The organism is Microbacterium sp. HSID17254 (genome assembly GCF_003989315.1).
Lineage (GTDB): Bacteria > Actinomycetota > Actinomycetes > Actinomycetales > Microbacteriaceae > Microbacterium.
The window spans coordinates 1-55,111 of sequence record NZ_RBLT01000008.1 but is presented as its reverse complement, the minus strand read 5'-3'; the positions used below and the strand labels follow the sequence as shown (position 1 = coordinate 55,111).

Sequence of the window (55,111 nt, the reverse complement as noted above, 5' to 3'; positions counted from 1 at the left end):
CTCGGCACGCGGCGTTGGATCCGCAGAGCGGCGCGACGTCCGGCGGCACCGCTCCGGTTACCGCGCGTGCACAGCTCGTCGGCTCGATGAACGAGGGCGTCAACGGCCTGCTCGCCGGCGTGGACCTGCAGGACGTCGTCCCCGAGAGCGTCGTCAAGATCCCGGCCGGCCGGCTGATCGGCTCGCAGCTCATCTCCGGGTTGCTGTGGCTGGTCTTCTTCGGCGTGATCTTCGCGATCGCGATCGGGAGCACCCTCATCGGCATCCTCGTCGACGGCGATCCCGACGGCGGGGTGGTGCTGCTGGGCATCGGGCTCGGCATGGGCGTCCCCATGGTCATCGCCGTGGTCGGTATCACGTGGGCGCAGATCTCCAAGTCGCTGCGCTACTCCATCGCGCCCACCCCCGACGGCGTGCGCATCACCTACGGCCTGCTCACCACGGTCACCGAGACCCTTCCGCCGGGCCGCATCTTCGCGGTCGAGGTGTCGCAGTCCCTGCTGTGGCGGCCGTTCGGCTGGTGGACCATCAAGATCAACCGCATGAGCGGCAAGAGCGCCGCGCAGCAGTCGTCGAGCAGCGGTCAGCAGTTCAACGTCGTGCTCCCGGTCGGCAAGCGCGCGGACGTGGAGCGCGTGTTGTCGCTCGTGCTGCCCGATGTGCCGGCCGAGAGCATCCCCGCGCTCTGGGACCAGGGTGTCGTCGGTCCGACCGACGCCGACCCCTATCGGACGATGCCGCGCCGGGCCTGGTGGCGGCGACCGTTCTCGTGGAAGCGTCACGGATACACGGTGACCTCGGACGGCCTGCTCCTGCGCCGCGGAATCGTGTGGCGCAAGCTCGCGGTCTTCCCGCTCGCGCGTCTCCAGGGCGTGTCGCTGAGCCAGGGGCCCATCGACCGGGCCCAGGGGGTCTCCGGCGCGCAGGTGCACACCGTGCCCGGGCCGATCACCGGCCTCCTCTCCGGGCTCGAGCGCGCGGACGCCCTCGCACTGCTCAACGAGGTCAGCATCGCCGCAGCCGAGGCGGCGTCCCGAGACCACACGCACCGCTGGAGCGAGCACGCCGCGGGAGATCCGGTGGCGCCGCCCGCTCCGCCGGTGTTCGGTGGTCCTGCGACGCCGGCGTCTCCCGCGTTCGGAGGGGCGGCATCCGCTCCGCCTGCTCCCCCCGCTCCGGGGTCGGCGCCCCCGCCGGTCCCGCCCGCCCGGCCCCCCCCCGTGCCGCCGCCGCCCGCCCCCCCGCCCCCGCCGCCCCCGGTCCCGCCGCCGCCTGCTCCGCCGGTCACGGCGCCTCCGGTCGCTCCGCCGCCCGCTCCGCCGGTCGCGCCGCCACCGCCGCAGACGGCTGCCCCCTCGGCCTCTCCGTCGCCGACCGGCCCGACCCCGCCACCCACCCCGCCGGCGCGACCGGACACGTCGCGCGAGGAGTGAGCGTGGTGCGCGACGGGCGCCTGGGCGTCGGCATCGTCGGGGCCGGGCGCGTCGGTCCGGTGATCGGCGCGGCACTGGCCGGAGCTGGGCACGCGATCGTCGGGATCACGAGCGGATCGGACGACGAGCGCGCATCCGCGGTGCTCCCGGGCGTCCCGGTGCTGGACACGCAGGAGGTCGTGCGGCGCGCCGAACTGGTGATCCTCGCGGTTCCCTCCGCCGAGCTTCCGTCCCTCGTCTCGGGCATCGCGGAGGTCGGCGGGTGGCAGATCGGCCAGCTCGTCCTGCACACCGATCCGGCGCAGGGCATCGAGGTCCTGCGCCCGGCGGCGGAGCGCGGTGCCATCCCGTTGGCGGTGCATCCGGCGATCACGTTCACCGGGACCTCGATCGACCTCCGGCAGTTGCAGGCGGGCTTCGCGGCGGTCACCGCTCCCGCCGCCGTGCTCCCGATCGCTCAGGCGCTCGCCGTGGAGATGGGGTGCGAACCGGTGGTCATCGCGGAAGCCGACCGTGCCGCCTACGCCGACGCGATCGCCACGGCCACGGAGTTCTCCCGCTCGATCATCGGACAGTCGACCTCGCGGCTCCGTGACATCGGGGTCGAGAACCCGGGTGGCTTCCTGTCGGCTCTGGTGCAGTCGACGGTCGAGCGGGCGCTGCGCGACGCCTCGGATCCGCCCCCGCTGGTCTGATCGCCTTCCCGGCGCGTCGTCTCGGGCTCAGCGTCCGCCGGAGAAGCCGCCTCCGCCTCCGCCCCCGGAGAACCCGCCGCCGAACGAGCCGCCGGTAGCGGACGAGGTGCCGGTGGACGGGGCCGAGTAGGTCGCGGCCGCCGTGGAGGAGCTCATGAACGCCACGAGCGACGTGCGGAGAGCGAAGGACGTGGGGTCGCCGATCCAGGTCGGGCCGTGCGCCTCCCGGCTGTAGGCACTCTCCAGCACCCGGCCCCACTCGTCCTCCATGCCGAACAGCATCGCGTAGGGGAGGAGGCGCTCGTAGACATGGATGACGTCCGCCCCCTCCTCGGTGCGCCGTTCCGCGCCGGTGTAGGACTGCAGCATCCGCAACCGATCCTCCTCCGCGACCCGGATGAACTCGCGCACCCCCTGCAGATGCTCGTACGCCTGCGCACCTTCCGGCGTCAGCACCGTGTGCCGCGAGAAGGTGAAGAAACTCGAGGCCGCGACGAGCAGCGTCCCGACGGAGATGGCGAGAAGCGCGGGGCCGGCGGACAGGCGTCCGGATGCCACGGCCACGATGGCGACGACGAGACCGGCCACGGCGACGGCGATGGCCACGGACTGCAGGATGACGGCAGCGCGGCTGCGCGCCGTGGTGGTCAGACCGCGGCGGGAGGCCTCCTCCTGGCCCTTCGCCGTCAGCGCGGTCATCCGCGTCGCGAAGGCCTCGCTCTCGGTCGGCAGGTCCACGACGCCGTCCGCATCCGCGTGGAGGAAGAGCGCGTCGAGCGCAGCCTGATCGAGGGGGCTCGGCGCCCTGCCGTGGGGCTGTCGTCGCAGCCGGGGCGCTTCGGCTGATGCGCCTTCCTCGATGCGCAGGGCGCCGCGGACGGCGAGGTGCACGATCTCGGCGGGCACCACATTCTCGGCACCAGGGAGGAGCGCGGCCGCGAGGAGGGGAGGCTGGTCGTCGGGGACCTCGTACTGCGCCACGATGATCCCGCTGGCGCGGCGCCGACGTCGTCCCGAGCCCACCGTGGCCGCCCACCCGGCCGCGGACAGGCCGACGGCGCCGACCGCGGCGAGCACGGGCCCGAGGTCGGCGACGGGATCGGGCTGGCGGGCGGCCGGCTGGGTCACGGTCCCCGGTGCGAAGCCGACGGCCACCGTCACCCCGTCCCCGGCGGGAAGCGACCGGGCCTCGACACGGAACGTCGCGCCCTCCCCGCCCGCGATCGGCCCCGCGAGCTCGCAGGGAGCCGTGGATCCGGCAGGGCCGATGTAGCATCTCGTCGCGCCGGTGAGATGGGTGGCCAGGGCCGCGTCGAAGCGGATGTCAGCCCGGAACGCCTCGATCGGCTGCGTGCTGTCGAGGGGGAGGAGATCCCAGTAGAACTCGTCCGCGGTGCGGGAACCCGACGCGTCCGGAGCGCTGCCGACGATGATGTCGCGCATCTCGTACTCGATGACGTAGGTGGTCAGGCCGTGGACGAAGTCGTCGTCACCGGTGAGGATGAAGAGCGTCCCGTCGTCCTCGTCGGTCTCGTACGGGACGGCGGCTCCGTCCTCGTCGGTGACCGCGAGCACCCGGGTGTCGAGCGCGGCGTCCTTGTACGTCGTCGCCAGCCCCCGCACGATGCCGCGGTTCTGGTCGGCGTCGGGGAATCGCGCGACGACGGTCTCCGTCACCTGCATGCGCGCCCGCCCGTCCTCGTCGAGCCCGACGTCGTACACCGCGTCCCAGGAGGCGTAGGAGAAGTCGTCCACGTCGGCGGCGGAGACGACGGTGGTCGCGGTCGCCGGGGCCGCCGCGATGGCGATCTCCGGCGCGAGGACGGGGACGGTGGCGAGAGCGACGACGGCGCTCGCGCGGAGGATCCGAGTGGGGGCCATGCCTCGAGGCTACCCAGCACGCCGCGCGGCGAGGACCCCCCGCGCCATCTCGGTAAACTGGGGAGGACTTCCAAGGAGCCCCGCACATGACTGACGCGCCCGCCGCGCCCGAAACGGCCTCGGCCGCCCCTTCCGCCGAAGAGGACATCCACGAGCAGAAGGCCGTCCGCCTCGCCAAGCGCGAGCGTCTGATCGAGAAGCGCACGGACGCCGGCGGCGGTGCGTTCCCGGTCGCCGTGCCCGTGACGCACAGCATTCCCGCGCTGCGCGCGGAGTACGGAGACCTCGAGCCCGGCGCCGAGACCGGCGTCGTCGTCGGTGTCGCCGGCCGCGTGGTGTTCAGCCGCAACACCGGCAAGCTCTGCTTCGCGACGCTCCAGGCCGGCGACGGCTCCCGGATCCAGGCGATGGTCTCCCTCGCCAACGTCGGCGAGGAGTCGCTCGCGGACTGGAAGGAGTACGTCGACCTCGGCGACCATGTCTTCGTGCACGGTGAGGTCATCTCCAGCCGTCGAGGCGAGCTGTCGATCATGGCGGACGACTGGGCCATCGCGTCGAAGGCGATCCTCCCGCTGCCCAACGCCTACGCCGAGCTGAGCGAAGAAGGACGCGTCCGCAGTCGCTACCTCGACCTCATCGTCCGGGAGCAGGCGCGGACGACCGTGCGTGCGCGTGCGGCGGTGAACGCGAGCCTGCGGGCGACGTTCGCCTCCCACGGCTACCTCGAGGTGGAGACGCCCATGCTGCAGGTGCAGCACGGCGGCGCGTCCGCTCGCCCGTTCGTCACCCACTCCAATGCGTTCGACACGGAGCTCTACCTCCGCATCGCCCCGGAGCTGTACCTCAAGCGCGCGGTCGTCGGCGGCATCGAGCGGGTCTTCGAGATCAACCGGAACTTCCGCAACGAGGGCGCCGACTCCACGCACAGCCCGGAGTTCGCGATGCTCGAGGCCTACCAGGCCTACGGCGACTACAACCAGATGGCGGCACTGACGCAGGAACTCGTGCAGCAGGCGGCGATCGCGGTGGCCGGGTCGACCACGGTGACGTGGGCGGACGGCACCGAATACGACCTGGGTGGCGAGTGGGACCGCATCTCGATGTACGAGTCGCTGTCGGCCGCGTCCGGGCGGACCGTCACGCCGACGGACGCCGTCGCGGACCTGATCGCCTTCGCCGAGGCGAACGGCGTCGACGTGCCGCCTCAGGCCACGCACGGCAAGCTCGTCGAGGAGCTCTGGGAGCACTTCGTGAAGGGCGACCTCGTCCGGCCGACGTTCGTCATGGACTTCCCCGTCGACACCTCCCCGCTCGTGCGGGAGCACCGCTCCGTCGAGGGCGTCGTGGAGAAGTGGGACCTCTACATCCGTGGATTCGAGCTGGCGACCGGGTACTCCGAGCTCGTGGACCCGGTCATCCAGCGTGAGCGGTTCGAGGAGCAGGCGAAGCTCGCCGCCCGCGGCGACGTCGAGGCCATGCCGATCGACCAGGAGTTCCTCCGGGCTCTGGAGCACGGCATGCCGCCGTCCGGAGGGATGGGCATGGGCATCGACCGTCTCCTGATGGCGATCACCGGCCTGGGGATCCGCGAGACCATCCTCTTCCCGCTCGTCAAGTAGCAGCGGGGCGCTCATTCTCCTCGCCGCCCACGGAAGGCCCACTCCGGCAGGACCGCACCGCCGATCATGGCGTCGAGCAGTAGCGCGAGACTGTACGTCGGGTCGATCTCCCGCGCCATCTCGAGGTAGCGGCCCGCGTGCGTGGCGCGTCCGAGCGCCCAGGACAACCAGGCCGCGACGGTGAGCGGGCCGGGGCGTGCCTCCCGCGGGGCTCGTGCCGTGGCCTCGCGTACGGCACGAAGCGCGGTGCGGAGTCGCTCGCCGTCCGGCGCCGTGCCGCGGCCGAGGAACACACGCCCGATGTCGTCGGGCACGGGTGCCCCGGCGGCGGTGAAGGCGAGCTGCGCCTCCATGGTGCGGATGCCCTGACGGTGATCGGTCGCCCACTGCGCGATCGCCGTGTCGCGGACCGGTGGTCGCCCCAGGCACCACACGAGCGCGGCGGCGGTGAGGGGCGGGAGCGGATCCGAGGCCTCGAGAACCGATTCGAGGAACGCGGGGATGTCGTCGAGCAGAGCGGCGGCGGCGATCACCTGCGGCTCGCCGGCGCGCGTCGTGCGCTCCGGACCGAGCGCACGGTCGAGGCCGTGCAGGATGCGGGCGACCTGGCGGGCCTCCGCCGCAGGGGCGGATGGCAACGCCGCTCCGGAGAACTGGTCTCCCGAGACATCGCCGAGCGCGGCGGCCCCGGGCGGCGGAACGATGTCGGTCAGCGGATGCAGCACCGGATCGGTGTCCTCGTACCGGCTCCAGCCCTCCGGCGTCACGCACAGGGCCTCGACCACTCGGAGCCCCGCGCCCTCGGCGCAACCCAGAAGCGTGTCGACCGCCACCGCGTGCGGAAGCACGAGGCCGTCCGGCGTCTGCTCCGCCGGGGTGTCGGTGTAGACGACGACGGCCAGGGCGTCGGTCCCCGGCACCCGGACGACCAGGTCGACCGCCGCCGTGGCGTAGTGGAGGACGGGGATGACGTGATCGGGGAGGTCGAGGCGCATCGCCCCGTCGCTGCGGGAGCCCCGGAACGGGAGGAGGACGATGCTCTCGCGTGGCGTGAAGCCGGCGAGGGCGGGCACGATGGCCAGGAACTGGGCGGAGTCGGAGGCGCGGAGCACGGTTGTCATGAGGAGAGGGTGACGTTTCTGCGCACGTGACGGGGCACCGGAGGGGCGCTGTGGATGAGAATCCTGGGAAGCGCCACCTGTGCACGAGTAGTCGCTCGCGTACGATGGACGCATGGACAACTTCTGGCTCGCCGCGGCATGGTCGCTCCTGCCGACGGTCGGCGTCAGCATCGTCTTCTTCGTCGTGCTTCGCGGCATCCTCCGGTTCGATCGCACGGAGCGCAAGGTGCACGCGCAGATCGAGGCCGAGGAACGCGCCGCGCGTGGGCTGCCGCCGCGCCCCTGAGTCCGACCCATCCGCTACTGTGAAGCGAGCGCGCCCGGTCCGGCGCGCCCCGGGGTGATCATCCTCGGTGTGGGTGAGGGGGCGAGATGACCGCGGAGTCCTGGGGATGGTGGGTCGCCGCCTTCGTCCTGGTGCTCGACATCATCATCCGCGTCACCGCGATCATCGTCATCCCGCGCAACCGCCGTCCCACCGCGGCGATGGCCTGGCTCCTCGCCGTGTTCTTCATCCCGGTGGTCGGCGTCTTCCTGTTCCTGCTGATCGGGAACCCCCGCCTGCCGCGCGCACGGCGCCGCAAGCAGGAGCAGATCAACCAGTACATCGCGGAGACCAGCGAGCACCTCCACTTCGGGACGCTCCGGCCGAACGCCCCCGCCTGGTTCGGGCCGATCGTGCAGATGAACCAGCGTCTCGGTGCCCTGCCGCTCTCCGGCGACAACGGCGCCCACCTCATCTCCGACTACCAGGAGTCGCTCGACGAGATGGCGGAGGCCATCCGCACGGCGCAGGAGTACGTGCACGTCGAGTTCTACATCCTGCAGTCCGACGACTCGACGGACAACTTCTTCCGCGCCCTCGAAGAGGTGGCTGCGCGGGGTGTGGCCGTGCGCGTGCTCCTCGACCACTGGGCGAACCGGGGCAAGCCGCGCTACCGCCAGACCATCGCCCGCCTGAACGACATGGGTGCGGAGTGGCACCTGATGCTTCCCGTGCAGCCGCTCAAGGGCAAGATGCAGCGCCCGGATCTACGCAATCACCGCAAGCTCCTCGTCGTGGACGGCAACATCGCCTTCCTGGGGTCGCAGAACATCACGGACTCCACCTACAACCTGCCGAAGAACATCCGGCGGGGCCTGCACTGGGTCGACCTGATGGTCCGCCTGGACGGGCCGGTGGTGCTGAGCGTCAACGCGATCTTCCTCAGCGACTGGTACAGCGAGACGGACGTCGTGCTCGAGGAGATCGACATCTCCCACGCCAACATCGGCTCCGGCGACCTGGACTGCCAGGTGGTGCCGTCCGGCCCGGGCTTCGAGGTGGAGAACAACCTGCGGCTCTTCCTCGCCCTCCTGTACGCGGCGAAGAAGCAGATCATGATCGTCAGTCCGTACTTCGTCCCGGACGAGGCCCTGCTGCTCGCGGTCACCGCGGCCGTCGATCGCGGTGTCGAGGTGCAGCTCTTCGTCTCGGAAGAGGGCGACCAGGCGATGGTCTACCACGCCCAGCGCAGCTACTACGAGGCGCTGCTCCGGGCGGGGGTGCGGATCTGGATGTATCGGAAGCCCTACATCCTCCACACCAAGAGCCTCACGATCGACGACGAGGTGGCCGTCATCGGCTCCAGCAACATGGACATGCGCTCGTTCGGCCTGAATCTCGAGGTGTCGATGCTCGTACGCGGCGAGGAGTTCGTCGCCGAGATGCGCGAGGTCGAGGACAAGTACCGGTCGCTGAGCCGGGAGCTGACGCTCGAGGAGTGGCTGCAGCAGCCGCTGCGTTCCACCGTGCTCGACAACCTCGCGCGGCTCACGTCCGCGCTGCAGTGATCGCTCGATCCGTCAACCCCGGTTTCGGGGAGCGGAACCCGCCGCTACCCTGAGGGCATGACTCCCCGCAGGCTCGTGCTCGCCGTGTCCTCCGCGCTCGCCGCGGCCCTCGTCCTCGCCGGCTGCACGGTCGGTCCCGGCGGAGCCGCACCGCGTTCGACGTCCGACCCCTCCAGCGGCCCGGGAAGTGCCGGGAGCGCGGACGACCAGGACGACATGGACGGAGCGCTCCTCGACGAGGGGCGGATGTTCGCTGTCGTCAGCTGGGGGTCGTCGACCTGCCTCCCCCAGGTGGACGAGGTGTCCGCCGAGGGGCAGCGGGTCTCCGTGACGCTCGTCGAGCCGGAAGGCGACGGCGCCACGGAGCAGGCCTGCACGGCGGACCTCGCGCCCCGGGCCAGCCTCGGAGCGCTGCCGGACGGCGTCGACCCGACCAAGGACGTGACGCTGGTGGTGACGTACGGCGACCTGATCGACGAGATCGACGTCGACGGCGACCCCGCCGCCACGGCCACTCCCGGTTCGTCGACCGAGTACCAGCCGTCCGCGGCCTGGTTCGACGACGGCGGTCTGGTGCTGCTGACCTGGGGCTCCTCCAGCTGTGCTCCGGTCGTCGACTCCGTCGAAGCGGACGGCTCGACGGGAACCGTGACCTTCGTCACGGACGAGGATCAGGTGTGCACCATGGACATGGCGCCGCGGGCCACGGTGGTCGAGTTCGCCGAGGACGAGGTCGACGACGACGCCCCGTTTAAGCTGACGCTCGTCGGCGGCGGTCTCGACGGCACGGTCGAGGTCCGCTGAGTCGGACGCCCTCGTCAGAGGATGTGCACCGGGTGACCGGTGGGCAGCGCGAGCAGAAGCGCGCCGGGGTCGGCTCGACACGTGAGGTGCACGGCCTCGCCGAACTCGTCGCCGTCGAGCTCGACGGGTGTGGGGGCGGAGGCGGCGGCCTCGGCGCGGGCACCGCGGAAGTAGTGCACCGAGGCATCCGTGCCGCGGCGCTCGAGCACGAACCGACCGGCACGTGAGCGGCGCAGCACGGAGTTGTCCCACCAGATCTTGCGCCAGACCCCGAGCCAGCCGAGCACGCCGGTCGGCTGGATGACCGCCACGTCGAGGGTCGCATCGGTGATGGAGGCGTCCGGGATGAGGGAGATGCCGGCCGGAAGCGTGCCGCAGTTCGCGAACAGGATGCTGTGCACCTTGGTGGAATGCAGGCGCCCCGTGCCGATCTGGTACACCGCCCGGAAGGGCTTGGCGCGGGGGAGGGATCGGGCGGCGCCGTCGACGTAGGCGATCCAGCCGACGGACTTCTTCAGGTCGGCACGGGTGTTCGCGATCATGTCGGCGTCGAGGCCGATGCCGGCGAGCACGACGAAGGCGTGCTCCTCCTCGGAGCCGTCCTCCCTGGTCATCCGCGCCCAGCCGATGTCGATCGGATGACGGAAGTCGCCGAGGGCGGCGCGGATCATCTCCGCCGGGTCGGCCAGCGGCAGCCCGAGATTCCGGGCGAGGAGGTTCCCGGTGCCGCTCGGCAGGATGGCGAGGGGGACCCCCGTGCCGGCGATGGCCTCCGCGACGGCGCGCACCGTCCCGTCTCCGCCGGCCACGAGCACCACATCCACGCCGCGCGCCAGTGCCTCGGCCGTCGCCCCCTGGCCCGCATCCTCCACGGTCGTCGGATAGAAGGCGGGGTGATCCCATCCCGCCTCTCGGGACAGATCGCGGACCTGCGCGCGCAGGCGCTTCCCATCGACCTTCACGGGGTTGTACACGAGCGCCGCCTGCTTCAGAACGCGGGGACTCGTGGTCATGGCGCTACTCTAGACCGGCATCCGCCGAGGGGCGGGACGCCGGTGGAGGGAAAACCAGGACGCCCGGTCCCGCGCCGCGCACCTCGTAGACTTGCGGAATGATCGACCTCGCACTCCTCCGCGAAAATCCGGAGATCGTCCGCCGTTCGCAGGCTGCCCGTGGCAACGACCAGAGCACCGTCGACGTCGCACTCGAGGCCGACCGATCGCGCCGCGCGGCACTGGCCGCGTTCGAGGAGCTCCGCGCGGAGCAGAACGCCTTCGGCAAGCAGGTCGCGAAGGCGCCCAAGGAGGAGAAGGCCGCCCTGGTCGCGCAGGCGAAGGACCTCGCCGACCGGGTCAAGCAGGCCCAGCACGCGGCCAACGAGGCCGCCGACGCCGCGGCTGCAGCCCTCGCCCGGATCGAGAACGTCGTCATCGACGGTGTTCCCGCCGGCGGTGAGGAGGACTTCGTCGAGCTGCGGCGCGTCGGGGAGGTGCCGGCGTTCGACTTCGAGCCGCGGGATCACCTCGAGCTCGGGGAGATGCTCGGCGCGATCGACATGGAGCGCGGTGCCAAGGTCTCCGGCGCGCGGTTCTACTTCCTCCGCGGAATCGGCGCCCGCCTCGAGATCGCACTCATGAACCTCGCCCTCGACAAGGCGCTGCAGAACGGCTTCGTCCCGCTGATCACGCCCACGCTCGTGCGTCCGGAGATCATGCAGGGCACCGGCTTCCTCGGCGAGCACGCCGATGAGGTCTACCACCTCGACAAGGACGACGACCTCTACCTCGTCGGCACCAGCGAGGTCGCGCTCGCCGGGTACCACAAGGACGAGATCGTCGACCTCGCGCGCGGGGCCCTCCGGTACGCCGGATGGTCGACCTGCTACCGTCGGGAGGCCGGCTCGCACGGCAAGGACACCCGCGGAATCATCCGCGTGCACCAGTTCAACAAGCTGGAGATGTTCGTCTACACGACCGCCGAGGACGCCGAGGCGGAGCACCTGCGGCTCGTCGCGCTGCAGGAGGAGATGCTGACCTCGCTCGGCCTCGCCTACCGGGTGATCGACGTCGCCGCAGGAGACCTCGGGTCGAGCGCGGCGCGGAAGTACGACATCGAGGCCTGGGTGCCCACTCAGGGCGCCTTCCGCGAGCTGACCTCCACGTCGAACTGCACGACCTTCCAGGCGCGGCGTCTCGACGTCCGGTACCGCCCGGCCGCGGAGGACGGCGGGACGGCGCCGAAGACCCAGCACGTCGCGACGCTCAACGGCACGCTCGCGACCACGCGCTGGATCGTCGCTCTGCTCGAGACGCACCAGCAGGCGGACGGCTCGGTGCGGGTCCCCGAGGTCCTGCGCCCCTACCTCGGCGGACTCGAGGTGATCCGCCCGCTCGCCGACGAGCAGGCCGCCCGATGACAGCGCCCTGGCTGGTCGGCCTCGACGTTGACGGGACCATCCTCCTGCAGGACGAGACGATGAGCCCCGGCGTGCCCGAGGCCGTCGCCCGGGTGCGGGACGCGGGTCATGTGGTGACCATCGCGACGGGACGAAGCTGGATGGCGACCCGCCGCTACGTGGAGGAGCTCGGGCTGACCGCGGACTACGTGGTGTGCTCCAACGGTGCGGTGACCATGCGCCGTGACGGCGACGAGTGGGAGCGCTGGCACGTCGAGACCTTCGACCCGACGCCGGTGCTCGCCCTGCTCCAGGAGCGCCTTCCGGACGCGCGCTACATGGTCGAGCTCGGGTCGGGGCAGCGGCTGTTCACCGAGCAGCTCGACGACTGGACGCTCGACGGCGGCCGCCAGGTCGACTTCGAGGAGCTCGGGGCCCTCCCCGTCTCCCGCATCGTCGTCGTCTCGCCCGGACACGATGAGGACGACTTCCACCGACTCGTCGCCGACGCCGGACTCAACGAGGTCTCGTATGCGATCGGCTGGACGGCGTGGCTGGACATCGCCCCCCAGGGCGTCGACAAGGGGACGGCGCTGGAGCGCGTGCGCGACGAGCTCGGCCTCGACGCGGCCCGGGTCCTCGTCGCCGGGGACGGACGCAACGACATCGGCATGTTCGGCTGGGCGCGCACCGGCGGCGGCCGCGCCGTGGCCATGGGACAGGCGCCCGCCGAGGTGAAGGACGCCGCGGGTGAGGTGACCGCCGACGTCGAGCAGGGAGGGCTTGCGGCGGCGCTGAACACGCTTCCAGCACCCGCCCAGGTCGACGCAGGAGAATAGAACTCGGCTAGACTCGCGCCTGGTCGGCAGATGTTTCTGTCGGGAGGGTTGTCCGAGCGGCCGATGGAGCTGGTCTTGAAAACCAGTGGGCAGAGATGTCTCGTGGGTTCGAATCCCACACCCTCCGCTTCCTGAGCGCGGTACCCCCGCCGTCGCTGAATTCGAAAGGGCCCGAGTGAGCGAGAACACCCGCCGCCGCCGCACCGTCGCGCGACATGGTCAGCTGCGCTCGCCCGGCGCCGCCAGTCAGCTGCTCAAGCTCCTCGCGATCAGCATGGCGGTGGTGCTCGTCAGCGGCATCGGGGTCGCGGCCTACATCTGGTTCGACTTCTCGAGCACGGTCTCGGCGAACGCCGTCGACCTCGACGGCCAGGAAGACCTCCCGCCGGACATCAGCGCGTACAAGGGCGGGTTCAACCTCGTCCTCACCGGCGTCGACACGTGCGAGGACGACTACAAGCAGTACTTCGGCGACCGGTGCACGGGCGGCGACGCCGAGGGCACCCTCAACGACGTGAACCTGCTCGTGCACGTCTCGGAGGAGCCGCGGCGGATCACGGTCGTCAGCTTCCCGCGCGACCTGATGATCCCGATCCCGTCCTGTGAGGACGAGGACGGCAACGCCACCGCCGCGATGAGCAAGCAGCCCCTGAACGTCGCGTACACCGACGGCGGGCTGAACTGCGTCGTCCGCACGATCTCCACCCTCACGGACCAGGAGGTGCAGTTCGCCGCCTCCGTGACGTTCGGCGGCGTCATCGAGATCACCAACGCGATCGGCGGCGTCGACGTCTGCCTCGCCAACCCGATCCGCGACCGCTACACCGGTCTCGACATGGCCGCCGGCACCCACACCGTCCAGGGCCTCGAAGCCCTGCAGTTCCTCCGCACCCGGCACGGTGTCGGCGACGGCAGCGACCTCGGCCGCATCGGCAACCAGCAGCAGTACATGTCCAGCCTCGCGCGCAAGCTCATCAGCGGTGAGGTGCTGGGCAACGTGCCGGTCATGCTGAAGCTCGCCAACACCGGCATCCAGAACCTGGAGACGAGCACGTCGCTCGCCGATCCCATGATGATCGTGCAGATCGCGCTCGCCGTGAAGTCGGTGCCGTTCGAGGACATCGTGTTCGTGCAGTACCCGACGCTGACCGACTGGAACGACCCGAACAAGGTCGTGCCGAACGAGGAGGCCGCCGTCGCGCTCTGGGACGCGATCGAGGCCAACGCCCAGCTACAGATCACCCACGAGAACACCAGCAACGACGGCGTCGTCGTGCAGGACCCGACGACTCCGACCGAGCCGACCGAGCCCGTCGAACCGACGCAGGAGGCGACGCCGACCCCGACGACCGCTCCGGACGTCGTGGCGCTGCCGGATTCGATCAAGGGCAACTCCGCCGCCCAGCAGACCTGCTCGAACGGCAACGTGCGCTGATCGCCCCTCAGGCGCCCCGCGGGCGGTAGACCGTCGGCGGGTGCGTCGTCGCCACGAGAGCGCGGAGCTCCGAGAGCGCGGCCGGCGCCGCTCCCCGGGCCCGCGCCTGGACGAGGACGTTGCCGAGAGCGGTCGCCTCGACAGGACCGGCGAGGACGGGAAGCCCGGTGCGGTCCGCGGTCGCCTGACACAGCAGCCGGTTGAGAGACCCGCCGCCGACGAGGTGGACGACGTCGAGGGGCTGGCCGGAGAGCCGCGCCGCCGTCCCGACGGCGTCGGCGAACGCGGCCGCGATGCTCTCCACGACGAGCCGGACGAAGGCCGGGCGCGAGGCGGGGGCGGCGACGCCGCTCGCGCGCAGGAGATCGGCGATACGCGCCGGCATGTCGCCGGGGGCCGAGAGCGCGGGGTCGTTCGCATCGAACACCGCCGACGGAGGCTCCGCGGCGGCGGCCTCGGCGAGCAGTCCCGACAGATCGATGGACGCTCCGTCTTCGGCCTCCCAGGCCCGCACGGTCTCGCTGAGGAGCCACAGTCCGGTCACGTTGTGGAGGACGCGGAAGCGGTCGTCCACGCCGCGTTCGTTGGTGAAGTTGGCGTCCCGCGCCGCCGCCGTGAGGATCGGCTCGACCCGCTCGACCCCGACCAGTCCCCAGGTGCCGCAGGAGATGTACGCGGCACGGGGTGACGTCATCGGGACGGCGACCACCGCCGAGGCGGTGTCGTGCGAGCCCACGGCGATCACCGGCAGATCCGCGCCGATGCGCTCCGCGACCCCGGGGCGCAGCCGACCGATGACCGTGCCGGGATCGACGAGGTCCGGCAGGAGGGAGGCGTCGATGCCGAGGCGGGTCGCGAGCGCCCGGTCCCAGGTGCCGGCACTCACATCCAGCAGCCCCGTGGTCGAGGCGTTGGTCCGTTCGGCGACGCGGGCGCCGGTGAGGAGGAAGGCGAGGAGGTCCGGGATGAGGAGCGCGGTATCGGCGTCGTGCCGGAGCTCGTCCGCCCGGAGCTGGTAGAGCGTGTTGAACGGGAGGAACTGCAGGCCGTTGCGTGCGTGGAGGTCGTCGAACGGGACGAGGGAGTGCACCTCGTCCACCCCGCGGGCGGTGCGGTCGTCGCGGTAGTGGAACGGCTCCGCGAGCAGCTCGCCGGCGCGGAGGAGGCCGTAGTCGACCGCCCACGAGTCGATCCCGATCGACTCGATGCCCGGTTCCCGGCGGACCGCTTCGGCCAGGCCGTCGAGGACATGGGCGACGAGCGCGTCGAAGTCCCAGTGCAGACCGTCGCCGCGGGCGACCGGGCCGTTCGGGAAGCGGGAGACCGGCTCGAGCTCCAGGACGCCCGGCCCCACGCGGCCGATCATCACGCGGCCGCTCGTGGCGCCGAGATCCACCGCCGCGACCGCACGGACGTGCCGTGCGGTTGCGGGCGAGCGGTCGTCGGTCATCGCAGGAACGCCGCGGCGACGCCGGAATCGACGGGGATGTGCAGCCCGGTGGTCCGACTCAGCTCCGGTCCGGTCAGCACGAAGACGGCATCCGCGACGTTCTCCGGCACGACCTCGCGCTTGAGGATGGTGCGGTTGGCGTAGAACTGGCCGAGGTCCTCTTCCTTGACGCCGTACGTGGCCGCCCGGTTCGCTCCCCACCCGGAGGCGAAGATGCCGGAACCGCGGACCACACCGTCGGGGTTGATGCCGTTGACCCGGATGCCGTGCTCGCCGAGTTCCACCGCGAGCAGTCGCACCTGGTGCGCCTGGTCGGCCTTCGTCGCCGAGTAGGCGATGTTGTTCGGACCCGCGAAGACGGAGTTCTTGGAGGAGATGTAGATGATGTCGCCGCCGAGCCCCTGATCGATGAGCACCCGGGCCGCCGCCTTCGAGACGAGGAACGAGCCCTTCGCCATCACATCGTGCTGGAGATCCCAGTCCTTCTCGGTCGTCTCCAGCAGCGGCTTCGACAGCGAGAGACCCGCGTTGTTCACGACGAGGTCGAGGCCGCCGAACGCGAGCACCGCCTCGTCGATCGCCGCCTGCACCGCGTCGGCGTCGGCGACATCGGCGGCCACCCCGATGGCGACGTCCTCGTTCCCGAGCTCGGCGGCCGCGGCTCTGGCCTTGCCGAGGTCGAGGTCGGCGACGACGACGCAGGCGCCCTCCGCGGCGAGGCGGGTCGCGATGGCCTTGCCGATCCCGCTCGCGGCACCGGTGACGAGGGCGATGCGGCCCTGGTGGGACTTCGGCTTCGGCATCCGCTGCAGCTTCGCCTCCTCCAGCGCCCAATACTCGATGCGGAACTTCTCCGCGTCGGAGATGGGGGCGTAGGTCGACAGGGCCTCGGCACCGCGCATGACGTTGATCGCGTTGACGTAGAACTCGCCGGCGACCCGTGCGGTCTGCTTGTTCGCCCCGTACGAGAACATCCCGACGCCGGGCACGAGGACGATGAGCGGATCCGCGCCTCGGATCGCGGGGGATTCGGCGGTCGCGTGGGCGTCGTAATAGGCCTGGTAGTCGGCGCGGTAGGCGGCGTGGAGCTCCCGCAGGCGTTCCGTCTGCTCCTCCAGGGTCGCGGTGGCGGGCAGGTCGAGGAGGAGCGGCTTGACCTTGGTGCGCAGGAAGTGGTCGGGGCAGCTCGTGCCGAGGGCGGCGAGGGCCGGAGCCTTCTCGGACGCCAGGAAGTCGAGGACCACGTCGCTGTCGGTGAAGTGGCCGACCATCGGCTTGTCCGTCGACGCGAGACCGCGGGTGGTGCCGGCGAGGGCGGCCGCCCGTGCGCGGCGCTCCGGCTCCGGCAGGGCCTCGAAGCCCGATCGCGTGCCGCCGAACGGCGCGGGGGAGCCGTGCTCCGCGATGTAGGCGGCGGCGGTGTCGATCATCCACAGGGAGTTCGCCTCCGCCTCCTCCGAGGTGTCTCCCCACGCGGTGATGCCGTGGCCGCCGAGGATCGTGCCGATGGCCTGCGGGTTCTCCGCCTTGATCTGCGCGATGTCGAGTCCGAGCTGGAAGCCGGGGCGGCGCCACGGTACCCAGACGACCCGATCGCCGAAGATCGTCGTCGTGAGTGCCTCGCCGTCGGCCGCGGTGGCGATCGCGATTCCCGAGTCGGGGTGGAGATGATCCACGTGCGGGGCGTCGACCAGGCCGTGCATCGCGGTGTCGATCGAGGGGGCGGCGCCGCCCTTGCCGTGCAGGCAGTAGTCGAACGCCGCGACCATCTCATCCTCCCGCTCGACCCCGGGATAGACATCGACGAGCGCGCGCACGCGGTCGAGGCGGAGGACCGCGAGACCGGCCTCGGTCAGGGTGCCGAGGTCACCACCGGAGCCCTTCACCCAGAGGAGTTCGACCGGCTGCCCCGTCACCGGGTCGATCTCGGTGCCCTTGGCGGAGGTGTTGCCGCCCGCGTAGTTCGTGTTCTTCGGGTCGGCGCCCAGGCGGTTGCTCCGCGCGATCAGGTCGGCGGCGGTGGGGTTGGTCATGTGAGTCCTCGGTTCGTGAGTGAAGATGCCGGTCGACGCCGGAGAGTCAGGGGAGCTGCAGGATCCGAGTCGCGAACCGATCGATCGTCGCGGCGAAGGCGGATTCCTCGGGGCGGTTGAGGTGCCCGTGGGTGGTGCCCGGCTCGACGACGACGTCGACCTCCACGCCGGCGGTGGCGAGGGAGCCGGCGAACGCCTCGCCGGACATACGGAGTTCGTCGGTCTCGTCGTTGACCATGATGGTGGGCGGGAAAGAGGCGAGCGCCGTCGGCTCTGCGGTGCCGGGGACGGCATAGACGTCCGCCGTGTCGGGGTCGCTCCCGAGATAGTTCTCGTACATGCCCCGCACGAAGTCCGGGGTGAACACGTCAGCGGAGGGATCTCCGTCGAGCAGGGCACGCAGCTCCGGGTCGGGAGCGGCCTGCACCGCCTGCAGGGTCGGGTAGGCGAGGACCGCGAGTGCGGGCACCACGCCGCCCTCGTGCGCGAGGCGGAGCGCCGCGCCGGTGGCGAGGTTGCCGCCTGCGCTGGCTCCGCCGATCGCCCAACCTCGCGAAGCGACGTCCGACGTGGCGGCCCAGCGGAACGCGGAGACCATCTCGTCGTGCGGGACGGGGTAGTGCACACCCCCGCGCTTCTCCGCGCCGAGGCGTGCGCTCCACTCGGCTGTCATCGGGGCGAGGGCGTAGTCCACGCTCACCACGGCGATCCCGTGGTCGACGAACGCCCGCGCGACGGCGTCGGCCTCCGCCATGTCGATGTCGCCGCCGGCGAATCCGCCGCCGTGAGCCCACACCAGGCCGTGGCCGCTCGGCGACTTCGGGGAGTAGACGCGCACACGCAGCGGCCCGTGCGGCCCGTCCAAGACGTGATCGTGGATGTCGCGCGCGCTCATACGCTCAGGCTCCCCAGCCCGCCTGCACGCCGCCCACGCGCTCCTCCGCGATCCGCTGCCCGTACCCGGAGGCCGCGTACGCCGCCATCGGGTCGGCGGGCAGCCCGCGCTCCTCTCGCCACGCGGCCAGGGCCGGGCGGACGTCGGTGGAGAAGGCGTCCATGAAGACGGCGTTCGCGGTGAGCACGTCGCCGCTGCGCTGGGCAGTCGTCAGCGCATCCCGGTCGACGAGCAGCGCCCGCGCGGTCATCTCCTGCACGTTCAGGACGGAGCGGATCTGTCCGGGGATCTTGTCCTCGATGTTGTGGCACTGGTCCAGCATGAAGGCCACGTCGGGGTTGTTCAGCCCGCCGCCCCGGATCACCTCGAACAGGATCCGGAACAGCTGGAACGGGTCGGCGGCACCCACGATGAGGTCGTCGTCCGCATAGAAGCGGGAGTTGAAGTCGAACGAGCCGAGCTTGCCGAGGCGCAGCAGCTGCATCACGATGAACTCGATGTTGGTGCCCGGCGCGTGGTGACCGGTGTCGAGGCAGACCATCGCCTTGTCGCCGAGGGCGGTCACCTGCACGTAGGACGTCCCCCAGTCCGGGACGTCGGTGTGGTAGAACGCCGGCTCGAAGAACTTGTACTCGAGCACGAGGCGCTGGTGGTCGCCGAGGCGCGCGTAGATCTGCTGCAACGAGTCGTGCAGGCGGTCCTGGCGTCCGCGCAGGTCGGCCTGACCGGGGTAGTTCGACCCCTCCGCCAGCCAGATCTTCAGGTCGCGGCTGCCGGTGGCGTCCATGACGTCGATGCAGGCCAGGTGGTGGTCGATGGCCTTGCGGCGCACGGCCGCATCCTCGTGGGTGAGGGCGCCGAACTTGTAGTCGTCGTCCTGGAAGGTGTTGGAGTTCACGGTGCCGAGGGCGACGCCGTGGTCCTCGGCGTGACGGCGCAGGTCGTCGAAGGAGTCGACCAGATCCCACGGGATGTGCAGCGCCACGGTGGGGGCGAGCCCGGTGTGGGCGTGGACCTGCGCGGCGTCGGCGATCTTCTCGTACGGGTCGCGGGGCGTGCCGGGAGTGCTGAACACCTTGAACCGGGTCCCGGAGTTGCCGAACGCCCAGCTGGGCAGCTCGATGCTCTGCTTCTCGAGCGCGGCGAGGATGTCGGGGGTGAGGATGCTCACGATGCACGGCCTTCGTTGTCGGTGGCGGGTGTGACGCTCTCGCCGGCGGCGGCGAGCTGGTCTTCGAGGTGGAACACCTCGGTGAGAGGGGTGGCGGCCTGATCGGGACGGCCGTCGAGGTCGAGGAAGAAGGGGGCCATCTCGGCCTCCCAGCGTGCGGCGACGGGGGAGGCGGCGAGGTACGCCTGCGCGGCCGCATCGTCATCGGTCTCGTAGTAGCCGAAGAGCACCCCACCGCTTCCGAGGAAGAGGCTGTAGTCGCGCCGTCCGGCGGCCGCGATCTCGCGGAGCATCTCCGGGCGCACCGGCGTGTGACGGGCGAGGTACTCGGGCAGCAGCTCGGGCTTCACCTGGAGCTGGAAGGCGACGCGGGTCATGCGATTCCTCTCGGGGGTCCGGCCGGCGCCCGCGGGGAACGCCGGCCGGAGGCGACTCAGAAGTCGAAGTCGCCGATGTTGTCGGCGTCGAACACGAACGGGTCGCCCAGCAGGACGATGCCGTCGGCGCCGACGGTGTACTCGCCGAGGTCGCCGGCCTCGAAGGTGTCGCCCTCTTCGCCGGTGATGTCGCCGGCGATCAGGGCCTGGGCGGCGTAAGCGGCCAGGTAGCCGAGGTCGGCCGGGTTCCACAGCGCGAAGGCGGTGACGGTGCCGTCCTCCACGTACTCGCGCATCTGGTTGGGCGTGCCGAGTCCGGTCAGCGCGACCTGGCCCTTGAAGTCGGACGTCGACACGTAGCGCGCCGCGGCGGCGATGCCGACCGTGGTGGGCGAGACGATGCCCTTGAGGTCCGGGTGGGTCTGCAGCAGCGCGGCCGTCTTGTCGAACGACGTCTGGTCGTCGTCGTCGCCGTAGACCGTCTCGACGATCGTGATGTCGGGGTACTCGCTGGCGACGTACTCCTCCATCAGCTCGATCCAGGCGTTCTGGTTCGTGGCGTTGGCCGACGCGGAGAGGATGGCGATCTCCCCGGCGCCGCCGATCTGCTCGGCGATGAGGTCGATCTGCACCTTCGCGATGCCCTCGGAGTCGGCCTGGTTGATGAACAGGTCGCGGCAGTCCGTGTTGGTGTCGGAGTCGAAGGTGACGACCTTGACCCCGGCATCCCTGGCCTCGTTCAACGCGTCGCAGATGGCTTGCGGGTCGTTGGCCGAGACGACGAGGGCGCCGACACCCTGCTGCGTGGCCGTGTTGATGTAGCTGACCTGGGCGTCGGGCGTGGCCTCGGCAGGCCCGACCTCGGAGAACGTGCCGCCGAACTCCTCGACGGCCTTCTTGCCGCCCTCGCTGGACGTGTCGAAGTACGGGTTGCCGAGGTTCTTGGGCAGGAAGGTGATCGAGGCGTTCGCCCCGTCGCCGCCGCCGTCTCCGCCGCCGTCGGTGGAGCCGGCGCAGCCGGTCAGTGCGACCGCCGCCGCCACCGCGAGGGCGGCGAAGGCGGTGACACGCTTGCGTGCAAACGTCATTGTTCGTTCCTTTCGTCGGGAGATGCCGCGGATGCGGCGTCCATCGGTGCCTTCGTCGCTGTGGCGGCACCGGCGGGGGGTCTGCCCGGTCGGCGGCGTGCCTTCTGCAGCCAGGCCAGGAAGCTTGCGGCCACCACCGAGATCACGAGAAGCGTGCCGGTGATGATGTTGATGACGTCGGAGGTGACGTTCACCAGGCGGAGCGCACTCGCGAGCGCGCCGATGAGGAAGGCGGCGGCGATGACGCCGTAGATCTTGCCGCGACCGCCGAACACCGACACCCCGCCGAGCACGACGGCCGCGATGACCTGGAGCTCGAGGCCGGTGGCGTTGTCGCCGCGGGCGCTGCCGTAGCGGAGCGTGTAGAAGATGCCGGCGAACGCGGCGACCGCTCCGGACAGCACGAACAGGATGAGCTTCGTGCGCTCGACGTGCACACCGGAGAAGTGCGCCGCGTCCTTCGACAGCCCGATCGCGTACACCCCGCGGCCGAAGGGTGTGAAGTGCAGCAGGACCGCGAAGACCGCGACGAGCAGGAGGAACGGGATCGTGATGACGGGGATCGGGGTGCCCGCGATCTTCGCCTTGGCGAGAGCCGTCCAGAACTCCGGGAAGTCGGTGACCGCGGCCGTGCCGAGCAGCCCGACGGCGAGGCCGCGGAAGAGGGCGAGCGTGCCGATCGTGACGGCGAGCGAGGGCAAGCCGACGACCGTCACGAGGAAGCCGTTGAACGCGCCGCCGACCACGCCCACGACGAGGGCGGCGAGGGCCGCGAGCTCGAACGGGATCCCTGACTGCACCAGAGCGCCGGTGACGACGCTGGACAGTCCGACCATGCTGCCCACCGAGAGGTCGATCTCGCCGGTGATCATGATGAGGGTCATCGGCAGGGCGATCAGGAGGATCGGCGCGATGTCGAGCAGCAGGTAGGTCAGCGTGATGGGCTGTCCGAACCCGCGGATGCTGGAGGCCGAGACGACCGCGACGAGCAGGAGCAGACCGACGATCGCGGCCTCGCGCGTGAGCAGGAGCCGGCGCCACAGGGGCTTGTCGTAGTCGCGGATGACGCGGGTGGTCGCGGTGGCGGTCGCGGTGGTCATGATTCGTCCCTCGCCTCGATGAGCCGCCGTCTCTGCCGCACCGCGAGCACGCGGTCGAGCACGATGGCGCCGATGATGAGCAGGCCGACGACGGCACGCTGCCAGAAGTCGGGGATGCCGAGGATCGGCAGAGCGCGGTTGATGGTCAGCAGCAGGACGGCGCCGATCGCGGCGCCCCACACCGAGCCGATGCCGCCGGTGATCGCGACGCCGCCGATGACGGCCGCGCCCACCGCGTCCAGCTCCCATCCCGCTCCCGCCTGGGAGTTGATGGTGCCGTACCGGGCCGCGTAGAAGACGCCGGCGAGTCCGGCGAGCGCTCCCGACAGGACGAACGCGGTGAGCACGCGGCGCGTGACGCGCAGGCCGTAGAGCTCGGCCGCCGCGGGGTCGGAGCCGATCGCGTAGAACTCCCGGCCGCCGCGGGTGTTCTTCATGTACCAGGCGGCGACGGCGAGCACGACGACCGCGACGATCGCGAGGATCGGGATGCCGAGGACCTGCCCCGTGCCGAGGGCGAGGAAGTCGCGCGGCATGTCGGAGGCGTTCACGCGGTCGCTGCCGGTCCACAGCACGTTGATGCCGCGGTAGGCGTAGAGGGTGCCGAGGGTGATCACCATCGCCGGCACCTTGGCGTATGCGACGAGCGCACCGTGTCGGGGCCGAGCAGAGCGCCGAGCACCACGGCGGCGACCACGACCAGGACGATCGGGATGCCGGGGATGTCGATGAAGAGCCGACCGGTCAGGTACGCGGTCAGACCCATCACGGAACCCACGGACAGGTCGACGTTGCGCGTGATGAGGACGATGGCCTGTCCCACGGCGACGAGCACGAGGATCGAGGGCGTCAGCAGCAGGTCGCGCCAGCCGTCGGCGCTGAACAGGAACTTCGGATTGTTGAGGGTCGCGGCGGTCACCACGAGCACGAGGGCCAGGAGGATGCCGAACTCGCGGGCCCTGCCGAGACCGGAGATGCGCTTGGTGAGCGCGGAGACGGGGATGGCGGTGGTCACGAGCTGAGCTCCGATGCGTGCGTCGCGGCGAACATGACGTTCTCGGAGGTGGCCTCCGAGCGGGGGATCTCGGCCGTGATGCGACCCTCGCGCATCACGAGCACCCGGTCGGCCATGCCGAGCACCTCGGGCAGCTCGGACGAGATCATGAGGATGCCCATGCCCTGACCGGCGAGCTGGGACAGCAGGCGGTGCACCTCGGACTTGGTGCCGACGTCGATGCCGCGGGTCGGCTCGTCGATGAGCAGCACCTGCGGCTGCGTGGCGAGCCATTTCGCGAGGACGACCTTCTGCTGGTTGCCGCCGGAGAGCGTCGCGGCGACGGTGTCCAGGGCGTGGGTCTTCACCTCGAGCCGCGACGCCCACTCCCGGGCGGCGCGGTTCTCCATCGCTGTGGTGAGCAGGCCGAGGCGGGCGAGACGCCGACGGATCGCGAGGGTGATGTTCCCGCCGACGCCGGCTTCGATGACGAGGCCCTGCTTCCGGCGGTCCTCGGGGACGAGGGCGAGACCGGCGCGCATGGCGTCGACCGGACGGCGCGCGCGGATCCGGCGGCCCTTCATGCGCACGCTGCCCTCGCGGTACCCGTCCACGCCGAAGACCGCGCGCGCGACCTCGCTGCGCCCGGCGCCGACGAGGCCGGCGAGCCCGACGATCTCGCCCGCACGGACGGAGAACGAGATGTCGTGGAAGAGGCCGGGGCTCGTGAGCCCCTCGACCTCGAGCAGCGGCTCGCCGATCGTCGCCTCCTGCTTCGGGAACAGCTCGGACACCTCGCGGCCGACCATCTGGTGCACGAGTTCGTCGACCGTGGTGTCGGCGATGGCGGAGGTCGCGATGTACGCGCCGTCTCGCATGACCGTGACGGTGTCGCAGAGCGCGAACACCTCGTCGAACCGGTGCGAGATGAAGATGAGGCCGCGGCCCTCGTCGCGCAGGCTCCGGGCGATCGCGAACAGGCGCTCCACCTCCACGCCGGAGAGCGCCGCGGTGGGCTCGTCCATGATGAGCAGCGTGGCGTCGAGGGAGACGGCCTTGGCGATCTCGATGACCTGCTGGTCGGCGATCGACAGGCCTTCGGCGGGGCGGTCGGGGTCGATGGTGACGCCGAGGCGGGTGAAGAGGCGCTCGACCTCGTGGCGCATGGCCTTGCGGTCGATCCGCCCGAACCGCCCGGTCGGCTGGCGGCCCATGAAGATGTTCTCGGTGACGGAGAGGTCGGGGAAGAGCGTCGGCTCCTGGTAGATGACCGCGACGCCGGCCGCCTTCGACTGGGCGGTCGAGGTGAAGTCCACGTCTTCGCCGCGAAGCCGGAAGACCCCGCCGTCGCGCTGGTAGAGACCGGCGACGATCTTCACGAGCGTGGACTTGCCGGCCCCGTTCTCGCCGACGAGCGCGTGGATGGAGCCGGGGCGGACGGCGATGGTGCCGGAGCGCAGGGCGATCACCGACCCGAACGCCTTCTGGACGTCGGCGAGCTCGAGCACGGGCGCCGTCGTGGGTGAGGACATCATTTCTCTCTCCATTGAGGGAATGAATCGTTTCAAACCCTGATGGAGATGAGACTAGGGGCTGTGTTGACGCGTGTCAATACGGCATGAGAGTCTGAGGCGATCCCCGCGGATGAGTCGTTTCAGCGGCGGGAGCCGGAGGGAGGGCGCGATGGCCGTCAGTGTGCGGGAGGTCGCCGAGGACGCGGGTGTCTCCGTCGGGACCGTGTCGAACGTGCTCAACCGGCCGGAGAAGGTGGCCGCGGAGACCGTCGCGCGTGTGCAGGCGTCGATCGACCGCCTCGGGTTCGTGCGCAACGACGCGGCACGGCAGCTCCGTGCGGGGCGCAGTCGGACGATCGGCCTCGTCGTGCTCGACATCCGCAACCCGTTCTTCGCCGAGGTGATCCGCGGAGCCGAGGAGCGCGCCGACCAGCACGGACTCTCCGTCCTCGTCGCCAACAGCGACGAGAAGCAGGAGCGGGAGGCGATGCATCTCGATCTCTTCGAGGAGCAGCGGGTGACCGGCGTGCTCGTCACTCCCGTGGCGGAATCCCTGCCGCGGCTGGTGCGGATGCATGAGCGCGGGACGCACGCCGTGCTCGTCGACCGGGAATCGCAGGACGAGCGGTTCGCCTCCGTCGCCGTCGACGATGTCGAGGGCGGACGCATCGCGACCGAGCACCTGCTGGCGGTCGGTCGTCGCCGGATCGCCTTCGTCGGCGGCCCGGTCGCGCTGCGCCAGGTCTCCGACCGCCTGAGCGGCGCGCAGGCCGCGGCGGCCGCGGCGGGGATCGGGCTGGAGTTCATCCCGACCTCCGCGCTCACCGTCGAGGAGGGACGCCGGGCCGGTGCGCAGATCCTCGACCGCGCCCCCGGGGACCGGCCTGACGCGGTCTTCGCGGCGAACGACCTCCTGGCCCTGGGCCTCCTGCAGAGCCTGGTGATGACCGGCGACGCCCGGGTCCCCGAGGACATCGCACTCGTGGGCTACGACGACATCGACTTCGCCGCGGCCGCCGTGATCCCGCTCAGCTCGGTGCGGCAGCCGGCCGCCCTCATCGGCTCGACCGCGGTCGACCTGCTGCTGCGGGGGCAGGACGAGGTGGCACCGGCGCCGGAGCACGTGCTGTTCCGGCCGGAGCTCGTCGCCCGCCGCTCGACGACCGGGGAGTGACCGTCAGGCCGGGGTCGATGTGGTGCGTTGGGCGCTCGCACCCCGCATGATGCGGGCGACGGCGGTGATGAGGAAGAGCTGCCCGGTGATCCCCTCGGCGACGGCCACCGCCTGCACGCCCGGTCCGACGGGGACGAGGTTCCCGTAGCCCGTCGTGGTCAGTGCCGTGAAGGAGAAGAAGAGCTGATTGCCGAGCGAGTCGTTCGCCGCATCTCCGAACAGCGGCGTCGGCAGCAGCAGCGACAGCAGGTTGTAGACGAAGGCGAAGAACATGCCGACGAGGATGTACGCGGTCACCGCGGCCAGGAGGGCCTCGACGTCGAGGCCTCGGCGGGTGACCTGGTGCGCGATGATGGCCCACGGCGCCACGAGCAGCGCGATCATGGAGGCGGCGGAGAGCGCCACGGCGAGCGCCGGACTGTCCGTGGCGAAGAACGCCGCGAGGAGGGCGGCCAGGCCGGCGGCCGAGAGCACGACCCACGACACCCGCTGCACCAGGGCGTGCGCCCTGGTCACGCGGAACACGATCGCGACCGTGACCAGCATCGCCAGGAACGCCCAGGGGCTGGGGACCGTGCCGGGCTGGGCCGCGCACAGTCCGTACGACACGATGAGGAGGGCGAGCACCGCGGCATAGCCCAGGGCGCCGCGCCTCGGGTCGGCCGGGGCGGCGAACCCCGCGCGGACGTGCGCTCCCGATGGCTCGGACATGGCGTCTCCTCTCGCGTCCGCGGGCGCCGGACCCTCGCAACGTGCGGCCAGTATCGCAGGGCATGCGGCCGGCTCCAGGGAGCATCCGAGATCGGCGGTTCGTGACCACGCGCCGGACCCGTTATGATGGTGGGGTGCATCCGTGCTCTCGAGCCGGATGCCTGGAGACGTCGCATAGTCCGGCCTAGTGCACCACCCTGCTAAGGTGGAGTCCCCTTACGGGGACCAGGGGTTCAAATCCCCTCGTCTCCGCCAAATTTTTCCTGGTCAGATCCGGTTTTCTTCCGGGAAACCGCCGGAACCACCGTTACCGAGATAGCCCCGACCCTCGTTGCTGGACAGCGGAGCTTCAGCGAGCATTGCGGTCTGCCATCAGGTGCGCGACGACCGGCGCGAGTGCGACGCCCAGGGCGTGGTGCTGGTCGGCGTCGAGATGCACGCCGTCGTGCTTGCTGCTGGTGGTGATCGTGTTCGAGTCGAAAAAGACGCAGCCGGTGTCTTCGCTGACCTGTCGAATTGCCTGCGCGAGACCCTGTGCGGCGATATCCCCGCCCGCGAACTTCGGGCCGATCGGTCCTCGAGGGTTCTCGAGCTGCGGGGGCGCGATGACGAGAATCGGCGGGGTAGGCATCCCGGGCTCGATCGGTGCTGTCCTGATCGCGTTGATGAGCGCTGCGATGCCCATCGCGGAGTGCCAGGGTTTGTGCTGGTGCATGGATTGGAAGTCGTTGGTGCCGAGTAGGAGAATCACGAGGTCGAGCGGTGATTGCGCTTCTATGACCTGTTGGATGCCGCTGAGGGCGTTCCGCCCCGGTTTGTATGGGTCGTCGAAGGCGGTGCGGCGCCCGTTGAGACAGTCCTCCGTGAGCCGGATGTGACCGTCCCATCCCGCGTTGAGCGCGGCGTGCAGAACTCCGGGCCAGCGCTCTTCGAAAGGAAGTCGCTGCCGAGTCGTCGGGACTATGCCCCAGGTCAGCGAGTCCGAGTACACAAGGATGTGCTTCGTCGTTGGCATCTTGGCTCCTTTGCGTTGCCGTCGTTTCTTTTTGCGTTCACGGGTCTGGAAGGAGGATCGTGGCGAGGTTGACGCGTTGCTGACCGTCCTCCCGTTCCGTCAGGTAAGGAGTGAGTAGCTCAGCGAGGCCTGCCTGAATCGTGGCGAGATCCTCCCTGCTCACGTACAAGGGCGTTCGGGCGAATCCGACCAGCTCACGGGCTTCGGGAGAATCCGCGCTGAGGAAGCGATCGAAGTCACCCGTGACGTCTCCCAGGAAAGCCAGGAAGGCAGTGCTCAGCTGCGCGCTGCTCATCGCAGAAAGCTCAGCGTGGTCAATGGCTGCCATCCGGTCGCCCAGCGCCAAGGTTCGCTCGATCGCACCACGAGATCTGCGCTCGTCGACCACTGCGACAACCTCGGCATCGAGGAGGGCAGCCACATGTCGGTAGAGCGTGGCCTGCGGGATATCCGGGAGCGCCTCGCGCAACTGCGCCGTCGTGCGGTTGCGGCCACCCAGCTGCTGGACGATCCGCAATCGCACCGGGTGCAGTACGACCTTTGCCAGAGCAGTCCCGTCGGGCACGTTGACTCCTCACTGTTATCACGATGATAATGTTCTCAGTACGATTTCCACTCTAGCGATCGAGGAGAGAACGATGACGAACATCACATACGACCGAGCCGGAGTGCACGTGCAGTTTCCCGGTTGGGAGTCGACGATGACGGGCTTGCCGAAGCTGTTGATTCCGAGGTCGGCGATCCGTGGTGTCGCGAGCGAACAGGGATGGACTTCCGAGATCCTCGGGATGAAGTCCGGTCTCGTCATCTCCGGCTACCGCAAACTGGGCACGTTTAGGCACCCTTCCGGGGTGCGGCGCCTGGTCTCAATGAAGCGCGGGCACCCGCTGCTGCGGATCGCCGTCGACCGGGCCGCCGTCGGGTTCGACGAGATCCTCCTGAGCACCGATGCTGCAGCGTCGATCGCGGCAGACCTCCGATCGGATGTGCACTCTTGAACGCTGCGATCGAGGTAGAGGCGCTCTCCAAGCGGTTCGGAAACGTCGTTGCACTCGAAGATGTGAACGTGAAAGTCGAGTATGGGCGCATCGTCGGGTTTCTCGGGCCCAATGGGGCAGGGAAATCGACGCTGATGCGCGCGCTACTCGGCCTGATCCGCTCAGACAGCGGTGAGACGCTCATCGCCGGCCTGCCCTACGCCCACCTGTCTGCGCCCGCAAGTACCGTGGGCGCGGTCCTGGACATCGCGTCAGCGCATCCACGCATGACAGCACGCGCTCACCTTCACACCTACGCGGCACTCGGAGGAATGGACCGGTCGCGGGTGGACACCGTGCTATCCCTCGTGGGGGCGCAGTCGTACGCCGATCGTCGAATCGGCGCCTTCTCCACCGGGATGCGGCAGCGCCTCGCGCTGGCCACCGCGATGCTCGGCGACCCGGACATCCTCGTGCTCGATGAGCCGTCGAACGGTCTGGACCCAAGCGGAATCGCGTGGCTCCGCACATTCCTGCGCGGGTTCGCCGATGCTGGCGGCGCCGTACTGCTCTCCAGCCATGTGCTTCATGAGATCGAGCACGCGATCGACGACGTCATCCTCATCGACCAGGGCCGCACCGTCTGGACGGGCGCGCTCGAACGACTCGTGGCGCAAGATGCTCCTCTCGAGGAAGCATTCCTGCACCTCACGCAGAAAGGACCTCTCTCATGAATGCCGTCTACGGAGAGGTCGTGCGACTGCGCGCCACCGGAGTAGCACTGTGGTCGGCAGTGGTTGCGCTCGCGTGTGGTGGCGGATTGACGCTTCTCCTTGCGCTCACCGGACCGCAGAACGCCCAGCCTCCCATGCCGGACATCGACACCCCCGAAGGCGTTGGATTCGTGCTCGGCATCGGGACCGTGCTTCTGTTCATCCCCGCGCTGGTCGGGACCATCGCGATCACAAGCGAGTATCGACACCGCACGATCGGCACGACGCTCCTCGTCGTTCCTCGACGGGGTCGAGTACTAACAGCCAAGCTCGCCGTGTACACAGTGCTGGGCATCGTCTACGGAATGATCGCATCTCTGTCGGCATTGCTCGCCCTGATCGTCGCAGCATGGGTGCGCGGTGTACCGCTGGGCGTCGATGCGGTGGATCTGGCGCCGGCCCTCATACAGCTCACCCTCGCCGCTGCGGCCTACATGCTGCTCGGAGTAGGTATCGGCGCGTTGGCGCGTTCACCCTTCGTCGCGATCGGCGTCGTGCTCGGCTACTTCCTGTTCGTCGAGTACATCCTGATGCTGGTTCCCGGCGTCAACGCGATTTACCCGTTCCTGCCGGGCGGCGCGACGGCATCGCTGACGAGTTTTGACTTCCTCACCGGCGCGATCGCGAGCCAGACAGCGCTGACGCCTGCGACGATGGTCTCACCTGTGCTCGGCGCTGCGATTCTCGTGGCATACGCGGTCATCGCGGCGATTCTCGCCGTCTTCGTTCCCCTTCGGCGAGACCTGAGGTGACCGGATCCAGGGTCTCGCCGAACGAAAGCCTCTATGTCTGCACATACGCGCTCGCGTAGTCCTCGCTGGGGGCCACGGGCTGGATGATGTCGAGCAGGACGCCGTCGGGGGCGGCAACGATGAAGTGCCGCTGACCGAAGTCCTCATCGCGAAGCGGTAACACCACGTTCGCCTCTGTCTTGCCGGCCAGCTGCGTGTGGACGGCATCGACGTCGCTGACTTCGAGGTTGACGATCACTCCTCGGGGAAGCTCACGGTATCCGTCCGGCACCGTGGGGTGATCGTGAGCCAAGATCGCCAGCTCGAACTCCCCTAAGCGCAAGCTGACATACCAGTCGGATTCAAAGGTCGTCTCAAAACCGATGAAGTCGCGGTAGAAGGACGCCGCGGCGTCGACATCGCGAGACATGAGCACGGGATAGAGGCTGGTGACGGACATTGCACTCCTTTACGTACGATATGAATGTAAAGAAGTCAGTATACATACACGCTGTACGTAAAGGGAGAGGACCATGCCTCGCGCCTCCGCGGCCGACGCCGCCCAGACAGCCCAACGCATCCTCGATTCGGCGAAGGAGCTCTTCTCAGCACGAGGCTTCAGCGAAGTCTCGGTCGATGACGTCGCCCGGGACTCCGGGGTCACGCGAGGCGCGGTCTACCACCACTACCGGAACAAGGTCGCACTGTTCGGCGAGGTCGTCGCCCGCCTCCAAGCCGACGTCGCACGAGCTGTCGTCGCGGCAGCAGAGAAGGCAGACCCGCAGCCTCTCGAACAGCTCAGGGCCGGGTCGCACGCATTCCTCGATGCGATCACGAACGGGGCGGCCATGCGAATCCTGCTCATCGATGCACCAGCGGTGACCGGCTGGCAGGAATGGCGCCGACTCGACGCGGAGAACTCGGCGACACATCTGCGAGAGGCACTACGTGAGGCGGGAGTTGCAGAAGACATCCTCGATGCGTCGACCGCGCAGCTCTCCGGCGCGATGAACGAGGCGGCCCTCTGGACGGCCCAACACGAGGACACCGACCTGGCTCGTCGGCAATCTCATAAGGTTCTCGACAGACTACTCACGGCCTACGTGTCGTAGAGCCGGTTCTGGGGCATGGGCGAGCTTTCCAGAGATTCGCACGATGTCAAGGAGGTCGCGCGCGTCGAGCCGATCGGCGAAGCGGCGGCGCACGGATTCCAGGTGCACGGCAGTCGCTCCGCGAAGGGCGTCGAGCCCGAGTGGGGCGAGTACGAGCAGACAGCCGCGACCGTCTGCCGGGTCGGGGTCACGGCGAATCAGCTCTCGCGCTTCCATCCTGCCGGCCTGACGCGAGAGCCTGCTTCGCGACCACCCCATCTTCTGCGCCTGGGCATGCAGTGTGCTCGTCATCTCCGGCGCTTCGACCAGGGTGCTGAGTACTTCGTAGTCGGGCTCCGAGAGACCTGATGCAGCAAGGTCGTGCACCACACCGGCCTGCACTGCGATCGTCATGCGACGAAACGCGCGCCAGGCGACCTCCTCGTCCTCGCTCAACCAAGGCGCCGCCGACCCGATCCTTTTCGTTGACATGTAATCATTCTACGATCTATGCTCGTTTACATGTCAACGATATCGCCTAGAGTCGTGATCCTCACGTGCAGCACCAGGCCCGGAGCGATGGGCCCGGCGGTTGCAGACTGGCTCCTGCAAGCCCTCACCCCCCGCGCTGACGCACTCGACGTCGAGCTTCAGCATGTGTCGTTGCGCGATCTCGATCTCCCGTTCTTCGACGAGGAGGATCATCCTGCTCTCGGCGCCTATCGAAACCCGCACACCAAAGCGTGGAGCAAGATCGTCGACGAGGCGGATGGCTTCATCGCGGTCACACCTGAGTACAACTACGGCATGCCCGCAACGCTCAAGAACGCCCTCGACTACCTGAGCCATGAATGGGCGTGGAAGCCCATGGGATTCGTGAGCTACGGCAACACGTCGGCAGGCACCCGATCCGTGCAGCACGCGAAACAGGTGACAACGACGCTTCGTCTCGTCCCGCTCGGCTCGACCGTCGCCCTGCGGCTGAAAGACACGATCGATTCGACTGGGGTTCGTCCGAGTGTACAGCTGACCGCGTCGGCGAAGGGCTTGCTGGAGGAGCTGGTCAGACTAGCTCACGCGCTCAAGCCCATGCGGGAGGCTGCACGACCCGGTATCGACGTTGGGCCGTTGCCCGGAAGCTACACACGCTCGTTGACTCCCGACGACGCCCCGCACGTACTGGTTCTGCAGCGATGCTGCTGGGTCGACGAGGCGTTGAGCAACGAAACACTAGACCTCGCTCCGTTCACCGAGACCCTCGAAGACGTGCAGACCTGGCTCACCGACTGGGAGACCATCGGACTCTGGCTCCACGGGCGTCTCATCGGAATGGTTCGCGCTCGACGCGCATCGCGAACAGGGCACATCGGCAGACTCGCCGTCGTTCCCGATCTCTACGGGCGGGGAATCGGGCGCTGGCTCCTCCGGCACGCGACGGATGCTCTCGCGAGCTCCTGCGACCGTATCGAGCTCAGCACCGGATCGCGGAGCACGAAGAACATCCATCTGTACACGAGCGAAGGGTTCGTCCAGCACACCGAGGACCCCGAAGGAACAGTCGAACTCGTCAAGCGCTTCTGAAGCGAAACCCGACGGACTGGCACTCGGCTTCCTGCCCATGCACCTACTTGTCGTCGCCCGGTTGAGGAATCGGCAGGCTTTCGAGGAATGCTCTTGCCGCAGGGGCGGGATTGAAGCTGCTCCACGCGAGGTGCTCGATACGGGTGGGGGCAGCGGTCACCGGGATCATTCGACAACTGCATACGTCGCGGGCTCTGCTAAGGTGGAGTCCCCTTACGGGGACCAGGGGTTCAAATCCCCTCGTCTCCGCACTGAGAAGCCCCGACGAGTCCGCTCGCCGGGGCTTTCGTGTTCTCGCATGCAGGCGGCCCTCCTCACGCCGGCGTCCCCGGCGTCCAGGTCGGGTCGGGGGAGAGCGCGGCGGAGATCTTCCGGCTCGCCGTGCCGAGCTGCCGGGCCTGCGCCGGGGTCAGGGTGTCGAAGACGACGCGGCGGATGAGGGCCTGGTGCGCGGGAGTCGACTCCTCGACCTTCCGGTGGCCGGCGTCCGTGAGGATGCCGAGGGTGAAGCGCCCGTCTTCCGCATCGATCTCGCGACGGACCCAGCCTTTCGCCTCCAGGCGGGTGACCGCGCGGGAGAGTCGGGACAGCGTGCTGTTCGCGTAGCCCGCGAGGACACTGAGGCGGAGCGTGCGCTCCGGTGCCGCATCGAGGGCGTAGAGGATGCCGTGCTCGAAGTGGGTCAGTCCGCTGTCGCGCTGCAGTTGCGCGTCGAGGGCCGCGGGGAGCCGTTCGAGCAGTGTCGCGAGTGCCGACCAGACGTCCATCTCTTCGGTGCTCAAGGGGGCGGGGGAGGATGACGACATTCCTCCACCGTAGCGGTCGAGCCGTGCTCTTCGTTTGCTCAGGAAAGTGACTGGAGGCTAGTATGACTTGCTTAGGCAAGTGATGCGGGAGATCCGCGGAAGTGAGAGGGAGACGGATGGAACTGGGGCTGCGCGGCAAGAGGGCGTTCATCAGCGGATCGAGCCAGGGGATCGGATACGCGGTCGCGTCCGCTCTCGCCGCCGAGGGGGTCGATGTCGTGATCAATGGTCGTGACCAGGGACGCGTCGACGCGGCGGTGCGCGTCCTGGCCCTCGCTCATCCGGAGGTGGCCGTGTCCGGGATCGCCGCGGACTTCACCGATCCGTCGCAGGTGGCGCGGCTGACGGAGCGGCTCGGCGACGTCGACATCCTCATCAACAACGTCGGCCTCTTCGGACTCGCCGACTTCGCGGACGTCGCCGACGAGGACTGGGCGCGCTACTTCGAGGTGAACGTGATGAGCGGCGTGCGTCTCTCCCGCTCCCTCCTGCCGGGGATGCGGGAACGGGGCTGGGGGCGCATCGTCTTCGTCAGCAGCGAGTCCGGCGTCAACGTCCCGGCCGACATGGTGCACTACGGCGTGACGAAGGCCGCGATGATCGCGCTCGGGAACGGGATGGCCAAACTCACCCGCGGCACCGGCGTGACGGTCAACACCGTCCTGGGCGGGCCGACCTACTCGGAGGGGGTCGCGGCGAGCGTCGCCGCGGTCGCCGAGGCCCGGTCCGTCTCCGAGGAGGTGATGAAGGAGGCGATCATCGGACAGAATGCGACCACACTGCTGGGGCGCTTCCTCGATCCGGCCGAAGTCGCCGACCTCGTCGTCTACCTCTCCAGCGTCCGCGCATCGGCGACGAACGGCGCCGCGCTGCGGGCGGACGGCGGGGTGCTGACCGCGATGCTGTGAGCGCGGCCGGGCGAGTCGCCGGGGCGCACACGTTCGGGTATCCTCGCGGGCATGCCTGAACCGACCCAGACCCCGCAGCGCGAGGCCTTCGGCTCGCGGAACGTGTTCATCCTCTCGGCGATCGGCTCCGCCGTGGGTCTCGGGAACATCTGGCGCTTCCCCTACGTCGCCTACGAAGGCGGCGGCGGTGCGTTCCTCATTCCGTACCTGTGCGCGCTGCTGACCGCCGGCATCCCGCTGCTCTTCCTCGATTACGCGATCGGCCACCGGTTCCGGGGCTCCGCGCCCCTCGCATTCCGACGCCTGCACCGGGCCGCCGAACCGCTGGGCTGGTGGCAGGTGCTGATCTGCGTCGTCATCGCGGTGTACTACGCCGTGATCGTCGCGTGGGCGGGCATGTACACCTGGTTCTCCGCGCAGCTCACCTGGGGTGCGGGCAACGAGAACGACTTCTTCTTCGTCGACTTCCTGAAGTCCGCCGACGTCGCGGAGGTGGGCCTGTCCGGCGAGTTCGTGCCGCAGGTGGGCCTGCCGCTGATCGCGGTGTGGCTGATCGTCATCATCATCATGGCGCTCGGCGTCAAGCGCGGCATCGGTCGCGCCAACATGATCCTGATGCCTCTGCTCACCCTCATGTTCGCGGTGCTCGTCGTGCAGGCCCTCTTCCTCCCTGGCGCCCTGGACGGTCTGAACGCGTTCTTCACGCCGAACTGGGAGGCGCTCGCCGACCCTGCCGTGTGGGCCTCCGCCTACGGGCACATCTTCTTCTCGCTGTCCGTCGCGTTCGGGATCATGGTGACGTACGCGTCCTACCTCAAGCGCAAGACCGACCTCACCGGCTCCGGTCTCGTGGTCGCGTTCGCCAACTCCGGCTTCGAGATCCTCGCCGGCATCGGCGTGTTCGCCGCCCTCGGGTTCATGGCCCAGGCGCAGGGCACGGATGTCTCCGGCGTCGCGACCTCGGGCATCGGTCTCGCGTTCGTCGCCTTCCCCACGATCGTGTCGCAGGCGACCGGCGGGTCGATCATCGGCGTGCTGTTCTTCGGTGCCCTCGTCTTCGCGGGGGTGACCTCCCTCATCTCGATCCTCGAGGTGATCGTGGCCGCCCTGCAGGACAAGCTCGGGTGGGGACGGGTGCGCACCACCCTCATCGTCTCCATCCCGCTCGCCGTCATCTCGATGGCCCTGTTCTCCACCACCACCGCGCTGTCGGTGCTCGACACCACCGACGCCTTCGTCAACGCCTTCGGCATCATGGCGGTCGCCCTCGTCGCGGTGATCGTGGTGGCGTGGGTGCTGCACAGGCTGCCGCAGCTGCAGGAGCACCTCAACCGGCGATCCAGCTTCCGGGTCGGGCTGATCTGGCGCCTGCTCGTGGGTGTGCTGGCCCCGCTCGTGCTCGGTTACCTGCTGATCACGGAACTCCTGACGAAGATCGCCGAGCCGTACAGCGGCTACCCTGGCTGGTTCCTCGGGGTGTTCGGCTGGGGCATGGTCATCGCGCTGGTGGTCGGCGGAGTGCTGCTGTCGCTGGTGCCGTGGAGCAGGCGCTCGCGCGCCAAGGACGACGTCGGGTACGACGACTTCCTCGACCAGGAGGAGTACGCCGCCGACCCGGAGACGACGAGCATCGCCGTCCCGGCGGCGCAGACGAAGGGAGCGGGAGCATGACCACCACCGCGATCGTCATGATGATCATCGCCATGGTCACGGTGTGGGGCGGCCTCATCGCCGCCGTCGTGAACCTCGCCCGCCATCCCGAGGTGGAGGACGCCGAGCCGGCGGTCCCGGTCGAGCTTTGATCCCCGGCCCGATCGCATCGGACCACGACGATCGGGTGCAGGCGGGGACTGCGGCGAAACGATGGTGGGGAAAGGAGGGCCCCCGTGATCGGCACGCTCAACGCCCTGGTCGACCTCGTCGACGCGGACCACGGTCAGGAGATCGACGTCGCCGCGTTCGCCCATGCGCACGGCACCACCGAGTACCACCTGCGACGGATGTTCTCGGCGCTGGCCGGGATGCCGTTGACCGAGTATGTGCGGCGTCGTCGGATGACGCTCGCCGGCGCGGAGCTCGCCGCCGGCGCGCCGAGTCTGCTCGATGTCGCCGTTCGGCACGGCTACAGCTCGACCGAGGCGTTCGCCCGGGCGTTCCGCGCCGTGCACGGCATCGGGCCGGCGGACGCGCGTCGGCACGGGGGTCCTCTCCGCACACAACCCACGCTCCGGTTCCGCCTGAGCGTCGAAGGGAGCGCCCCGATGGATGTCACCATCACCCACCGCCCCGCGTTCGTCCTCGTCGGCCATGCCGCGGAGGTCCCGCTGATCCACGTCGGCGTCAATCCGCACATCCAGGCGCACATCGCCGGCATCCCGCCGGAGGAGCACGCCCGACTCAAAGCCCTCGGGAACGAGGAGCCCGCGGGCATCCTCGCCGTGACCGCCGACATCGATCCGGATGCCCCGGAGGGGACGCCGCTGACGTACCTGCACGGGGTGGCCGTGCGCGCCGACACCGCGGTTCCCGACGACCTCGACGCCCTGCGCGTGGCGGAGGGCACCTGGGCCGTGTTCGGCGCGAGCGGACCCTTCCCCGAGACCCTGCAGAATCTGTGGGCGGCGACGGCGACCGAGTGGTTCCCGTCGAACCCATGGCGGCTGCGGCCCGGGCCCTCGATCGTCCGCTACCGGGAGTTCACCGGCGACACGGCCTCCTGCGAGCTCTGGCTCCCCGTCGAGCAGAGCTGACCGCCCATCGGGTCGGGCCTCTGGGGCTCGACCCGATGTCGGTGCCCGGTGGCACACTGACCGCACGACGTACCGAGAGGCGGGCCATGACGGCGATCGATCCCAAGAACACGCTCGACGCGTATCAGGCGAAGCGGGGTGCCTTCCGTGTCCTCGAGGTGCCACCGCTGGCCTATCTGATGATCAACGGCGCCGGAGATCCGAACACCGCTCCGGCCTTCTTCGATGCGGTCGCGGCGCTCTACCCGCTGGCGTACACCCTCAAGTTCGCCAGTCGCGCCGAGCTCGGCATCGATCAGGTCGTGATGCCCCTGGAAGGCCTGTGGCATGCGCCCGACATGGCGTCGTTCACCACCCGGCGCGACAAGTCGACCTGGCTCTGGACGCTCATGATCATGGTGGGCGATCACGTCACTCCCGCCCTGTTCGACCGCGCGGTCGAGACGGTCGCGGCGAAGAGCGCGAAGAAGGGGGAAGAGCTTCCGGCGCTGGCCGCCGTCCGGCGGGAGGTCCTCGACGAGGGCCTCTGCGTGCAGACATTGCACATCGGGCCGTTCGACGATGAAGGACCCGTGCTCGAGGAGCTGCACGAGCGCTTCGTCCCGGAGAACGGGGTGCAGATGCGCGGACGGCACCACGAGATCTACCTCAGCGACCGTCGTCGGACGGCTCCGGAGAGGCTGCGCACCATCCTGCGGCAGCCCGTCGAACGGATCACCTGAGCGCTGTCGCACCGGGGGTCCGGAAAGCAACCCCCTGATCGGGACGCGCCGCGGCGGATACTCTTCGAGCATGAGCACCGTCAAGCATGCGGCGCGCGTGGCGAAGGACTCCACCGCGTTCCGGCGGACCGCCCGCGCGGGATTCGTGGTCCTCGGCATCATCCACATCATCATCGGCGCGATCGCCATCACGATCGCGGCCGGCGGGTCGGGGGACGCCGACCAGGACGGCGCGATGGAGCAGGTGCGCAACAACCCCATCGGCGGACTGCTGCTGCTCGCGATCGCCGTGGGCCTCTTCGCGCTCGCCGTGTGGCAGGTGGCGAGCGGGTTCCTGGCCGCCGACCCCGCCGAGACGAAGAAGTGGGGCAAGCGCCTCAAGCTCTTCGGGATCTCGGGCACCTACCTGGTGATCGCCGGCCTCGCACTCGTCTACGCGGTGGGCGGCCGCGCGGAGTCCTCCGACGCGTCGAAGACCCTGAGCCAGGTGGTCCTCGCCGCACCGGGCGGGGTGGCCCTGCTCGTGGTGATCGGCCTCAGCGTCATCGGTGTCGGCATCGGCTTCATCATCGGCGGGATCATGCGCTCCTTCCGCAAGCTCATCGACGTGCCGACCGGAGCCGCCCGCGCCGGCGTGATGGCGCTCGGCGTCGTGGGCTACATCGGCAAGGGCATCGCGGTGGGGGTCACCGGCGTGCTGTTCGTGGTGGCGGCCGTGACGCAGGACCCGGAACGCGCCGCGGGTCTCGACGCCGCTCTGCACAGCCTCCTCAGTCTGCCGTTCGGCCGGCTCATCCTCGGTGCGGTCGGCGTCGGCTTCGCGCTGTACGGCGCCTTCTGCATCGCCCGCGCCCGCCTCGCCCGCATGTCATAGTCCTTCCGCGCCTCCGCCGGGCCCCGGTCGGCCGGAAGATGGGAGACTGGAACGATGAGCGCTTCTCCCGGAGTCGACGTGATCACCCCGCTGACCGAGACCGAGGTGCAGCGGATCCGCGAGGACTTCCCGATCCTGCACACCCGCGTCCACGGGCACCCGCTGGCGTACCTCGACTCGGGGGCGACCTCGCAGCGTCCGGAGTCCGTGCTCGACGCCGAACGCCGCTTCGCCACCACGATGAACGCGGCCGTCCACCGCGGTGCCCACACGCTGGCCGCCGAGGCGACCGAGCTCTTCGAAGACGCCCGCAGCACCCTCGCCCGGTTCGTCGGCGCCGATGACGACGAGATCGTCTGGACCTCGAACGCCACCGAAGCGGTCAACCTCGTCGCCTACTCCCTCTCCAACGCCTCCCTCGGCCGGGGTGGCGCCGCGGCCGAGCCTCTCCGGCTCCGCGAAGGGGACGAGATCGTCACCACCGAGATGGAGCACCACGCCAACCTCATCCCCTGGCAGGAGCTCGCCGCGCGCACCGGGGCCACGCTCCGGGTCATCCCGCTCGACGACGACGGGGCCCTCCGTCTGGATGCGGCCGCGGAGATCATCTCGGAGCGCACGAAGCTCGTGGCCTTCACCCACGTGTCGAACGTTCTGGGCGTGATCAACCCCGTCGAGACCCTCGTCGCGCTGGCCAGGGAGGTCGGCGCCCTCACCCTGCTCGACGCCTGCCAGTCGGCTCCGCACCTCCCGCTGGACCTGCACGCGCTCGGCGTCGACTTCGCGGTCCTCTCCGGCCACAAGATGCTCGGCCCCACCGGCATCGGCGCGCTCTACGGCCGTCGCGAGGTCCTCACCGCGATGCCCCCGTTCCTCACGGGCGGCTCCATGATCACGACGGTGACCACGACCGCGGCCGAATACCTGCCGCCACCGCAGCGCTTCGAAGCGGGCACGCAGCGGGTGTCCCAGGCGATCGCGCTCGCCGCTGCCGTCGACTACCTCTCCGCGGTCGGGATGGATCGCATCGCCGCGCACGAGGCCGCGTTCGGGCAGCGTCTGGTCGAAGGGCTCGGGGCGATCGACGGCGTGCGCGTCCTGGGCGCGGGCATCGAGCTGCCGCGCGTCGGCCTCGCGAGCTTCGACGTGGCCGGGATCCATTCGCACGACGTCGGGCAGTTCCTCGACGACCAGGGCATCGCGGTGCGCGTCGGTCACCACTGCGCGCAGCCCCTGCACCGTCGGCTGGGTGTGACCTCGTCGACGAGGGCGAGCACCTACCTGTACACCACCGCGTCCGAGGTGGACGCCGTCATCGAGGCGGTCGCCGGAGCGATCGCGTTCTTCGGGAGGGGCGCATGAGCGACCTGCAGAGCCTGTACCAGGAGCTGATCCTCGACCACTCGCGCACGCCGCACGGCTTCGGGCTCCGCGAGGAGATCCCGGCCCAGTCACATCAGCTCAACCCGACCTGCGGCGACGAGATCACGCTGCAGGTGCATCGCAGCGCCGACGGCGGCGTGGAGGCGATCGCGTGGGAGGGACACGGGTGCGCCATCTCCCAGGCCTCCGCGTCCCTGCTTGCCGAGCTCGCCGAGGGCCTCACCGTGGACGAGCTCGAGGTGCGCATCGCTGCCTTCCGCGAGGCGATGCGCTCCCGCGGCACGATCGAGCCGGACGAGGAACTGCTCGGCGATGCCGCGGCGCTCGGGGGAGTCTCGCGGTACGTGGCGCGCGTGAAGTGCGCCATGCTCGCCTGGGTGGCGGCGGAGGACGCGCTCACGCGCCTCTGACCGCGTTCGCCTCCCTCCTCGACGGGAATAGCATCCGCCGGCAGGCGTTGGCCCGAGCATGACAACTCTCGGAATCATCGGAGCAGGCAACATCGGCAGCCAGGTCGCGCGTGTGGCCGTGGCCAACGGCTATGACGTCGTGATCGCGAACTCGAGAGGGCCGGAGACCTTGGCCGATCTCGTCGCAGAGCTCGGGCCGCGCGCGAAGGCGGCGACGGCGGAGGAGGCGGCCGCCGCGGCCGACGTGGCCGTGGTGACGGTGCCGCTGCACGCGATCGATCAGCTTCCCGCCGCGCAGCTCGCCGGGAAGATCGTGCTGGACACGAACAACTACTACTTCGAGCGCGACGGGCACATCGAGGCCCTCGACAAGGGCGAGACCACCACGTCCGAGCTCGTGCAGGCGCAGCTCCCGGACTCGAAGATCGCCAAGGCGTTCAACCACATCTACGCCGCCGAGATCACCACCGACGGCACGCCGGCCGGTACGCCGAACCGTCGCGCGCTGGCCACGGCCGGGGACGACGCAGAGGCCGTGGCCTTCGTCACCCGCTTCTACGACGAGGCCGGTTTCGACACGGTCAACGTCGGCCCGCTCAGCGAGTCGTGGCGAGTCGAGCGTGACCGTCCGGCGTACGTCATCCGGCAGAACGCGGAAGAGCTGGCGGCGAACGTCGCGCGGGCGAACCGTCTGCCCTGACGCGGCGCGCGCCCCGGTCTGGGATACCAAACTTGGCCAATCCCGGGCCGGGGTGCGACAATGCCCGGATGGCGGGGGCTGTGGGGGTAAGCGGGGAACTCGAGTCGGTCAGGGTCACGAGGATCCTCCGGGATGACATCGTGCTGGGTCGGCGCGCGCCCGGTTCCCGGCTCGTGGAGCGGGATATCGCCGCCGAGCTGAATGTGTCCCGACTCCCGGTGCGGGAAGCCATCCGCACGCTGGTCGCGGAGGGCGTGGTCGTCGCACGGCCCCGGACGTGGGCCGTGGTGCGGGAGTTCACCCATGACGACATCCGCAACTTCGCGGAGGTGCGCGAGGCGATCGAGACCCTCATCTTCGTGTTCGCGGCCGAGCGCCACGACGCGAAAGGGCTCGCCCGGCTGCGCGAGGCGTACGAGCGCGAAGTCGCCGCGGCCCGGGCCGGCGACGCGGAGACCGCCCGGACGGCGGCCGCGGCGTTCCATGAGATCGCCGTCGACCTGGCGGGCAACGAGATGCTCGGCGAGCTCATCGCCGTGTTCCTGACGCGCCTGCGCTGGCTGTTCGGACAGCACGACGATCTGGAGGCGATGGCGGAGGAGCACCGCGTCATCCTCGAGGCCGTCCGCGCGCGCGATGTCGAGGCGCTGCGACGGATCGTGCCCGCGCACCTGGCGAGCGGGCACTCCGCGGCCGAACGGCGGCTGGCGCAGACGGCGACCACCTGAGCCGTCCGTCGGGAGAACGACCCCCGGACGCGCCGCGAGCGGTTGTATCCTTGTCCGGTCGGAGTCGGTCCGGTCTGTTCGCGCTGTCCTGGGGAGCGAGATGCGAAGTCTTGCTGTCGTCGTCGGGGGGATCCTCCTGCTCGGAGGTGCTGCGCTCCTGGTGGTGGCCGATCAGGAGCGCGCCGCCGGTGTCGCCGCCGTGAAGGCGGAGATCGCGCGGATCGAGCAGGTGCTCGCGGAGTCGCAGGCCGAGAACCTCGAACTGGCGGAGCGTCTCACCGCTCTGCGATCGCGCATCGCGGAGCAGGACGCCGAGCTGAACGACACGACGGGCTTCCTGCCGTGAGGCGCCGGGTGCTCGCGGTGACGGTGTCGGCGGCCGTGCTCGTCGCGGCGGCTGCCGTCGCACGATCCGACGCACTGGACCAGGAGCGCGCCGAGGCGGTGGCCGAGCTCTCCGTGCTGGCCGACCAGTCCTACGACGCCGCACAGCGCACCGACCACCTGTCCGGCGCCGTGGCGCAGGCCGAGCAGGACGCGGAGGATCGGGCTGCCGTGCTGGCGGTGCGGCCGGCATTCCTGGAGGAGCTCTCGACACTGGCCGCCGTCCTCCAGGGTGCGGACGGCAAGGTCGACACGGCGGCGCACCTCGCGTCCGCCCGGTCCGCCCAGGAGACCGTGCGCGCCGAGCGCCATGACCCGGACACCGTGGTCGCGGCGACCGCGACGGTGGAGGCGCTCACGCAGAAGGTCGGCACCGAGGTCGCCGGCTGGCAGGCGTCGCAGAGTGCCGGCCCCGGCGGGCCCGCATGGACGTCGAGCGGGCCGGACGGCTACGCGCGGGTGCGCGCCGCCCTCGACAGGGTCGGCGGCGGGGGCGTGGGGCTGTACGAGTCGTCATCGTGCGCGGGCGGCACGGCACCGGCCTGCGCCAACAGCAACGGGTACATCAAGTATCGCGCCGACATCACCGGGTGGAGTGACGGACGCCTGAACTGGGCGATGGCGCATGAGCTGGCCCACATCTACCAGTTCCGCGTCTGGGGCTCCCTCACCTCCTCGGGCGCGTACGGAGCGATGTTCGGTGGCGACCCGGAGTTCCTCGCCAACTGCATGGCCGTGGTCCGCGGCTTCCCGGGGGCGGTGGGCTGCTCCGGCGAGCAGCAGGCCTGGGCCTCGGGGATCTGGGTCGGCGTCGTCGGCTGAGCCGCAGTCCGAGTCGATGTCGGAGGTCTCCGGCATCCTGATCGGAGCCGTTCCGGCCGAGACTGCGCGGCATCGATACCGGTACGCTCGAGAGAAGGAGGTGCGGGTGGGACGGACTGCGGATGCCATCGCCGAAGGCGTCGCGATCGCGACGGCCGCTGCGCGCCTCGCCGTGAAGAATCACATCCTCATCGGCACCATCGCGGAGGACGGCGTCTTCGACCTCGACAAGTACGTCGAGGATGCGAGGGCTGCCCTCGGGGCGATGGCCGAGGAGTCGGAGGAGGCCGCCGCCACGGTCACCGCCCTGCGCAAGCGCGCCCGCGGCCGGCATTCCGATCCGGTCGGCACGCACGACTACCGTGACCGCGATGTGCGCAATCTCCGGCGACGAGCCAAGCAGTCGCTCGGCGTCGCGCAGCGTCTGCGCGAGATGATGGACGACCGTGCCCAGCTGGAGAGCATCGTCGAGGAGGCGCGCGCGGCGGCCTGGGCCGACGTGCGGCACAACCTCGACCGCCGGCTGCGCGTCGAGGGCATGCGACCGGATCAGGACCCGGACTACGCGCGCATGCGGGAGGCGCGCATGCAGGCGCTGCGCCTTGTCGATCTCCAGGCGCTCTCGTCGCAGCAGCGGGCCAAGGACAAACGGCGGAAGAAGCAGGAGAAGGCGGCCGCGAAGGGGGAGTGAGGCCTCGTTTCGCTTTCCGGTCTCGTCTGTTGTAGGCTGGTCGTCGGCCCGCTGAGCGGTAAAACACCGCGGGTCCTGCGCCTCTAGCTCAATGGATAGAGCATCTGACTACGGATCAGAAGGTTGGGGGTTCGAGTCCCTCGAGGCGCACACTGTGTTGAGACAGTACGAGAACCCCCGTCGCGGAAGCGGCGGGGGTTCTCGCTGTTCCGGGGTGAGTGCTCCGGTCAGAGCAGGCTGGTGATCGCCGGGTCGCGCTCGGCGAGGTCGGCCGCCGTGGCCATGATGGCGGTGCGCATCGCGGCCACCGCGACCGCGGGGGTGACGTCGGAGCGATGGGCGAGACTGATCGTCCGCGACATCGCCGGGTGGGCGAGGCGCGCCGACCGCAGCGCGGGGCGTTCGTAGAGCACCATCGCCGGGACCACCGCGACCCCGACGCCCCGTTCGACGAAGCGGAGCACCGCATCCATCTCCGCACCCTCCAGTGCGAGGGTCGGGGTGAGGTCGGCGGCGCGGAAAGCGGCGTCCATCGCGGCCCGCAGCTCATAGCTCTCGTCGAACTGGATGAGCGGGAGGGTGGCGAGGTGGGCGAGGCTCACGGACGGGCCGTGGGTGACCGGAGGTGCGGCCGCCGACGAGATCACCACGAGCTCCTCGGCGAGGAGCGGAACGTGCGTGAGGCTGACCCCCGCGGGCACCGGTCCCTCGGACTGGGTGACGAGGGCGATGTCGACCGCCCCGACCGCGAGCTGCTCCACGAGCAGCCTTGAGCCGCCCTCGGTGAGGTGCAGATCGATGCCGGGGTGTGTGGCATGGAACGAGCTGAGGGCCTCCGCCACGAGGCTGATGCAGAGCGTGGGAGGCGCGCCGAGGCGCACGCGGCCGCGGCGGAGTCCGGCGAGTTCGGCCACCTCGTCGCGGATGGCGTCGGCCTCGGCGAGCATGCGCTGCGCATGGGGGAGGACCGTCTCGCCGGCGGCCGTCAAGGCGATGTGACCGCGAGCGCGATGGAACAGCTCGGCGCCGAGTTCCCGCTCGAGGGTCGAGATCTGACGGCTCAGCGAGGGCTGCGCGAGGTGGAGGTGCTCGGACGCGCGGGTGAAATGGCCGAGGCGGGCGACTTCGACGAACCCGCGGAGCTGCTCGAGGTTCATATCCATAGCGTACCCGCATGGTTTCCAGACGAACTATGCATTGGAGTTATTAGGATCGCCTAACTAGCGTCGAGAGCATGAATGCACCCGAACGACAGATCTCCACCACGGTCCTCGTGATCGGCACCGGAGGCTCCGGGCTCCGCGCCGCGATCGAGGTCGCCGAACACGGCGTCGATGTGCTCGCCGTCGGCAAGCGCCCCCGGCAGGACGCCCACACGTCGCTCGCGGCGGGCGGCATCAACGCGGCCCTCGGCACGATGGACGCCGAGGACAGCTGGCAGCAGCACGCGGCGGACACGATCAAGGAGAGCTACCTCCTCGCCAACCCCCACACCGTCCAGATCGTCACCCAGGGCGCCGAACGCGGCATCCGCGACCTCGAGCGCTGGGGCATGGACTTCGCCCGCGAAGGGGACGGCCGCATCTCGCAGCGTTTCTTCGGCGCGCACACCTACCGCCGCACCGCCTTCGCCGGCGACTACACGGGCCTCGAGATCCAGCGGACGCTGGTCGCCCGTGCCGAGCAACTCGACGTCCCCATCCTCGACAACGTCTACATCACGCGCCTGCTCGTGCGCGACAACGTCGTCTTCGGCGCCTACGGCTTCGATCAGGCGGACGGCACGCGCTACCTCATCCATGCGGACGCCGTGATCCTCGCCGCCGGGGGACACAACCGCATCTGGCGCCGCACGTCGTCGCGTCGCGACGAGAACACCGGAGACTCCTTCCGGCTCGCCGTCGAGGCGGGGGCGCGACTTCGCGATCCGGAGCTGGTGCAGTTCCATCCGTCCGGCATCATCGAGCCCGAGAACGCCGCCGGTACGCTCATCTCCGAGGCCGCGCGCGGGGAGGGCGGCGTCCTCCGCAACGCCCTGGGCGAGCGGTTCATGGCGAAGTACGACCCCGAGCGGATGGAGCTGTCGACGCGGGACCGGGTCGCGCTCGCCGCCTACACCGAGATCCAGGAAGGGCGCGGCACCGCGAACGGCGGCGTCTGGCTCGATGTGTCGCACCTGCCCCGCGAGACCATCATGACCCGGCTTCCGCGCGTCTATCAGACGATGATGGAGCTGCAGATGCTCGACATCACGGCGGACCCGATCGAGATCGCGCCGACCGCGCACTACTCGATGGGCGGCGTGTGGGTGCGGCCGGACGACCACCAGACCGACGTCGACGGGCTGTACGCGATCGGGGAGGCGTCGAGCGGACTCCACGGCGCGAACCGTCTCGGGGGCAACTCCCTCATCGAGCTGCTCGTCTACGGCCGGATCGTCGGTCAGGCCGCCATGGCCCACGCCGCGGGACTCGACGCCCAGCGCCGGTCGGCCGATGCGGTCGCCGCCGCCCGTGCCGAGATCGACGACCTCCTCGCCGCGGAGGGGCGCGAGAACGTGCGGGCTCTGCAGCGCGCGATCCGCAACCTCATGACGGAGTACGCCGGTGTGGTGCGGTCGGAGGACGGGCTGAACGCCGGCCTCGCCGACCTCGACATGATCGAGGGGCGGATGGAGGACATCGGCATCCACCCGGACATCGCCGGGTTCCAGGACCTCGCGCACGCGTTCGACCTCAAGGCCTCCGCGCTCGCCGCCCGGGCCACGCTGGAGGCGGCGCGGGAGCGGCGGGAGACCCGCGGATGCCACAACCGCAGCGACTTCCCGGACACCGATCCCACGCTGCGGGTGAACCTCGTCTGGTCGCCGACCGCCGGCGTGACCCGCGAGGAGATCCCCGCGATCCCCGGCGAGATCGCCGAGCTCATGCGCGACGTCGACACGACCGGCAAGCTCGTCGAGTAGTCCGCCGAGACCCCGGTTTCGCGTCGAGACCCCGCCCTGCACGCATCAGCAGGGCGGGGTCTCGACGATAGTGCGGGGTCTCGGGGCGGGGGTCAGTCGACGCCGAGGCCGACCGCCTCGTGGTCAGGCTCCGGGTCGTCGCGCTTCGGGGCCTTCGGCTCCTCGCCCGGGGCCTTCTCGGTGCTGGGCTCCTCCAGCTCCTCGGTGCTGGGGACCTCGGCCGGGTCCGCGTCCTCGGGGGAGTCCGCCTGCTCCGGCGTCGTCGCCTCGCCCTCCGTGGTGTCGGAGGCCGGGGTCGGGGTGGGGGTCTGCGCCTCAGGCGAGAGGTCGTCGTTCGCGGTCGGTTCGGGAGTGCTGTCGGTCATGATCGTCCCTTTCTGCGATGTCGTGCGCTCAGCCTGCCTCCGATTCTCCGGGAGATGAAGGGCCTTGACGCGGACCCGCCGGCCGCGCGGTTAATCGCGGTGAACCGGAATCCCGAACTCGGCGTAGCCTGGAGGGGTGACTGCGTACGTCTCGGCCTTCGACCTCTTCTCCATCGGCGTCGGCCCGTCCAGCTCGCACACCGTCGGACCCATGCGCGCCGCGCTCGACTTCGCGCGGCAGCTGACCGCATCCGGGGAACTGGACCGTGTCGGCCGCGTCGAGTGCACGCTGTACGGTTCGCTCGGCGCCACCGGGATCGGCCACGGCACCCCGGATGCGGTCGTCGCGGGGCTTCGCGGTCTCGCTCCCGAGACGTGCGATCCGGCGGCCGTCCGTGCGGCGTGGTCCGCGTATCCGGAGGGGGAGCCGCTGCGGATCGACGGCGCCCATGCGGTGCCGTTCCAGAAGGACGACATCGTGTTCGCGCCCCGCACCCGCCTTCCCGGCCACCCGAACGCCATGACGCTCATCGCCCGTGATGCCGACGGGACCACCCTGTTCGAGCAGACGTACTACTCGATCGGCGGCGGGTTCATCCGGCGCGAGGGGGAGGAGGCGCACCTCTCGACCGGTGCCTTCCCGCATCCCTACGTCGATGCCGCCTCGCTGCTCGCCCTCTGCGATGAGCACGGCCTGTCCATCGCGGAGGTCGCCCGCCGCAATGAGACGGCACTGCGCAGCGAGGAGGAGGTCGCCGCCGGCCTCGATGCGATCTGGGACGCGATGGCGGGCTGCGTGGACGCCGGGCTCCACGCCGAGGGCGTCCTTCCGGGCATGCTGCAGGTGAAGCGCCGTGCGGGCACGATCCGCGCGCAGCTCGAGGCGGTCGAAGCCGACGGGCACCGGGAGCTCCCCGGCGAGTGGCTCGGGGCTTTCGCGCTCGCGGTGAACGAGGAGAACGCGGCGGGTGGCCGCGTCGTGACGGCACCCACCAACGGCGCGGCGGGCATCCTCCCGGCGGTGGCGATGTACTGGTGGCGCTTCCTCGCCGACTCGGGTCTCGGCGCCGGGAACGCGGTGACGCCGTACGGGGAGCTCGTCGGCAGCGCGCTGCTCGGGTTCGACGGGGCTCCGCCGTCGCCTCCCGCACTCGACGGCGAGGACGCGGAGATCGCGGAGGCCAACCGCCGCCGGGGTATCCGCAGGTTCCTGCTGACGGCCACCGCGCTCGGTTCGCTGTTCAAGGCCAACGCCTCGATCTCCGGCGCCGAAGGCGGGTGCCAGGCCGAGGTCGGCTCCGCGTGCGCGATGGCCGCGGGCGGGCTCACCGCGGTGATGGGCGGCACGAACCGGCAGATCGAGAACGCCGCGGAGATCGCGATGGAGCACCACCTCGGCCTCACGTGCGACCCGATCGGCGGACTCGTGCAGATCCCGTGCATCGAGCGCAACGCGATCGCCGCCTCCACCGCCGTCACCGCCGCCCGCCTCGCGCTCCGCGGCGACGGGAGCCACTACGTCTCGCTGGATGCCGTCGTCGAGACGATGCGCCAGACGGGCCTCGACATGTCGACGAAGTACAAGGAGACCAGCGAGGGTGGTCTGGCGGTGAACGTCATCGAGTGCTGACCTCGCCGACCCACCCCCTTTCGCGCGCTCCGGCCCGTTGCGTGCGCACGGAGGGGGGTGGCAGGCACACAGAGGGGTGGGTCGACGGAGGAGGGAGAGGCACATGCGGCAGCAGCCGGTCGTCGCGGTGCGGCCGAACGAGGAGGCGCCGATCCCGGACGGGACGTGGCCGACGAACATCCCCGCGGTGGCCCAGGTGCTGCGCGAGGGACTCGATCTCGGGCCGGGAGTGACCTTCCTCGTCGGTGAGAACGGCAGCGGGAAGTCCACCCTCGTCGAGGGCATCGCGATCGCGTACGGTCTCTCCCCGGAAGGCGGGTCCCGCCAGGCGCAGCACCGGACGCGGCCGAGCGAGTCGCCGCTGTCGGACTGGCTGCGCCTCCAGCGCGGCGTCGGGGCGCACCGCTGGGGGTTCTTCCTCCGGGCGGAGACGATGCACTCGTTCTACACGTATCTCGAGGAGAACCCCTCCCTGCGCGGCGATGTGCCCTTCCATGAGATGAGCCACGGGGAGTCGTTCCTCGCCCTGCTCGACAGCCGCTTCGATGATCCGGGCTTCTACTGCCTGGACGAGCCGGAGGCCGCGCTGTCGTTCCACTCGACTCTCACGCTGATCGCCGTGCTGCAGCGCATCGCCGACGAGGGCGGCCAGGTGCTGTGCGCCACGCACTCGCCGGTGCTCGCGGCGCTTCCGGGTGCCGCCATCCTGGAGGTCGGGGAGTGGGGACTCCGCCCGTCCGCCTGGGAGGACCTCGAGATCGTGCACCACTGGCGCTCGTTCCTCGGGCAGCCGCAGCGGTATCTCCGGCACCTGCTCGGTGAGCGAGGATCCGCGGAGCCGTAGGCTGACGGGCATGACCGAGCAGAAGGCGCCGAGACGACGCGGGCGCCCGCGCGGCGGCACCGACTCCCGCGAGCGCATCGTGTCCGCCGCCGTCGACGAGTTCGGCGCGCAGGGGTATGACGGCGCGACGGTGCGGTCGATCGCCGCCCGCGCCGGGGTCGACTCCGCGCTCGTCCACCACTACTTCGGCACCAAGGCCGACCTGTTCGCCGAGGCCGCCGGAATACCGCTGCGCCCCGACCTCGACGTCCCCGAGATCCTCGCGGGGCCGAAGGACGAAGCGGGGGCCCGGCTCGTCCGCTATGTGCTCGACGCGTTCGAGAAGCCCGACGTGCGCCGCCGCGGCGTGCTGCTCCTGCGCACGGCGATCGGGAGCAGACTGACGACGCCCCTCCTCGCCGGCTTCCTCTCCCGCGAACTGCTCTCCCGTGTGGCGCGCCGCCTCGACGTGGGGGACGCCGACCTCCGTGCCGCCCTCGTCGCGTCGCAGATCGCCGGCATGCTCATCGGCCGCTACGTCCTGCAGCTTCCCGCGCTCGCCGGCGCCTCCGTCGATGAGCTCGTCCGCCGCGTCGGCCCCACCGTCCAGCGCTACCTCTTCGACTGACCCGCGCCGAGGCGGTCACAGCTTCGGAGATCTCGCCCGCCGCGCCCGACGGCACGGGCCGGCGGCGGCGTGTCGATCCGGCGCTCCGAAGCTGTGCCCACCCGAGAGGCGTTGACGCCCGACGAGGCGAGGCGCATAATTCATCGCATGATGAATAATGCGGCCGTCGAGATCACGCAGCTCCGCGTGCGGCGTGGGGCCGTGTCCGTGTTCGACGGCATCGATCTCGCCGTGCCGCGTGGCCAGATCACGGGTCTCCTCGGCCCCTCAGGGTGCGGCAAGACCACGCTCATGCGGTCGATCGTCGGTGTGCAGCGGATCGCCTCCGGTGACGTGACCGTTCTCGGCGAGCCGGGCGGGTCCCGCCGGCTCCGGCACCGTGTCGCGTACGGCACGCAGGGCGCCTCGGTCTACGGCGATCTCAGCGTGCGGCAGAATCTCGCCTACTTCGCCGCGCTCCTGAAGGCGCCGAAGGGCGACGTCGACCGGGTCATCCAGGAGGTCGGTCTCGACGCGCAGGCGACACAGCTCGTCGATGCGCTGAGCGGCGGCCAGGCAACGCGGGTGTCGCTCGCGACGGCCCTGATCGGCTCCCCGGAGCTCATCGTGCTGGACGAGCCGACCGTCGGACTCGACCCCGTGCTGCGCGCGGAGCTCTGGACCCTGTTCCGCCGGCTGGCCGACCGGGGCGTCACGCTCATCGTGTCGAGTCACGTGATGGACGAGGCGGTGCGCTGCGACCGGCTGCTGCTGATGCGGGAGGGGAGGATCATCGCCGACACGACGCCGTCCGCACTGCTCGCCGACACCGGAACGACCGACGCCGAGGCCGCGTTCCTGGCGCTGATCGAACGGGACAGGGCCGCCGGCACCGCGACCACCAGGCGCGCACGCCGAGAAGCCCAGGAACGCCAGGAGGAGGACGGGACATGAACGGCCGCCGGCTGTTCGCGACCGCCGGCCGCGTGCTCACGCAGCTCCGACACGACCCGCGGTCCATCGCCCTGATGCTCATCGCCCCGAGCCTGCTCGTCGGTCTCTTCGCCTGGCTGTTCAGCGAGCAGGACGGTGTGTTCGATCAGTTCGGCGGTGCCATTCTGGCGTTGTTCCCGTTCATCGTGATGTTCCTCATCACGTCGATCACCACCCTGCGGGAGCGTCGTTCCGGCACGCTTGAACGGCTGATGACCACGCCGCTCGAGAAGGCCGACTTCATCCTCGGCTACGCGCTCGCGTTCGGGTTGATGGCTCTGCTGCAGGCGGTGATCACGGTCTCGTTCGCGGTCGGGGTGTGCGGGCTCGACGTGGACGGGCCGCTGTGGCAGCTGGGTCTCGTCGCGGTGGTCGATGCCCTGCTCGGCACGGCGCTGGGGCTCCTGGCGAGCGCGTTCGCCCAGACCGAGTTCCAGGCGGTGCAGTTCATGCCGTTGCTGGTGTTCCCGCAGATCATCCTCGGCGGTCTGTTCATGCCGCGGGACCAGATGCCCGACGTGCTGTACGCCATCTCCGACTGGCTGCCGCTGAGCTACGCGATCGACACGATCAACGCGGTCGCGGCGGGGGACGACGGTGGGGACGTGTTCGGTCCGCTGCTCATCGTCGTGGCCTTCGCCGTCGGCGCTCTGGTGCTGGCCGCGCTCACGCTGCGGCGGCGCACACGCTGAGCCGGAGTCTTGGCCTGGGTCAGCGCGCGGCGCGGTTCTTGGTGTGCTTCGTCGGCACGGCGGCCCACGGGTCCTCGGGCCACGGGTGCCGGGGGTAGCGGCCGCGCATCTCGGCGCGTACCTGGGCGTAGGGGCCCGACCAGAACGAGGCGAGGTCGTCGGTGACCGCGAGCGGCCGCCCCGCCGGGGACAGCAGATGGAAGAGCACGGGGACGCGGCCGTCCACGAGCCGGGGAGTCTCCGCCCAGCCGAAGCACTCCTGCAGCTTCACCGCCACGACGGGCCGTGCGGTCGCGTCGCCGTCGGGCTCCGGGTAGGTGATGCGTACACGGGAGCCGCTGGGCACCTCGAGCCGCTCCGGGACGAGCGCATCGAGGTGCACGGCCTCGGGCCAGGGCAGCAGACGACGAAGGGCGGATGACAGATCCAGCCGACTCGCGGGCGTGCCGGAGGCGAGAGCGTCGAGCTCCGGTGCCAGCCACACGTCGAGCGATGCGAGCAGACCCGCGTCCGACACATCGGGCCAGGGGTCTCCGAGCTCACGTCGCAGTAGCGCGAGTCGGCGGCGCAGGGCCTCCGCCCCGTCGGACCACGTGAACATGCCGAGGCCATCGCGTCGGAGTGCTCGGCCTACGGCATCCCGGCCTTCCGAGGCCGACGGGCGCACCGGCACCGATGAGCGCACGATCGCACCGATCCGGTGTTCGCGGCGGGCCTGCACCCGACCTCCGACGAACTCGGCCTCGACGCGGTCGGTCATCAGAGGGCCCGACGCACGCTCCATCTGCTCCTCGGTGAGGGCCGCTGCGGCGCGGATGACCGCACCGGAGCCGGCTGCCGTCCGGGACGAGGCTCGGGCGACGTCGGCCACGGCGAGCCATTCCGACGCGGCCAGGGCGCCGCTGACACCGGCCCGGGTGCCGGACGCCAGCAGGAACGTCGCTCCCGATCCCGAGTGCTCGGCGCGGTGGGCGACGCGCTCGGGGAAGGCCAGCGCAATCACGAGACCGACGCCGTCGAGACCGGCGCGGGTGTCCGGTGCCGGAGCGACCAGGCGTTCCAGACGGCGAGCGTCCTCGCGCCACCGCCGGGCCTCGGCCGTGCTCCCTCCGCGCAACGCGACGAGAGCGCGGGCGACATCGGCGTCCGAGATGCGCTGGTCCCCGCCGAGAAGCGCCACGACCTCGGCGGCGAGCCGGCTCCCCACCGCGGGGCTGCCGTCCCGCAGCGCTCTGGCCAACCGGGGATCGGTGGGGATTCGTGCCAGCGCACGGCCTTCTGCCGTGGCGCGCCCGCCGTCGTCGATCGCTCCGAGACCGCGGAGCACCGTGACGGCATCGGCCAGGCTGTCGGCTCGCAGCGGTTCGATCATGCGCAGGCCGGCGCCGCCCGGGGCGCCCCAGCAGGCGAGCAGGAGGGTGGCGTCGGTGAGGTCTGCCGTGGCGATCTCCGGCGACGGCCGCGCAGGAGCGGCAGCATAGGTGCGCTCGTCCACACAGCGGATGACGCTGCCGGGGCCCTGTCGAGTGGCGCGTCCGGCTCGCTGCACGCACGAGGAACGGGAGGCGGCGGTGGTGACCAGACCGGTCATCCCGCGGGCGGCGTCGCGCTGCGGCTGCCGGGCCAGGCAGCTGTCCACGACCAGCCGCACACCCGGCACCGTGAGAGACGACTCGGCGAGGGAGGTGGCGACGATGATGCGGGGCCGGGCTTCCGACGCACGACCGCGGATCACGGCGTCCTGCTCCGCTGGCGGGATCTGGCCGTGCAGTTCCCGGACGTCGAAGGCGCTGTTCCGGTCGCGGACTCGTCGCGCGATCTCCGCCACTTCGCGCGCGCCGGGGGCGAACACGAGCACATCCGCTTCGGGATCATTCCGGACGAGCTCGGCGGCGGCGGTGGCGGTGACACTCGCGACGTGGTCGAGGAAGCCCCGGGTGACTCCGCGTTCGTCGAGGCGGGGCGCGGAACCCGGTGCCCAGCGCTCGGTGAGGGGGAAAGCCGGGACGTCGTGGTCGACGATCGGCGCGGGAGACTCCTCGGTGCCGATGACCGCGGCGATCCGGTCGGCGTCGAGGGTCGCGGACATCGCGATGACGACGAGGTCATCTCGCAGCTCGCGCACCTCGGAGAGCAGGCCGAGGAGAAGGTCGGTCTCGAGGGCACGCTCATGCACCTCGTCGATGATGACCGCGCTCACGCCGTCGAGTCCGGGGTCGTCGAGCATCCGTCGCAGGAGCACGCCAGCGGTGACGAACTCGACCCTCGTGTCCGGCCCGACAGTGCGCTCGCCGCGGACGGTGAAGCCCACCCGGGAGCCGAGGGGTGTGCCGTCGAGCTGTGCGAGTCGGCGAGCGGCCGCGCGCGCGGCGATCCGGCGCGGCTGGGTGACGATCACGCGTCCGGTGCGGCGTGAGGCGAGGAGCGGCGGGACGAGCGTGGTCTTGCCCGTACCTGGCGGCGCGGTCACGACCACGGATCCGCTCGTGTCGAGGGCGGTGGAGAGGTCGTCGAGGGCGCCCGCGAAAGACAGACCGGCGCCGATGGCGGTGAGGTCGAAGGCGGCGCGGGTCACCCTTCCAGTCTGCCCGGTCATGAGACAGCGGATGCCGCGACCCGATCGGCCGCGGCATCCGCTGTCGTACGCTGCCTACTCCGCGGCGGGAGCGGGCGGCGCGGGCGGCGGTGGAGTGGTCGGCGCGGGCGTACGCGGCGCCGGGGCGGGCGCGGACGCTTCGGCGACTCCCGCTCCGAAACCGCGGCCGACGGCCTGTCCCTGGATGATGCCGGCGAGGTCGAGGCCGGTCGCGGAGTGCACGCTGTCGAAGACCGAACGCAGGGCCTTCGCGCTGTCGGCACCGACGACGTTGGACGCGCCGTCCTCGCCGGATCCGCCGACGATCGAGACGCTGCCGATCGCGGCGTAGCCCTTCGCGAACTCGGACATGATCGAGGGCAGCACCTCCAGCACGCGCTGCGAGAGGAACGCGTCCTGGTTGGAGGCGATGGCTTTGGCCTCAGCCTCGACGGCGGCGGCACGGGCCTCACCCTCGGCGCGGATCGCCTCGGCCTCGGCGTTGGCGCGCAGGCGACGGGCTTCGGCTTCCGCCTCCGCCTGGGCGCGCAGC

The 55,111-nt window shown here is 70.3% G+C and carries 55 protein-coding genes, 3 tRNA genes and 1 pseudogene (1 of these 59 cut by a window edge); 37 read left to right on the top strand and 22 right to left on the bottom strand.

Annotated features, from left to right (window positions below):
- Positions 1-1,433, top strand: the 3' portion of a protein-coding gene (locus D8M34_RS06490) for a PH domain-containing protein (RefSeq protein ID WP_238695608.1). It extends 604 nt beyond the left edge of the window; only the last 1,433 of its 2,037 coding nucleotides appear in the window; its start codon lies off the left edge, out of view; the stop codon is at positions 1,431-1,433.
- Between the two features lie 2 nt (positions 1,434-1,435).
- Positions 1,436-2,128, top strand: coding sequence for a DUF2520 domain-containing protein (locus D8M34_RS06485; protein ID WP_126893498.1), 693 nt, complete (start codon positions 1,436-1,438; stop codon positions 2,126-2,128).
- A 27-nt stretch (positions 2,129-2,155) separates the two neighbouring features.
- Here D8M34_RS06485 and D8M34_RS06480 read toward each other — a convergent pair whose 3' ends face one another.
- Positions 2,156-4,009 (bottom strand): DUF2207 family protein, encoded by a 1,854-nt coding sequence (locus D8M34_RS06480; RefSeq protein WP_126893497.1) that lies wholly within the window; start codon positions 4,007-4,009, stop codon positions 2,156-2,158.
- An 86-nt stretch (positions 4,010-4,095) separates the two neighbouring features.
- On the opposite strand from D8M34_RS06480, the gene lysS reads away from it, so the two are divergent.
- Positions 4,096-5,628: a lysine--tRNA ligase gene (lysS, locus tag D8M34_RS06475; protein WP_085604003.1), complete on the top strand. Its 1,533-nt coding sequence runs from the start codon at positions 4,096-4,098 to the stop codon at positions 5,626-5,628.
- Positions 5,629-5,639: 11 nt separating this feature from the next.
- Here lysS and D8M34_RS06470 read toward each other — a convergent pair whose 3' ends face one another.
- Positions 5,640-6,749: a DUF4192 domain-containing protein gene (locus D8M34_RS06470; protein ID WP_085604001.1), complete on the bottom strand. Its 1,110-nt coding sequence runs from the start codon at positions 6,747-6,749 to the stop codon at positions 5,640-5,642.
- Positions 6,750-6,861: 112 nt separating this feature from the next.
- Between D8M34_RS06470 and D8M34_RS19250 the strand changes: the two genes are divergently transcribed.
- The 3 genes from D8M34_RS19250 to D8M34_RS06460 all read left to right on the top strand — a co-directional run bounded on the left by D8M34_RS19250 (position 6,862) and on the right by D8M34_RS06460 (position 9,386).
- Entirely contained in the window at positions 6,862-7,035 is a 174-nt protein-coding gene (locus D8M34_RS19250; protein WP_164498164.1) for a hypothetical protein, read from the top strand.
- Between the two features lie 86 nt (positions 7,036-7,121).
- Positions 7,122-8,582, top strand: a complete 1,461-nt coding sequence (cls, locus tag D8M34_RS06465; RefSeq protein ID WP_025104577.1) for a cardiolipin synthase — start codon at positions 7,122-7,124, stop codon at positions 8,580-8,582.
- 57 nt (positions 8,583-8,639) lie between these two features.
- A complete protein-coding gene (locus D8M34_RS06460) occupies positions 8,640-9,386 on the top strand; it encodes a hypothetical protein (RefSeq protein WP_126893496.1) in 747 nt (248 codons plus the stop codon).
- 14 nt (positions 9,387-9,400) lie between these two features.
- On the opposite strand, the gene D8M34_RS06455 is transcribed toward D8M34_RS06460, so the two are convergent.
- Positions 9,401-10,399: a diacylglycerol/lipid kinase family protein gene (locus D8M34_RS06455; RefSeq protein WP_025104575.1), complete on the bottom strand. Its 999-nt coding sequence runs from the start codon at positions 10,397-10,399 to the stop codon at positions 9,401-9,403.
- Positions 10,400-10,497: 98 nt separating this feature from the next.
- Between D8M34_RS06455 and serS the strand changes: the two genes are divergently transcribed.
- The 4 genes from serS to D8M34_RS06435 all read left to right on the top strand — a co-directional run bounded on the left by serS (position 10,498) and on the right by D8M34_RS06435 (position 14,055).
- A complete protein-coding gene (gene serS / locus D8M34_RS06450) occupies positions 10,498-11,802 on the top strand; it encodes a serine--tRNA ligase (protein WP_025104574.1) in 1,305 nt (434 codons plus the stop codon).
- Positions 11,799-12,620 carry an HAD family hydrolase gene (locus tag D8M34_RS06445; RefSeq protein ID WP_025104573.1) on the top strand — a complete coding sequence of 274 codons (822 nt, stop codon included), beginning with the start codon at positions 11,799-11,801 and terminating at the stop codon, positions 12,618-12,620. Before serS ends, D8M34_RS06445 begins: the two co-directional genes overlap by 4 nt.
- A 42-nt stretch (positions 12,621-12,662) precedes the next feature.
- Positions 12,663-12,747, top strand: a tRNA-Ser gene (locus D8M34_RS06440).
- Between the two features lie 48 nt (positions 12,748-12,795).
- Positions 12,796-14,055, top strand: a complete 1,260-nt coding sequence (locus tag D8M34_RS06435; RefSeq protein ID WP_126893495.1) for an LCP family protein — start codon at positions 12,796-12,798, stop codon at positions 14,053-14,055.
- A gap of 7 nt (positions 14,056-14,062) precedes the next feature.
- Here the strand turns inward: D8M34_RS06435 and D8M34_RS06430 are convergent, their stop codons facing one another.
- The 9 genes and pseudogenes from D8M34_RS06430 to D8M34_RS06390 all read right to left on the bottom strand — a co-directional run bounded on the left by D8M34_RS06430 (position 14,063) and on the right by D8M34_RS06390 (position 24,698).
- The gene (locus tag D8M34_RS06430) at positions 14,063-15,505 is read right to left on the bottom strand and encodes a rhamnulokinase (protein WP_085603989.1); all 1,443 of its coding nucleotides are present in this window, start codon (positions 15,503-15,505) and stop codon (positions 14,063-14,065) included.
- Positions 15,502-17,538, bottom strand: coding sequence for a bifunctional aldolase/short-chain dehydrogenase (locus D8M34_RS06425; RefSeq protein ID WP_126893494.1), 2,037 nt, complete (start codon positions 17,536-17,538; stop codon positions 15,502-15,504). The genes D8M34_RS06430 and D8M34_RS06425 overlap by 4 nt, the downstream gene beginning before the upstream one ends.
- A gap of 46 nt (positions 17,539-17,584) precedes the next feature.
- A complete protein-coding gene (locus D8M34_RS06420; RefSeq protein ID WP_085603984.1) occupies positions 17,585-18,433 on the bottom strand; it encodes an alpha/beta hydrolase fold domain-containing protein in 849 nt (282 codons plus the stop codon).
- Between the two features lie 4 nt (positions 18,434-18,437).
- Complete coding sequence (gene rhaI, locus D8M34_RS06415; RefSeq protein WP_085603981.1) at positions 18,438-19,604, bottom strand: L-rhamnose isomerase; 1,167 nt, start codon at positions 19,602-19,604, stop codon at positions 18,438-18,440.
- Entirely contained in the window at positions 19,601-19,981 is a 381-nt protein-coding gene (locus D8M34_RS06410) for an L-rhamnose mutarotase (protein WP_085603978.1), read from the bottom strand. Before D8M34_RS06410 ends, rhaI begins: the two co-directional genes overlap by 4 nt.
- Positions 19,982-20,037: 56 nt before the next feature.
- On the bottom strand, positions 20,038-21,069 hold the full coding sequence (gene rhaS, locus D8M34_RS06405) for a rhamnose ABC transporter substrate-binding protein (RefSeq protein WP_126893493.1): 1,032 nt from the start codon (positions 21,067-21,069) through the stop codon (positions 20,038-20,040).
- Positions 21,066-22,169, bottom strand: coding sequence for an ABC transporter permease (locus tag D8M34_RS06400; protein WP_085603972.1), 1,104 nt, complete (start codon positions 22,167-22,169; stop codon positions 21,066-21,068). Before D8M34_RS06400 ends, rhaS begins: the two co-directional genes overlap by 4 nt.
- A pseudogene (locus tag D8M34_RS06395) lies at positions 22,166-23,184 on the bottom strand (ABC transporter permease). Before D8M34_RS06395 ends, D8M34_RS06400 begins: the two are co-directional and overlap by 4 nt.
- Positions 23,181-24,698 (bottom strand): sugar ABC transporter ATP-binding protein, encoded by a 1,518-nt coding sequence (locus tag D8M34_RS06390; RefSeq protein ID WP_126893492.1) that lies wholly within the window; start codon positions 24,696-24,698, stop codon positions 23,181-23,183. Before D8M34_RS06390 ends, D8M34_RS06395 begins: the two are co-directional and overlap by 4 nt.
- Before the next feature lie 148 nt (positions 24,699-24,846).
- Here D8M34_RS06390 and D8M34_RS06385 point away from each other — a divergent pair, with 148 nt between their 5' ends.
- Complete coding sequence (locus D8M34_RS06385; RefSeq protein WP_025104562.1) at positions 24,847-25,851, top strand: LacI family DNA-binding transcriptional regulator; 1,005 nt, start codon at positions 24,847-24,849, stop codon at positions 25,849-25,851.
- A gap of 3 nt (positions 25,852-25,854) precedes the next feature.
- Here D8M34_RS06385 and D8M34_RS06380 read toward each other — a convergent pair whose 3' ends face one another.
- Positions 25,855-26,562, bottom strand: coding sequence for a potassium channel family protein (locus tag D8M34_RS06380; protein ID WP_082802896.1), 708 nt, complete (start codon positions 26,560-26,562; stop codon positions 25,855-25,857).
- A 163-nt stretch (positions 26,563-26,725) separates the two neighbouring features.
- Between D8M34_RS06380 and D8M34_RS06375 the strand changes: the two genes are divergently transcribed.
- Positions 26,726-26,817, top strand: a tRNA-Ser gene (locus tag D8M34_RS06375).
- Positions 26,818-26,911: 94 nt separating this feature from the next.
- On the opposite strand, the gene D8M34_RS06370 is transcribed toward D8M34_RS06375, so the two are convergent.
- Together D8M34_RS06370 and D8M34_RS06365 are read right to left on the bottom strand one after the other, a co-directional pair.
- On the bottom strand, positions 26,912-27,577 hold the full coding sequence (locus D8M34_RS06370) for an SGNH/GDSL hydrolase family protein (protein WP_126893491.1): 666 nt from the start codon (positions 27,575-27,577) through the stop codon (positions 26,912-26,914).
- A 37-nt stretch (positions 27,578-27,614) separates the two neighbouring features.
- Positions 27,615-28,142 carry a helix-turn-helix domain-containing protein gene (locus tag D8M34_RS06365; RefSeq protein WP_126893490.1) on the bottom strand — a complete coding sequence of 176 codons (528 nt, stop codon included), beginning with the start codon at positions 28,140-28,142 and terminating at the stop codon, positions 27,615-27,617.
- 73 nt (positions 28,143-28,215) lie between these two features.
- On the opposite strand from D8M34_RS06365, the gene D8M34_RS06360 reads away from it, so the two are divergent.
- From D8M34_RS06360 to D8M34_RS06350, 3 genes are read left to right on the top strand one after another with little or no spacing between them, the layout of a single operon-like run.
- Complete coding sequence (locus tag D8M34_RS06360) at positions 28,216-28,575, top strand: hypothetical protein (RefSeq protein WP_126893489.1); 360 nt, start codon at positions 28,216-28,218, stop codon at positions 28,573-28,575.
- On the top strand, positions 28,572-29,288 hold the full coding sequence (locus D8M34_RS06355; RefSeq protein ID WP_126893488.1) for an ABC transporter ATP-binding protein: 717 nt from the start codon (positions 28,572-28,574) through the stop codon (positions 29,286-29,288). Before D8M34_RS06360 ends, D8M34_RS06355 begins: the two co-directional genes overlap by 4 nt.
- Positions 29,285-30,079 carry an ABC transporter permease gene (locus D8M34_RS06350; RefSeq protein WP_126893487.1) on the top strand — a complete coding sequence of 265 codons (795 nt, stop codon included), beginning with the start codon at positions 29,285-29,287 and terminating at the stop codon, positions 30,077-30,079. Before D8M34_RS06355 ends, D8M34_RS06350 begins: the two co-directional genes overlap by 4 nt.
- A 31-nt stretch (positions 30,080-30,110) precedes the next feature.
- On the opposite strand, the gene D8M34_RS06345 is transcribed toward D8M34_RS06350, so the two are convergent.
- Positions 30,111-30,518, bottom strand: a complete 408-nt coding sequence (locus tag D8M34_RS06345) for a VOC family protein (RefSeq protein ID WP_126893486.1) — start codon at positions 30,516-30,518, stop codon at positions 30,111-30,113.
- Between the two features lie 73 nt (positions 30,519-30,591).
- Between D8M34_RS06345 and D8M34_RS06340 the strand changes: the two genes are divergently transcribed.
- Entirely contained in the window at positions 30,592-31,170 is a 579-nt protein-coding gene (locus D8M34_RS06340; protein ID WP_126893485.1) for a TetR/AcrR family transcriptional regulator, read from the top strand.
- On the opposite strand, the gene D8M34_RS06335 is transcribed toward D8M34_RS06340, so the two are convergent.
- Positions 31,147-31,641: a MarR family winged helix-turn-helix transcriptional regulator gene (locus D8M34_RS06335; RefSeq protein ID WP_126893484.1), complete on the bottom strand. Its 495-nt coding sequence runs from the start codon at positions 31,639-31,641 to the stop codon at positions 31,147-31,149. The two genes, D8M34_RS06340 and D8M34_RS06335, sit on opposite strands and share 24 nt — an antisense overlap.
- 54 nt (positions 31,642-31,695) lie before the next feature.
- Between D8M34_RS06335 and D8M34_RS06330 the strand changes: the two genes are divergently transcribed.
- Positions 31,696-32,730: a bifunctional NAD(P)H-dependent oxidoreductase/GNAT family N-acetyltransferase gene (locus D8M34_RS06330; RefSeq protein ID WP_202976253.1), complete on the top strand. Its 1,035-nt coding sequence runs from the start codon at positions 31,696-31,698 to the stop codon at positions 32,728-32,730.
- Between the two features lie 314 nt (positions 32,731-33,044).
- Here the strand turns inward: D8M34_RS06330 and D8M34_RS06325 are convergent, their stop codons facing one another.
- Entirely contained in the window at positions 33,045-33,536 is a 492-nt protein-coding gene (locus D8M34_RS06325; RefSeq protein ID WP_126893483.1) for a MarR family winged helix-turn-helix transcriptional regulator, read from the bottom strand.
- Between the two features lie 116 nt (positions 33,537-33,652).
- Between D8M34_RS06325 and D8M34_RS06320 the strand changes: the two genes are divergently transcribed.
- The 14 genes from D8M34_RS06320 (at position 33,653) to D8M34_RS06255 (ending at position 44,058) form a co-directional block, all read left to right on the top strand.
- Positions 33,653-34,444 (top strand): SDR family NAD(P)-dependent oxidoreductase, encoded by a 792-nt coding sequence (locus D8M34_RS06320; protein WP_126893482.1) that lies wholly within the window; start codon positions 33,653-33,655, stop codon positions 34,442-34,444.
- Positions 34,445-34,495: 51 nt separating this feature from the next.
- Entirely contained in the window at positions 34,496-36,115 is a 1,620-nt protein-coding gene (locus tag D8M34_RS06315; RefSeq protein ID WP_126893481.1) for a sodium-dependent transporter, read from the top strand.
- A complete protein-coding gene (locus D8M34_RS06310; RefSeq protein WP_085603954.1) occupies positions 36,112-36,246 on the top strand; it encodes a methionine/alanine import family NSS transporter small subunit in 135 nt (44 codons plus the stop codon). The genes D8M34_RS06315 and D8M34_RS06310 overlap by 4 nt, the downstream gene beginning before the upstream one ends.
- Positions 36,247-36,330: 84 nt before the next feature.
- Positions 36,331-37,194 (top strand): AraC family transcriptional regulator, encoded by an 864-nt coding sequence (locus D8M34_RS06305; RefSeq protein ID WP_126893480.1) that lies wholly within the window; start codon positions 36,331-36,333, stop codon positions 37,192-37,194.
- Between the two features lie 86 nt (positions 37,195-37,280).
- Positions 37,281-37,916, top strand: a complete 636-nt coding sequence (locus D8M34_RS06300) for a GyrI-like domain-containing protein (RefSeq protein WP_126893479.1) — start codon at positions 37,281-37,283, stop codon at positions 37,914-37,916.
- Between the two features lie 70 nt (positions 37,917-37,986).
- A complete protein-coding gene (locus D8M34_RS06295) occupies positions 37,987-38,790 on the top strand; it encodes a DUF1206 domain-containing protein (RefSeq protein WP_025104555.1) in 804 nt (267 codons plus the stop codon).
- 54 nt (positions 38,791-38,844) lie between these two features.
- On the top strand, positions 38,845-40,152 hold the full coding sequence (locus D8M34_RS06290; RefSeq protein WP_126893478.1) for a cysteine desulfurase: 1,308 nt from the start codon (positions 38,845-38,847) through the stop codon (positions 40,150-40,152).
- Positions 40,149-40,583 carry a Fe-S cluster assembly sulfur transfer protein SufU gene (sufU, locus tag D8M34_RS06285; RefSeq protein WP_025104553.1) on the top strand — a complete coding sequence of 145 codons (435 nt, stop codon included), beginning with the start codon at positions 40,149-40,151 and terminating at the stop codon, positions 40,581-40,583. The genes D8M34_RS06290 and sufU overlap by 4 nt, the downstream gene beginning before the upstream one ends.
- 58 nt (positions 40,584-40,641) lie before the next feature.
- Complete coding sequence (locus tag D8M34_RS06280) at positions 40,642-41,283, top strand: NADPH-dependent F420 reductase (RefSeq protein ID WP_025104552.1); 642 nt, start codon at positions 40,642-40,644, stop codon at positions 41,281-41,283.
- Between the two features lie 68 nt (positions 41,284-41,351).
- Complete coding sequence (locus tag D8M34_RS06275; RefSeq protein ID WP_025104551.1) at positions 41,352-42,011, top strand: GntR family transcriptional regulator; 660 nt, start codon at positions 41,352-41,354, stop codon at positions 42,009-42,011.
- A 100-nt stretch (positions 42,012-42,111) separates the two neighbouring features.
- A complete protein-coding gene (locus D8M34_RS06270) occupies positions 42,112-42,357 on the top strand; it encodes a hypothetical protein (RefSeq protein WP_025104550.1) in 246 nt (81 codons plus the stop codon).
- Positions 42,358-42,365: 8 nt separating this feature from the next.
- The gene (locus D8M34_RS06265) at positions 42,366-43,217 is read left to right on the top strand and encodes a hypothetical protein (protein WP_238695607.1); all 852 of its coding nucleotides are present in this window, start codon (positions 42,366-42,368) and stop codon (positions 43,215-43,217) included.
- A 106-nt stretch (positions 43,218-43,323) separates the two neighbouring features.
- The gene (locus D8M34_RS06260; protein ID WP_126893477.1) at positions 43,324-43,908 is read left to right on the top strand and encodes an asparagine synthase; all 585 of its coding nucleotides are present in this window, start codon (positions 43,324-43,326) and stop codon (positions 43,906-43,908) included.
- Positions 43,909-43,985: 77 nt separating this feature from the next.
- Positions 43,986-44,058, top strand: a tRNA-Arg gene (locus D8M34_RS06255).
- A 77-nt stretch (positions 44,059-44,135) separates the two neighbouring features.
- On the opposite strand, the gene D8M34_RS06250 is transcribed toward D8M34_RS06255, so the two are convergent.
- Positions 44,136-45,071 carry a LysR family transcriptional regulator gene (locus tag D8M34_RS06250; protein WP_029989652.1) on the bottom strand — a complete coding sequence of 312 codons (936 nt, stop codon included), beginning with the start codon at positions 45,069-45,071 and terminating at the stop codon, positions 44,136-44,138.
- Positions 45,072-45,142: 71 nt separating this feature from the next.
- Between D8M34_RS06250 and D8M34_RS06245 the strand changes: the two genes are divergently transcribed.
- The gene (locus tag D8M34_RS06245) at positions 45,143-46,873 is read left to right on the top strand and encodes an L-aspartate oxidase (RefSeq protein WP_126893476.1); all 1,731 of its coding nucleotides are present in this window, start codon (positions 45,143-45,145) and stop codon (positions 46,871-46,873) included.
- A 92-nt stretch (positions 46,874-46,965) separates the two neighbouring features.
- Here D8M34_RS06245 and D8M34_RS19195 read toward each other — a convergent pair whose 3' ends face one another.
- Positions 46,966-47,238, bottom strand: a complete 273-nt coding sequence (locus D8M34_RS19195; protein WP_062635578.1) for a hypothetical protein — start codon at positions 47,236-47,238, stop codon at positions 46,966-46,968.
- A 136-nt stretch (positions 47,239-47,374) separates the two neighbouring features.
- Between D8M34_RS19195 and D8M34_RS06235 the strand changes: the two genes are divergently transcribed.
- From D8M34_RS06235 to D8M34_RS06215, 5 genes are all read left to right on the top strand, one after another.
- Positions 47,375-48,868, top strand: a complete 1,494-nt coding sequence (locus D8M34_RS06235; protein ID WP_126893475.1) for an L-serine ammonia-lyase, iron-sulfur-dependent, subunit alpha — start codon at positions 47,375-47,377, stop codon at positions 48,866-48,868.
- Between the two features lie 103 nt (positions 48,869-48,971).
- Positions 48,972-49,712: an AAA family ATPase gene (locus tag D8M34_RS06230; protein ID WP_126893474.1), complete on the top strand. Its 741-nt coding sequence runs from the start codon at positions 48,972-48,974 to the stop codon at positions 49,710-49,712.
- Between the two features lie 10 nt (positions 49,713-49,722).
- Positions 49,723-50,319, top strand: coding sequence for a TetR/AcrR family transcriptional regulator (locus D8M34_RS06225; RefSeq protein WP_126893473.1), 597 nt, complete (start codon positions 49,723-49,725; stop codon positions 50,317-50,319).
- 147 nt (positions 50,320-50,466) lie between these two features.
- Complete coding sequence (locus D8M34_RS06220) at positions 50,467-51,252, top strand: ABC transporter ATP-binding protein (RefSeq protein ID WP_202976252.1); 786 nt, start codon at positions 50,467-50,469, stop codon at positions 51,250-51,252.
- Positions 51,249-51,983, top strand: coding sequence for an ABC transporter permease (locus tag D8M34_RS06215; RefSeq protein WP_126893472.1), 735 nt, complete (start codon positions 51,249-51,251; stop codon positions 51,981-51,983). Before D8M34_RS06220 ends, D8M34_RS06215 begins: the two co-directional genes overlap by 4 nt.
- 19 nt (positions 51,984-52,002) lie before the next feature.
- On the opposite strand, the gene hrpB is transcribed toward D8M34_RS06215, so the two are convergent.
- Together hrpB and D8M34_RS06205 are read right to left on the bottom strand one after the other, a co-directional pair.
- On the bottom strand, positions 52,003-54,579 hold the full coding sequence (gene hrpB, locus D8M34_RS06210) for an ATP-dependent helicase HrpB (protein ID WP_126893471.1): 2,577 nt from the start codon (positions 54,577-54,579) through the stop codon (positions 52,003-52,005).
- A gap of 54 nt (positions 54,580-54,633) precedes the next feature.
- A partial coding sequence (locus D8M34_RS06205) for a flotillin domain-containing protein (protein ID WP_274543250.1) occupies positions 54,634-55,111 on the bottom strand: 478 nt, incomplete at its 5' end.

Bases quoted from the DNA above. Each gene is read 5' to 3' on its own strand.
- D8M34_RS06445 (WP_025104573.1), top strand. From the start codon at position 11,799: ATGACAGCGCCCTGGCTGGTCGGCCTCGACGTTGACGGGACCATCCTC.
- D8M34_RS06455 (WP_025104575.1), bottom strand. From the start codon at position 10,399: ATGACCACGAGTCCCCGCGTTCTGAAGCAGGCGGCGCTCGTGTACAAC.
- serS (WP_025104574.1), top strand. From the start codon at position 10,498: ATGATCGACCTCGCACTCCTCCGCGAAAATCCGGAGATCGTCCGCCGT.
- D8M34_RS06300 (WP_126893479.1), top strand. From the start codon at position 37,281: ATGACGGCGATCGATCCCAAGAACACGCTCGACGCGTATCAGGCGAAG.
- D8M34_RS06295 (WP_025104555.1), top strand. From the start codon at position 37,987: ATGAGCACCGTCAAGCATGCGGCGCGCGTGGCGAAGGACTCCACCGCG.
- D8M34_RS06325 (WP_126893483.1), bottom strand. From the start codon at position 33,536: ATGTCGTCATCCTCCCCCGCCCCCTTGAGCACCGAAGAGATGGACGTC.
- D8M34_RS06410 (WP_085603978.1), bottom strand. From the start codon at position 19,981: ATGACCCGCGTCGCCTTCCAGCTCCAGGTGAAGCCCGAGCTGCTGCCC.
- D8M34_RS06400 (WP_085603972.1), bottom strand. From the start codon at position 22,169: ATGACCACCGCGACCGCCACCGCGACCACCCGCGTCATCCGCGACTAC.
- D8M34_RS06335 (WP_126893484.1), bottom strand. From the start codon at position 31,641: ATGTCAACGAAAAGGATCGGGTCGGCGGCGCCTTGGTTGAGCGAGGAC.
- lysS (WP_085604003.1), top strand. From the start codon at position 4,096: ATGACTGACGCGCCCGCCGCGCCCGAAACGGCCTCGGCCGCCCCTTCC.
- hrpB (WP_126893471.1), bottom strand. From the start codon at position 54,579: ATGACCGGGCAGACTGGAAGGGTGACCCGCGCCGCCTTCGACCTCACC.
- D8M34_RS06245 (WP_126893476.1), top strand. From the start codon at position 45,143: ATGAATGCACCCGAACGACAGATCTCCACCACGGTCCTCGTGATCGGC.
- D8M34_RS06470 (WP_085604001.1), bottom strand. From the start codon at position 6,749: ATGACAACCGTGCTCCGCGCCTCCGACTCCGCCCAGTTCCTGGCCATC.
- D8M34_RS06340 (WP_126893485.1), top strand. From the start codon at position 30,592: ATGCCTCGCGCCTCCGCGGCCGACGCCGCCCAGACAGCCCAACGCATC.
- D8M34_RS06370 (WP_126893491.1), bottom strand. From the start codon at position 27,577: ATGCCAACGACGAAGCACATCCTTGTGTACTCGGACTCGCTGACCTGG.
- D8M34_RS06350 (WP_126893487.1), top strand. From the start codon at position 29,285: ATGAATGCCGTCTACGGAGAGGTCGTGCGACTGCGCGCCACCGGAGTA.
- D8M34_RS06230 (WP_126893474.1), top strand. From the start codon at position 48,972: ATGCGGCAGCAGCCGGTCGTCGCGGTGCGGCCGAACGAGGAGGCGCCG.
- D8M34_RS06385 (WP_025104562.1), top strand. From the start codon at position 24,847: ATGGCCGTCAGTGTGCGGGAGGTCGCCGAGGACGCGGGTGTCTCCGTC.
- D8M34_RS06215 (WP_126893472.1), top strand. From the start codon at position 51,249: ATGAACGGCCGCCGGCTGTTCGCGACCGCCGGCCGCGTGCTCACGCAG.
- sufU (WP_025104553.1), top strand. From the start codon at position 40,149: ATGAGCGACCTGCAGAGCCTGTACCAGGAGCTGATCCTCGACCACTCG.
- D8M34_RS06280 (WP_025104552.1), top strand. From the start codon at position 40,642: ATGACAACTCTCGGAATCATCGGAGCAGGCAACATCGGCAGCCAGGTC.
- D8M34_RS06460 (WP_126893496.1), top strand. From the start codon at position 8,640: ATGACTCCCCGCAGGCTCGTGCTCGCCGTGTCCTCCGCGCTCGCCGCG.
- D8M34_RS06220 (WP_202976252.1), top strand. From the start codon at position 50,467: ATGATGAATAATGCGGCCGTCGAGATCACGCAGCTCCGCGTGCGGCGT.
- D8M34_RS06430 (WP_085603989.1), bottom strand. From the start codon at position 15,505: ATGACCGACGACCGCTCGCCCGCAACCGCACGGCACGTCCGTGCGGTC.
- D8M34_RS06420 (WP_085603984.1), bottom strand. From the start codon at position 18,433: ATGAGCGCGCGCGACATCCACGATCACGTCTTGGACGGGCCGCACGGG.
- D8M34_RS06315 (WP_126893481.1), top strand. From the start codon at position 34,496: ATGCCTGAACCGACCCAGACCCCGCAGCGCGAGGCCTTCGGCTCGCGG.
- D8M34_RS19250 (WP_164498164.1), top strand. From the start codon at position 6,862: ATGGACAACTTCTGGCTCGCCGCGGCATGGTCGCTCCTGCCGACGGTC.
- D8M34_RS06290 (WP_126893478.1), top strand. From the start codon at position 38,845: ATGAGCGCTTCTCCCGGAGTCGACGTGATCACCCCGCTGACCGAGACC.
- cls (WP_025104577.1), top strand. From the start codon at position 7,122: ATGACCGCGGAGTCCTGGGGATGGTGGGTCGCCGCCTTCGTCCTGGTG.
- D8M34_RS06225 (WP_126893473.1), top strand. From the start codon at position 49,723: ATGACCGAGCAGAAGGCGCCGAGACGACGCGGGCGCCCGCGCGGCGGC.
- D8M34_RS06345 (WP_126893486.1), bottom strand. From the start codon at position 30,518: ATGTCCGTCACCAGCCTCTATCCCGTGCTCATGTCTCGCGATGTCGAC.
- D8M34_RS06270 (WP_025104550.1), top strand. From the start codon at position 42,112: ATGCGAAGTCTTGCTGTCGTCGTCGGGGGGATCCTCCTGCTCGGAGGT.
- D8M34_RS06390 (WP_126893492.1), bottom strand. From the start codon at position 24,698: ATGATGTCCTCACCCACGACGGCGCCCGTGCTCGAGCTCGCCGACGTC.
- D8M34_RS06275 (WP_025104551.1), top strand. From the start codon at position 41,352: ATGGCGGGGGCTGTGGGGGTAAGCGGGGAACTCGAGTCGGTCAGGGTC.
- D8M34_RS06250 (WP_029989652.1), bottom strand. From the start codon at position 45,071: ATGGATATGAACCTCGAGCAGCTCCGCGGGTTCGTCGAAGTCGCCCGC.
- D8M34_RS06310 (WP_085603954.1), top strand. From the start codon at position 36,112: ATGACCACCACCGCGATCGTCATGATGATCATCGCCATGGTCACGGTG.
- D8M34_RS06360 (WP_126893489.1), top strand. From the start codon at position 28,216: ATGACGAACATCACATACGACCGAGCCGGAGTGCACGTGCAGTTTCCC.
- D8M34_RS06320 (WP_126893482.1), top strand. From the start codon at position 33,653: ATGGAACTGGGGCTGCGCGGCAAGAGGGCGTTCATCAGCGGATCGAGC.
- rhaS (WP_126893493.1), bottom strand. From the start codon at position 21,069: ATGACGTTTGCACGCAAGCGTGTCACCGCCTTCGCCGCCCTCGCGGTG.
- D8M34_RS06425 (WP_126893494.1), bottom strand. From the start codon at position 17,538: ATGACCAACCCCACCGCCGCCGACCTGATCGCGCGGAGCAACCGCCTG.
- D8M34_RS06380 (WP_082802896.1), bottom strand. From the start codon at position 26,562: ATGTCCGAGCCATCGGGAGCGCACGTCCGCGCGGGGTTCGCCGCCCCG.
- D8M34_RS19195 (WP_062635578.1), bottom strand. From the start codon at position 47,238: ATGACCGACAGCACTCCCGAACCGACCGCGAACGACGACCTCTCGCCT.
- D8M34_RS06480 (WP_126893497.1), bottom strand. From the start codon at position 4,009: ATGGCCCCCACTCGGATCCTCCGCGCGAGCGCCGTCGTCGCTCTCGCC.